This is a genomic window from Phycisphaerae bacterium (assembly GCA_017999985.1).
Taxonomy (GTDB): domain Bacteria; phylum Planctomycetota; class Phycisphaerae; order UBA1845; family Fen-1342; genus JAGNKU01.
Genome location: JAGNKU010000010.1, coordinates 1 through 57290 on the forward strand (window position 1 = coordinate 1; position 57290 = coordinate 57290).

Consider the following 57290-nt stretch of genomic DNA (forward strand, 5'->3'; position numbering starts at 1 on the left):
TCCAGGCTTCACCGCCGGCTGCGGTGCAGGCCGCCTCGGTAAGCTGCTGGCAACTCCCATCATGGAAGCAGCAAGCGCCGACCGGCTGCGCACACGGGTTCGGCGTGCAGGACTGGTCCATGGTCCAAGCTTCACCGCCGGCTGCGGTGCAGGCCGCCTCGGTGAGCTGCTGGCAGGTGGCATCGTGGAAGCAGCAGGCGCCGGTCGGCTGCGCACACGGGCTCGGCGTGCAGGACTGGTCCATGGTCCAGGCCTCACCGCCGGCTGCGGTGCAGGCCGCCTCGGTGAGCTGCTGGCAGGTGCCATCGTGGAAGCAGCAAGCGCCGGTCGGCTGCGCACACGGGCTCGGCGTGCAGGACTGGTCCATGGTCCAGGCCTCACCGCCGGCTGCGGTGCAGGCCGCCTCGGTGAGCTGCTGGCAGGTGCCATCGTGGAAGCAGCAGGCGCCGGTCGGTTGCGTGCAGGGGTTCGGCTCACACGCCACATCCATCATCCAGGCTTCACCGCCGGCTGCAGTGCAAGCCGCCTCCGTCAACTGTTGGCAACTCCCATCATGGAAGCAGCAAGCGCCGGTCGGTTGCGTGCAGGGGTTCGGCTCACACGCCACATCCATCATCCAGGCTTCGCCGCCAGCCGCAGTGCAAGCAGCCTCCGTCACCTGCTGACACGAACCATCATGGAAGCAGCAGGCCCCGATGGGCTGTGTGCATGGGTTCGGCGTGCACGACTGGTCCATCGTCCAAGCTTCACCGCCGGCTGCCGTGCAAGCCGCCTCGCTGAGCTGCTGGCAGCTTCCATCATGGAAGCAGCACGCACCGGTCGGAATCGCCAGCGTCGATAGCGTCGCGACCGGACCCAGCGCCGTCTCGACATTGTCCGCGTTGCGAGCCTTAACCGCGAAGCTGTACGCGGTCGCCGGCTGCATGCTCAGCACCGTCATGGTGCCCCAGATGCTGTCCGTCTGCCAGACCGCGGCGGACACCGGCTGCCCTGCCGCGCTCACGTATTTGCCGTTCCAGGCGGCATCGGTTGTCGCCGTGCACTGGATCGCGAATTGCGTGCTCGCCGGGTTTCCGCCCGCGATCACGTCGAGCACCATGCTGGTCTGCGTGGGGTTGCTCAGCGTCGGCGCCGCCGGCACGCTGGCCAGCGTCACCTTGCTGGCCGTGGTGCTGTACGCCGTCTCGATGCTGTTCTGATTGCGGGCCTTGACCCGGAACGTGTACGCCGTATTCGGGCTCAGACCGGTGGCGGTGTCGGTCGTGGTTTGGATCCACGCATTGATGCCGCCATCACCGCCGGTGGTAGTCGAGTCGAAGTACACGCCCGAAGTGTCCACGGCGAGGTTCGTCAGCGTGCCGGTGGCCGTCAGCACGATGGAGCTGTCGGTCACTGTTTCGAACGTCACGCCGGTCGGCGTCTCGATCAGCGTCGCGGTCTCAGCGTTGGATGAGTACGTGCCTTCATTCGGTGTCGCGGCGCTGTCGCGCGCCTTCACGCGGTACGTATAGCTCGTGTTGGCGGCCAGCCCGCTGTCGGTGTACGCCGTGGCACTCTGCCAGGCGCTGTCGCTGCCGCCGGCGCCGCCCGAGACGAAGTCGAAGAAATACTGCACCGGCGGCGATTGCGTGTCGGTGGCCGTGGTGGCGGTCATCGCGATCGCGGTGGTGCTGCTCGGGGCCGGCGCCACGGCGAAGGTCATGGGATCGGGCGTCGGTGGCGTCGTGTCGCCCGACTCGCACTGGAACCCATCCACGCGGAAGGCATCCAGGCCGGCCTCGACGACGCTCTGCGGGTCGGCATCGTTCGCGGTGAAGCGCAGTTGCATCGTCGACGTCAACGTGACGCCGGCGGCGGTCAGGGCCGCCTGACCAATCTCATGGTGCGTCCAATTCAGGCCGTTATTGGTCGTGTGTCGCGCGATCTCAATCCACGTTGATCCGCCGTTGTTGATCTCGACGAGCAGACGGTCCACGGCGCCGGTCGTGTTGGTGAGGCGCAGGAAGTAGTCGTAGCTGATCGTGATGTTGCCGCCGGACATGTCGATGACCGGCGAAGTCAGGCGCACGGACCCGTTGTCCACGTCCGTGTTGCCCGTCTCGTTCTGCGTGAGCCAGCACTTGCCGCTGCCATCCGAGTCCGCGGCCGGGTCGTAGTCCCAGCTCGGGTCGTTCACCGGCACGCCGCGCTGCCAGTTGCCGGCGGTGGCCCCGAGGTTCGTCGCCGTCCAGCCCAGATCGGTCTCGAAACTGTCGGCGATGATGGTGGTGGTCTCACCGACGATCGCGGTGAGGACGGTCGTGGGCGCACCGGCCGGGTAGTACACGATGCCGGTACTGCTGCCCGCCGCGCTGAAGTAGTACTCGGGATTGTCGGCGCAGCTCGCGGCCGGCAGCGTCGCCTGGTACAAGTTGCCGCCGACCAGCGTCAGCGCCGCGGTCTGGTACGTGTCGCCGTCGTAGCGATAGTAGAGGGTTGGGCTGCCGGGCACGGTCGTCTCGCCGATCGAGACGATCTGCACGTCGATCACCTGCGCGACCCCGGGGGGCATCGTCTGTGGTGCCCCGTTGGGCAGCGAAATGCTGGTGCCGACGTTCATGGCCCCGTCGCCGACCAGGGAGAACGACTGCGGGCCCTGCGGCACGGCGTAGCCGTAGACTTCAATGGTCCACGTGCCGGCCGCCGGGCTGCTGACCAGCACCTGCTCGAGGTTGTCACGGTGATTTTCCTGCGTGCGGACGGCCGCCGCGCTGGGCGTCGTCGGCGACAGCGTCCAGGGATAGTAGCGCGTGCCGCCCGGGCCGTAGACCCGCAGGTCCAGGTCGTTGACGAGCGCCGGGTTGACGTTCGGCGTGCCGGGGTAATCGTCCCACGCCAGCGTAACGCGCAGTTCCGGGTCGCCGGCGCTGACGGTCACGGTACGCGAGTAGGACCCGCCCTGGCTGAGCGTACTCTCGACGAACGCGCCGGTGCGCATGAAGTCAATCGCGTCCTTGACGCGCACCGAGCCGTAGCCGAACTGGTAGTCGGGCCCGGCGGTGCCCAGGTCCACCGCGGTGTGAGCCAGCCAGGCCTTGAGCGTGGAATTGCGGAACAGCGGCTGGCCCGGGAACTGCGCGCGGAAATCTTGGACGATCAGCGCCGCACAGCCGGTGACCGTCGGGCAGGCCATCGACGTGCCGCACATGGTCGTGTACGCGGTGTTGCTGGAAGAGTTGCAGGAGGTGACGCCGCCGTCGCCCGTGTTCTGGCAACCAGGTCCGCAGATATCTGGCTTCATGCGCCCGTCATCGGTCGGGCCCCAACTGCTGAACGACGTCATCGAGTCGTCATCGGAATTAACGGCGCCGACGCAGATGTGGTTCTTGGCCCCGGCGGGCGGCGCGCTGCTGTAATAGTCGCCATAGCCCTCCACGTCGCACCGGCTGCCCTGACGCTCGTTGCCGGCCGCCCAGAGAATGCGGAACGGCGCTCCCAGACTGCCGCGCACGATGTTATCGATCAATTGGTCCGTGACGCCGTAATTGCCCTGAATGGCGCAGTCGAAACCGTTCGTCTCGGTGTTCGTGCCGATGGAGTTGTTGGCCAGGACGGCCCCGTAGGTGTTGATCGCCTGGTTGTAGTCCGACTGGATGTCGCCGGGATTCGAATAGAGGAAGATGCCGGAGCCGTCGTATTCGAAGCCGTACGACTGGATCGTCACATCCGGTGCCATGCCCTTGTAGGTGGCATTGGCGACGCCGGCGCCGCCGATCGTCCCGGCCACGTGCGTGGAGTGGCTGGCCATGCCAGAGCTGTCGCGGACGCTGAGTCGGCCCTCGAAATCCACGTGCGTGGACCGCGCGGTGCCGCCGTCATACACGAGCACGTTGACGCCGGCCCCGGTCAAATTGTAGGGGGCGGCCTGCACCAGGTCCGCCTGCACGCGCGCCCGGTTGCTGTCGTTGAGTTCACTCATCCGCGGCAGCGGCGGCTCGACCCACTGCACCGTGTCATCGGCCACCAGTTGCGCGATCGCGGACTGCGGCAGCTCGATCACCAGGGCGTTGACCGTATCCAGGGCGTCACGCACCGTGGCGCCCAGTTCCTCCGCACGCGCGATCCCCGTTGCGAGGGACACGTCGGCATGGAACACCACGTAGGCGCCGACGATCGGGTCGCTGTCGGCCGTGACGATCGCCCACGCCGGCGCGCGGCCCGTGCTCAGGAGCGGATGCAGCTTCCAGGCCGGCTGGATGGCTTCGACGCCGAGGAGCGCGCGCGTGGCACTGAGCGCGCCGGCGTCGATGCGCCCGGGTGTCACTGCCGCGAAGTACGAGTTCGCGCCGACATACGCCAGCAGCTCCAGCCCCTCCGCGGCCAGCATCGCGCGCGTGTCATCATCCACGGGGCCATCGAATTGCACGACCACGTGGCGGGCCGCGCCGTCGCGCGCCGCGAACGCCTCGAGTACGGTCGCGATCTCCGCCGGCGTCCGGGTGGGCACATCGAACGCGCCGCTGCGCCACGGGATTTCCGCAGCCTGTCCGGGGGCTGCACTCAGCAGCACGCCCAGCAACGCGCCGGCCACGGCGATATTGAACCCGGTCGCGGTCGTCGCTCGTACTGTTCTGGCCTGGTAAGACATGGGCTTCGCCTCCTGTTTTGTTGTGCCCGATACCGGAGCGGAAGTGAGTGCGTCGTGTGTTCTCGCGCGACGACAGCACGCGACGGCAGCGGTGGATCTGGCGTGGTCCCGACGCCGCGTTGCAGCACCGGGGTCGCCGCCGGTCGGTCGGACGTGAGCCGGGCAGGGCGACAGATGGCCGTACCCCGCCAGCCATTCAGCGAGCGTGTGCGCAACACCCATAACACCCAGCGCAACACCAACCTGGGGGCTCTGCCGGCCAGCAGCCTGGACCGCGCCGCGCGCCGTCGAACCCAGACAGCCCACCCGCGGGTCGCTTTTCCCAGTCGGATCGATTCTAACTTGCCGGGCCGACCGGGCCAACAGAAAACTGGGCAGGCCAGCCCTACCGCGCGTCGATACTGCGCTGCGCGGTGACGGACCGGCGTTACTCCGCAAGGACTTACGCCGGGTCGGCGCGTCGCGGGCCAGCCGCCGCGACCGCCGCTGGCACGCTGCCGGCAGGTCGCCCCGGAGTGTTCCCCCGCGTGCGACTACCCGTAGAATCCGCGCATGACCGCGACACCGATAATTCTGAAGGCGCTCGTCCACCCGCGGCTGCCACTGATGGTGACCGCGCTCGCTGTGCTGCTGATGCTTCCGGCGCTCTGGGTCGGCTGGCAGACCGATGACTACATGCACCAGCTCGCGATGCAGCGGCCGGCGGAGTTTCGCGACGTTGTGCCGCCGCCGTTGCTGATGTTCTCCTTCGTGCCCGGCGACGCCGCGCAGACACACCGCCTGATGGACATCGGGTGGCTGCCGTGGTGGACGTACGACGGGTTGCGGCTGGCGTTCTGCCGGGTCGTGACAGCGCTGACCCACTGGGTGGACTACCAGCTCTGGCCGCGTTCACCCGCGTTGATGCATGCGCACAGCCTGCTGTGGCTCGCGCTGCTCGTGTACGGGGCGGCGTTGGTGTACCGCCGAGTGGCGCTGGTGGAGCAGCACGCGGCGGACGTCACCCCGTTCACCAGCGGGCCGGCACGGCATGGGTCGGCGGAGCACGGCGCCGCGCTTGCTCCGGCCGCGCTCGCCGGCCTGGCCGCCGTGCTGTATGCGGTCGATCACACGCACGCAATGCCGGCGGCGTGGCTGGCGAATCGCAACGGCATCGTGGCGGCGGCGCTGGGCGCGTGGGCGCTGGTCGCGCACGTGCGCTGGCGGGCCGACGGCTGGCGCTGGGGTGTCTTGCTGGCACCGGCGCTGCTGTTGGGCGCGCTGCTCGCCGGCGAGCTCGCGGTTGGAGCCGGCGCGTACATCGTGGCGTACGCCGTGTGCATCGAACGCGGCCCGTGGCGTCGCCGCATCGCCGGACTTGGGCCCAGCGTGTTCATTGGTCTGGGGTGGTGGCTCACGTATCGCGCGCTGGGCTTCGGGGCGTACGGATCGGCGTGGTACGTCGATCCCGGGCGTGATCCGCTGGGGTTCACGGCGGCCGTCGTGGAGCGTGCCCCGATTCTGCTGCTGGGACAATGGGCCGGGCCGCCGCCGGAGTTCTACCTGATGTTTGCGCCGTCGGCGCAGCGCGTGCACTGGCTCGCTGCGCTGGCGTTCATCCTTGTACTCGGCGTGGCGTTTGTGCCATTGTTGCGGCGCGATCGGTTCGCGCGTTTCTGGGCACTGGGGATGCTGTTGGCGCTGTTGCCGGTGTGTGCCACGGTCCCGTTTGATCGGCTGTTGCTGCTGGCCGGCGTTGGTGCGCTGGGGCTGCTGGCGCGGTACCTGCTTTGGGTGTGGCAGGCGCGCCGCGCGGTGGGCTGGTTTCCCGCTATTGTTGCGGTGGCGCTCGCGGGGCTGCACCTGGTCGTGTCGCCGCTGGCGGTGCCGTTGCGGGCTTGGAGCACGGCGCGCCTGGGCGGGTTGATCGAGTCCTCGGTGGCGACGCCGGCCGACGATCCCGCGCTGCGCGACCAGCATGTGGTCCTGGTGAATGGTCCGGGTGCGATGGTCGGGTCGTTCTATTTCCAGGTCTTGCGCCTGCTGCACGGCCAGTCGACGCCGGCCCACACGCGCATTCTCGCGTCGGGCATCGACGATGTGACGGTCACGCGCGTGGACGAACGGACCTTGCTCGTGCGGCCGGCGACGGGGTTCGCGCCGCCGCCCGGCACGGTCGCGCCAGGCGCTGAGCATCCCTGGTTCAACCTCGGCTACATGCTGCAGAATCTCGATCGGCTGGTGCGTGACGACCGTCATCCGTTCGTCGTCGGGCAGCGCATCGAGCTGACGGGGCTGGGCATCGAAGTGACGGCTGTGACCGCGGACGGTCGGGCGGCGGAAGCACGCTTTCGGTTTGCCGTGCCGCTGGAGGACCCGTCGCTGCGCTGGATGCAGTGGGGCGAGCGCAACTTCGTGCCGTTCACGCCGCCGGCGGTAGGCACCACCGTGACGCTGCCGGGGCCGAAGGTGAAGGTGTGAGGCACGCAGGCACGCAGGGCAGTGCCTGGCGTGCGTGTGGCACGAGGGCATGGCACACTTGGCGCGGGCGCGTCGAGATGGCGGCATGAGTGCAGTTCGGCCGCGCTGACGGGCCACGTTGGACGGCCGGGGCGAAGCTGCGACGCCGACTCCCTGTTTCGATGCGCGCCAGGAAAGTTGCCGAGCTTCTGCGGAAGTGGGCGCCCTACGGCGAGGGGGTGTTTGTGGCGATTCACGCCGGTGCGGCTTGCTCGAGGCTTGCTCACTGCCGTCCGCGACTCGGACCGGATACGCCGACCGGGGAGTGGGACTCCCCACGGATTCGGACGGATCTGCATGGATGGTCGGTCATTGATGTGGCCTGACGGTCAACCACCGCCGGGACATGTAGCCGTGGCACCAGGCACAGCTCAAGCGCAGTGGCACACGGCGCGCTGCGCGGGTCCGGCGCTGTCGCGCCAGGTCCTGCACGGGATACTGCCGCAAAAACGCGCGCGGGGGGCTACTCGGTTTCGCCTTCCTTCCGGCGGATATCGGCGCCGACGGCGCGGAGCTTCTCGTCGATCTTCACATAGCCGCGCTCGATGTGGTACACGCGGTTGATCCGCGTGGTGCCGCGCGCGGACAAGGCCGCCAGGACGAGTGCCGCCGACGCACGCAGATCAGATGCCATCACGGGGGCCGCGATGAGACGCTTGACGCCCTGAACAATGACCGTGGGGCCTTCCTTGCGGAGGTGGGCACCCATGCGGCTGAGTTCGGCGACGTGCAGGAAACGATCGGGGAAGATCTTCTCCGTGATGATGCTGTTGCCGTCGGCCAGGCAGAGCAGCGCCATGAGCTGGGCCTGCAGGTCGGTCGGGAAGCCGGGGAACGGTTGCGTGGTCACGTCGACCGGTTCCAGGCGGCGGGCGGATGAGACCGTGACGCCCTTATCGCTTTTCTCGACGTTGATGCCGATGGCGGTGAGGCGATCGACGAAGGCCATCAGGTGATCGAGACGGCAGTTCTCGATGGTGAGCTCGCCATTGGTGATCGCGGCGGCGACCATGAACGTGCCGGCTTCGATGCGGTCGGGAATGATGCGGTATTCGCAGCCGTGCAGCTCCTTGACGCCCTCGACGACGATGCGCGGCGTGCCGTGGCCGGTGATCGACGCGCCGCAGCGGTTGAGGAAGTTGGCCAGGTCGACGACTTCCGGCTCGCAGGCCGCCATCTCGATGACGGTCACGCCCTCGGCCAGCACCGCGGCCATCATGGCGTTGGCAGTGCCCAGCACGGTGGAGCCGAACGGGCCGCCGAGGAACATCTCGGTGCCCTGCAGGCGCTTGACCTTGGCGCAGATGTCGCCGTTGACGAGCTCGATGTCGGCGCCGAGCTGCTGCATGGCCCGGATGTGGAGGTTCACGGGCCGGTCGCCGATCGCGCAGCCACCGGGCAGGGCGACCTGCGCGCGGTGGCGCTTGGCGATGAGCGGGCCGAGCACGCAAATCGACGCCCGCATCTTGCGGACGATGTCGTACTCGGCCTTGCAGTTCATTTCGTCGCGCGCGATGAGGCGCAGGGCGCCGTCCGGGCGCCATTCGACATCCAGGCCGAGCTTGGCGAGCAGCTCGCAGAGCGAGTGCACGTCACTGACCGGCGGGATGTCGTGCAGGATGACTTCGCCCTCGCAGAGAATCGCGGCCGCCATGATCGGCAGCGCCGCGTTCTTCGCGCCGCTGAGCCGCACGTTGCCCCGCAGACGCGGGCCGCCGGTGATTTCGAAATACGCCAGACCCACGGCTCCTCCTTTAAGCCACCTGGGCGTGTTCGGCGGCGGAACGACGGGCGTGCCAGACGCGCTCATGCCCGGCGCCGTCGCGATAGCTGTTGATGCTCTGCCAGGCGGCGCCCGTCAGCAAGACGCGCAGGGCAGCGGCCTGGTCGAAGGCGGTTTCCAGCAGCAGGTGCCCGCCGGGCCGCAGCCAGCGCGGCGCGGCGTCGAGCAGGGCCCGGATCACGCGCAAGCCGTCGGGCCCGGCGAACAAAGCCACGGACGGCTCGAACTCCCGCACGGCGCGGTCGACCGGGGCGCCTTCGGTTGCGACGTAGGGTGGATTGCACACGATGATGTCGAAAGCGCTGGGCGCGCCGTCACGGCCGGTCGGTACCCAGGCGTCGAACAGATCACCGGCGCGGAACTCGATGCGGTCGGCGACCTGGTGGCGCTGTGCGTTGCGCTGTGCCACGGCGAGCGCGGCCGCGGAGATGTCACTGGCGCACAGGCGCGCGGTCGGAAGGTGGCGCGCAAGGCTGACGGCGATGCAGCCGCTGCCGGTGCCCAGGTCAAGGATGACCGGCTGCGTGTCGGGTGCTTTCCGCACGAGGTCGATGGTGCGCTCGACGAGAATCTCGGATTCGGGTCGCGGGATGAGCACATCCGGCGTGATCTCGAACGGCAGGGAGAAGAACTCCTTGCGGCCCGTCAGGTAAGCGATGGGGTAGCCGCTGGCGGCCTGTTTGACCAGGTCGCGGAAGGTGCTCCGCACAGCCTCGTCGGGGATCTGCTCGAAGCGGGTGTAAAGTTGAATTCGCTCGCAGTTCATGGCGTGCGCGAGGAGGATCTCGGCGCACAGTCGCGGCGACTCGATGCGGCTGCGCTGCAGGTATTCACGTGTCCAGTTCAGCAGCCGGACGACGGTCCAGGCTGTCGCGCTGTGGGCCTCGTCGCTCATGCGCGCACTATAGCATAGGTCCCGCATACTGACGAGACGTACCGGGGTGGCCGCGGAGCGGCCCGCCGAACAGCCGCGCCGGCGGCATGCGCCGCCCGGGCGGGCTGGCCGGGGCGGATACGACGCGACCGATCCCAGAGATCCTGCGTCATGCGCAGGCGCGTTGAGCGCAGTGCAATGACGACAATAGTACCACGTTCCCAGGAATGCGTACGAAAAGCGTGGGCGGCCGGCCAGCCGGACGCCGCGGACATGTCAGGCGTTGCCGAAGGCTAGAGTGCCGCGCTGACTACCAGCGCGCGGGACGCGCGCCGCCGCGTCCGCCGCCGCGGAATTCGCGACCACCCTGGCCGCCGCCGCCACCGGCGCGGGGGCGTGCCTCGTTCACGGTCAGTGTGCGGCCGTCGACCTGCGTGCCGTTGAGGCCGGCGATGGCGGCCTCGGCCTGGCTGTCGTCGTCCATCTCGACGAACCCGAACCCCCGCGACTGCCCCGTTTCACGGTCGCGGATGATCGCGACGTTGGAGACTGTGCCGAACGCCGAGAACGCCGATTCGAGCCCCTCTTCAGTGGTCTGATACGCGAGATTGCCTACGTAAATCTTCTTCAACTTCTGCTCCTGAAACCTGTGCGCGCTACGTTACGCACATGGGGCCCATGCCCCAGGACCAATCTTGACCAGTTGTTCGTCGAAGGGAGATGTCGAAGCCAAGCACAGACGATTCCGATCGAGCACCACGAACAACGGACCGGCTAGATACTAGCCGTCGGGCCGGAGAGCGTCAATCGTCAGATCTTGTCACGCGTGCAGTTGCGGCGACGCGCAGCTCGCGCGCGGCCGAAGCGTCCGTCACGCGCGCGACCGGGTAGAGGTTGTGCTCGACGTCCCAGTACGGAGAACGGCGGTAGAAGAAGTCCAGCCGTTGTCCGGGGCTGGCGGCAAAGGCGGGATCATCGGCGAGCCGCCGCGCGAATTCCTGTCGCAGTGCTGCATCCTCGGCCAGCATCCGTTGGGCGTGCGGCTCCATCGCGTAGGCTTCGGCGTACTCCTTCCGTTCGAAGATCGCGTTGAAGAAACCCCAGGCGACGAATGAGTCGGGGCTGTCGGGTTCGAGCAGGTGAACCACGAGGCGGGCCTGCGGCTGGTCCAGTGGCACCAAAATTGTTCCAGCACTGAAACGGCGCGTCTCATGCGTGACCGTAGTTGTGTACCGCGCGAGCTGCCGGCCTTCATAGGGCGTGGGGCTGAACTGCACGTCGGTGAAGCGGTAGATCTCCACCTCGACCGTGCGCGGTGCCGGGATGCGGAGCATCTCGATGCCGTGCAGGGCGAGACGCTCAATGACCGTGGTCCATTGGGGCGGCACCAGGTATGCCGACGGGGGTACTACCGCCGCGGCGACCCGCCAGTCATCGTACAGCCGCGTCGAAACATCGAGCGGCGTTTTAGTGTACTCGATGATGTCATCGCCGGTGATGTCGCTGGCGCGCAGCGTCTGCACGACGCCGCGGTAGACGAGAGGTTGCGAGTTGCCGGTGGCTGCAAAACGCAGCGGCACGCGGCCGTCCGGGTCGGCGCCGCGCGTGCGGATCATCAGGTGGTCGGCGTCCTGGATGGCAGCACGCAGGCGGTTGGGATCGCGGTTCACCGTGGCGAGCGCATGGACGAGGAGGGCGTGCGTGGTCTGGACACGCCGGGCGTAGGGTAACAGGGCGTGGGTTTCGACGAGCAGGGCCGGGCGATTGCACGCGGCGCCGTAGCCCGTGGAGAAGCGCGGGCCCATGGGGCCGGGGGTGGCGATGCCGCCCGCGGGGTCCTTGGCGTCGCGCGGAAAGGAGTATGGCATCGCGGCGTAGCCATCGGCCTCGAGCGCGGGCAGAACGTTGGCGAGCAGCGTGTCCCGGGTCCACGTGACGATGGGTGGGCTGGAATCGGGATCGATCGTGGCCGAGTAGAACACGTCATAGCGGTGGTCGTGGCCGTCGGTCGTGTGGGTGTCGATGAACAGGTCGGGCTGCCAGGCAGTCCAGACGCTCAGCCAGGCTTGCATCTCCGGCGTGTCGGCCTTGGTGTAGTCGCGGTTGATGTTCAGGTTGGCGGCGTTGGTGCGCCAGCCCAGCTCGCGCGGGCCGTTCTGGTTGATGCGGCTGTAGCGGCTGGTGCGCTCGTGCCCGTCGGCGTTGAAGATGGGCATGATCAGCAGTGTGACGTGGTCGAGCAGCGCAGCGCGGGTGCCGGTGATGACCATTTCACGCGCGAGTTGCAGGCACGCGTCCTTGCCCTCACATTCACCGGCGTGGATGCAGCATTGGATGAGTACCACGGGGCGGCCGGCGCGGCGGGCGGCGGCGGGGGTGAAAGCGCGGTCGGACGACAGGATGAGCAAGGGCAGCGGGCGGCCCATGCCGGTCAGGCCAAAGGTGGTGTAGTGGGCGAACGGCGACGCGGCGGCGAGACGCCGGCAGAAATCCACGGCCTCGGCGTAGCGGCCGGTCTCGGCGTACGCGGTGCGTTCGGCATGGGTACGCCACTGGTCCGGCAGCACATCGAAGTCGAGAGAGGCGGACCGCGACGCCGCGCCACAGCCGGTAGCGGCGACGGTGGCCAGGAGAAGGGCCCCGGGGAAAAGCGTGACGGGGGGATAGCGCAGCGACATTTGCGGCTCACAGTTGACAGTGCTCAAAACGCAAGCCATGCTAACCGACGCCTTCGGGCTTGCACATTGGCGCGGCCGATAGACCCGGCCGGCAAAGCGTGGTCGCGGCGGCCCGGGGTCGCCGCGGCGGGCCGGGCTATCCGTGAAGTGAGTCATATCGATGCGGCTCGGCAGCTTAGGGATCACGGGGTTGATTGTGCTGGGGGCCGGTCTGGCCGGCGCGCGCGGTCAGCCAACGGACAGCGCGACGCAGCAGCGCTTCCTTGACGAGCAACGGCGGGTCGATGAGCAGTTGAAGAAGCAGCGCGAGGCACTAGCGCCGCTGCAATCCATCTTTGACCTGCAATGGGGCGGGTGGCTCGACTACTACTACTTCAATTTCGATGACGGCGTGCAGTCGTCGCGTAATTTTCACCGCCCGTCGCTGGCTTTCTGGACACGAGCGCGGATCGACGATGGGGCGCATGAGCTGTTTGCACGACTGCGGCTGCGCTATGAGTACTACCATCCGGGCGACGAGGGCGCCAGCCTGCAGGAAGACTGGGTCGGGCCGGAATTCGATCAACTTTGGTATCAGATTGACGTGGGCAAGGCGTTTCGCCTGGCGCGGCCCTCCGATCCGATCCAGGTCCGGGCGCGGGTCGGCCGGCAGACGGTGCAGTTCGGCACGGGCTTCATCCTGGACCTGCCGATGGACGCCGTGCTGCTGGACGCGAAGCTGTGGGACCTGCGCGTGCAGGGCCTGTTCGGCCGGTCGATCGGCAACCTGCCGAACATCGACCGCAGCCCGCCGGTGCAGAGCCACAGCGACCGGCTGTTCTATGGCACGCAGATCTCGTACGAGGGCTGGCAGCGGCACGTGCCATTTGTGTATGCGTTGTGGAACAACGACCGGACGGACGAGCGCCCGAAGTACTGGTTCCAGGACTTCAGCTACGACAGCTTCTACCTGGGCGGTGGCTTGCGCGGCGAGCTGGCGCACAACCTGAACTACTGGGCCGAGGGCGTATTCGAGTCGGGGCACAGCTTTGGTGACCAGGAGTGGATCGAGCGGGATTACATCGAAGCCTGGGGCTGCAACGTCGGCCTGGAGTACCTCTTCGACGTGCCCACGCGTCCGCGCATTTCGGGCGAATACATGTTTGCCAGCGGCGATGGCGATCGCCGATTCAGCCCGACGGGCGCGCTGGGCGGCAACACCGGCAATCGCGAAGACACCAGCCTCGTGGGTTTCGGCTTCCGCGACACGGGCATCGCACTCGCGCCGATGATGAGTAACCTGCACATCTGGCGGGCGGGCGGGTCGCTGGCGCCGCTGGAGCGGATCGAGCTGCTGCGGGACCTCGAGCTGGGGACCAACTGGTTCCTGTACTGGAAGAACCACGAACGCGGCGCCATCAGCGACGGAACTGCGGATGTATACGACGGCTATGTCGGCTGGGAGATGGACTACTTCATCAACTGGCGGTTGACGTCGGACCTGGCGTGGACGATTCGCTGGGGGTCGTTCTTCCCGGGGTCGGCGTATAGCGACCGGGACACGCGGCATTTCCTCTTCACGGGTGTGACATGGAGCTTCTGAGCCTACTCGCGGCGCAACCGGGCTTGGCGGCCGGAGCGCCGTTCGCATCGCCCAGACGGCCGGCTTGGGTCGCGGGGCTGATCCTGCTTGCGCTGGCGGGGTGCCAGGTCGGGGGGCCGCATGCCACATCGCAGCCGGCGCTGCCGCAGACCGGCAGTGCGGAGCTGATTCTTTACATCGCCGATCAGCCGTTTGTGACGGCGGAGCCGGCGTGCCGGGCGGTGTATGCCCTGGCCAAAGGTGCGAGCTTCGAGGGCGAGTACGCGGCCCTGACGACGGCGCTGCGCGACGAGCGCCTGATCGCGCCGCAGTGGCGGCTGGACGCGGATCAATATCTGGATCGGGCGACCGTCGCGTACATGGTCTGCCGGGCTTGCGGGATCAAGAGCGGCGTGAACTGGCTGTTGACGGGGCTGGGGCGATACGCGTGGCGCGAGCTGCAGTACAAGGGAATCGCGGGCGGCGGCAGCGAGGCGGCGCTCATGAGCGGCGGCGAATTCATCGGTCTGCTGTCGCGGGCCGAGGAATACCTGCAGCGCACGGGACGCGCGGGGGAGGAAGCGGTGAAGCTGGGCCCGGCGAAACAGCCGGGGTGATTACCGTCGGGGGGGTTGTTGTACGCGCTACATGCCGTCCTTGAGCGAGACCGGATTGCGCGTAAAGAAGAAGAACACGACGGCGGATAGCGCGAGCGTAATCACCAGCGCGTTTAGGAAAAAGGATTTCCACGCCAGCGCGGAGCGCGTGTTGCGCTTCTGGCCGGCGCTATTCAGCGCCATGAAGAAGCCGATCACGCCCGCTGCCAGCCCCACGAGCAACCCCAGGCCCAGGACCGGCTGGAAGAGCCCCTCCGAATTGAAGGACACATAGAACGCGGTGCGGTCAAAGCGCCGGACCAGCAGCCCCCAGGTTGCCACGGATGCCACCGCGCCCAGCACCGCCAGCGCCGTGCTCAGGATGGTTTGCCCCTCGTAGGTCTTCAGGTTCAATGCCACCTTGTTGCCCCTATCACACGAACTCGTCCAAACGACCGCGCACTACTGCCGGCGGCCGCGACCGTCGCGCACCGCGCTGCAACCGGCACCTGGGTTGCCCATCTTATCGGATTATTGTAGCGTTTGCGATAGGCCTGCCTACCGCCGGCGGGCCTTTGGAAACCGCGGACCAACCCGAGTTCCAGCATGGACGGACAGGCAGGCAAACCGGGGCCCCTGAGGCTGGCTGTGTTGCTCTCGGGCGGGGGGACAACGCTGGAGAACCTCCTCGCGCGAATCGCTGACGGCCGGCTGCGCGGCGTGGAGATCCGGGTCGTGATCAGTTCCCGCAACGAGGTCCGCGGCGTCCGCATTGCCCGTGCGGCTGGCTTGCCGTTGGTAATAATCCGTCGGCGGGACTACGGGGACGACGACGCCTTTTCGACGGCGATCACAGCGACCCTGGACGCTGCGGGGATCGACCTGGGGGTGCTGGCCGGATTCTTGTGCTTCTGGCGGATCCCGCCGACGTACCTCGGGCGGGTACTCAATATCCACCCGGCGCTGCTGCCGCGGTTCGGCGGGCGCGGGTTCTTTGGCCATCACGTGCATGAGGCGGTGCTCGCCGCGGGCGAGACGCAGAGCGGATGCACGGTGCATCTGGCGGACAATCAATACGACCACGGGCCGATCGTCGCTCAGAGCGTTGTGCCCGTGCAGCCGGGCGATACGCCGGAAACGCTGGCGGCACGCGTGGGGGCGGCGGAGCGGGAGCTGTACCCGCAGGTCATTCAGCGGGTGGCTGACGAGGGGCTGGCCTGGTTGCGGCAATTCAGGTAGCGGGCCGACGGGCACAACTGCCGGCGTCGGGCGGGCTGGTGGCTGGGCGGGCGCGCAGGCACAGGTCCATCAGGCGGTTCACGGCGTCGCGCAAGTGCGTCTGGGCCCCATCCAGGAACGCCGCCGTGTGCACGTCGGCGGCGGCGTCGGAGATTGGCTTGAAGCCGTAGGACCCGGCGTTGGCGCGCAGCCCGCGGGCCAGGTCGGCGAGGGTATACACGTCCTGTGCGTCGAGGGCGAGTGCGAGGTCGTTCACCTTTGCCCGTAGCGTGCCCACGAACTCGTCGATCAGCGGGGCGAGCGCCGGGTCCTGCGCGAGGGTGCTGACCAGCGGCTGATCGGCGAGGGAAGCCAGCAGGTGCTGGAGGGCGCTGCGACTCACGGGCTTACACAGGTAGCCGGTGCAGCCGGCCGCGGCGCAGCGGGCGTGTGTCTCAAGATCGCCTTGGACGGTCAGACCGACGATGGGCCGGACGAAGGCATTGTGCCGCAGCTCCTCAACCAGCGCATACGGGTCGAAGCTCTCGGTGTCCAGGTCCACCAGCAGCAGGTCGAACTCGGTCATCGTCGTGAGTTCGGTTGCCTCATCGCTGGTCGCGACGCGTGTCAGCTCCACCCGGTCGCTGCCGAGCAGGCCGGTGAATAACAGCTGCGCCGTCTCGGACTCGTCGACGAGCAACACGCGCGTCCGGCGGGCCTGTGGGGCAAACACGGCGACGTCGACCGGACGCTCGAAGGCGATCCCGACTTCGTAGAGCGCGCCGGAGCCGACCAGGTAGCGACAGCGCGCGATACGACCGTCGACGACCTGCGTGACGCCATAGGGGTCGCTCAACGTGACCTTGCACCGCGCGCGCGGATAGACGAACTGCCCGGTCAGCAACCCGACGCCCTCGCGGCTGAGATTGCGACCGACGGCGTTGTAACTGCGGCCGTCGTCCTGGCCACCCGCGACCTCGAGCGTTACGGCGGCGGCGCGGTAGTCAAACCGTCGGGACATGCGGTGGTCGAGCCCGGCCGGCGGGAGTGCCGCGTGATCGAGGCGGTCGAGCCAGGCCTGGACCGTCAGCGGGTCCACACGGATGCTGCGGGAGAGGTCCGCGGACACTGTCGGGTTCCTGCAATGACCGAACGCTGGTCCGCCGGCACGCGCCGCGTGCTGACGACGGTCCGCCTCAGTGACTATCGACGCAACCGCAATTGCGTACTTAGGGGCGGGAGCGATTTCGGCGCATCTGGATCTTCGGGTCAGAGGCCGGCAGATGCTGGATCGCGGTCCGGCCGGGGGCGTCGATGACGTACGCTGCCAGTTGGTTTTGATCGACCCAGCGTACGGCGGCGTACTCGAGGGGCAGCACATGGTCGCAGTCTACGGGGCAGTAGTAACAAAGGTAGGTGACCACGTGCGTGCCATGGCTGTAGTCGAACGCCGGCAGTGGGATAGCATCGTCTACGATGACGCCGAGCGCGGACTGGCAGTGTCGGCGCAAGGCGTCTTCAGGGGCGGCGCGTGGTGGGAGCCGGACGCTCGGGAATTCCCACGGTGCGTCGTTCGCATCGTGCCTTCGCACAATCAGGAAGGCGCGCGGCGGGCGACCGAGCAGCGCGCGCAGCTCGGTCCAGGTTGGGCGGCGTTGACGGTTCACGCGGCTTCACGGTACAAAGGCCGCCACCGGGCGTCCAGCCGGAGTGTGACCACGGAGCAGGCATGCGCATTTTGATCACGGGTTCGAGCGGGCAGATCGGCACCAACCTGGGGCTGGCGCTGCTGGAGCGGGGGGATGAAGTGGTGGGGCTCGACCTGCGGAAGAACACGTGGACGGAACGCATCCCGACGAGGGTGTGCGACCTCAACGTGGTCGCGCCGGGGGCGTTGCCGGTCAGCGGGCGGTTTGACGTGGTGGTGCATCTGGCCGCGCACGCCAAGGTGTTCGAACTGGTCGAGCAGCCGCACCGGGCGATGGAGAACGTGGAAATGTGCTTCCGCGTGCTGGAGTATTGCCGGCAGCAGGCGACGCCGGTGATCTTCGGCAGCTCGCGCGAGGTATACGGGGACATTCATCGGCACGTGACAGACGAGACCCAGGCGGACTTCGTGGTGGCGGAGAGTCCGTACAGCGCGTCCAAGATCGCGGGCGAAGCGTTCATTTACTCGTACGCCGAGTGCTACGACCTGCCGTTCCTGGTCTTTCGCTTCAGCAATGTTTATGGGCGTTACGACTGCGACATCGAACGGCTGGAGCGCGTGATCCCGCTGTTCATTCGGCGGATTGCGGCGGGGGAGCCGATCGTCGTGTACGGCCGGGAGAAGGTGCTGGATTTCACCTATGTGGACGACTGCACGGTCGGGCTGGTGCGGGCGATTGACGAGCTGGCGGCGCGGCGCGTGAATCAGCAGACGATCAACCTGGCGTACGGGCAGGGCTCGACACTGCAGGACCTCGTGAACCTGATCGCGCTGGCACTGCAGAAGGAGCCGAACGTGCGGTACGAGCCGGCGCGGAGCGGCGAGGTCACGCGCTACGTGGCGGACATTACCAAGGCGCGTCAGTTGCTGGGCTACGAGCCGCAGATGCCGCTGACTGGGGGAATTCCGCGGGCGATCCGCTGGCAGCGCGAAAACGGGCTGCTGCGCGTAGAGTAGGTGGTTTGACCGGAGTGTGCCGTGCGCCCGCGCGGCGCGAGGATCGGGCGATGGACGTCATGCACAGCCTGCTGACGCCGCTCGCGCTGGCCTACGCCGGTGTGATTCGGGGGCGCAATTTCTACTATGAGCGCGTTCGGTCGGCGGTGCACGCCGCGGGGGTGCCGGTCATCAGCGTGGGGAATGTGACGGTCGGGGGCACGGGCAAGACGCCGCTGGTGATCGAGGTGGTGCGGCGGTTGCGAACGCAGGGCCGGCGGCCGGCGATCCTGACGCGCGGGTACCGGGCGGTGGCGGGGCAGGCGGCGGACGAAGTGCGGGAGTTTCACGAGTCGCTGCCGGAGACGCCGGTAGTCGTGAATGCGGACCGGGTGGCGGGGGCAGCGACGGCGCGGGCGGCGCACAACGCGGATTGCGTGGTGCTGGATGATGGTTTCCAGCACCGCCGTCTGGGGCGTGACCTGGACATTGTGCTGATTGACGCGCTGGCGCCGTGGGGGGGTGGGTGGGTGCTGCCGGCGGGGCGGCTGCGCGAGCCCCTGGGGAGCCTGCGGCGCGCGGATGCGTTCGTGATTACGCGCGCCAACCAAGTGGAGGCGGCACGGGTGGAGGTGGTGTGCGCGGAGCTGCGGCGCTGGGCGGGTGACCGGCCGATTTATCGCGCGGGGGTGGAGGCCGAGGGGCTGCGGTGTGCGGACGGGCGTTTGACGCCGCCCACGGAGCTGGCCGGGCGGCGTGTGCTGCCGGTGTGTGGGATCGGCAATCCGCGAACGTTTCAGCAGTTGTTAACCGGGTTGACGGGGGACGCCGAAGCGGGACTGGTGTACCCGGATCATCACAACTACGAACGGCGCGACGCGCTGGCGATCTGTGCGGCGGCGCGGCAGCGCGGGGCGGAGCGGGTGGTGACAACTCGCAAGGATTGGGTCAAACTGGTGGCGGTGTGGCCGGACGCGGGCGTGGAGCTGACGCGCCTGGACGTGCGACTTCGGCTGCTGGAGGCGAGTGACGACTTTGATGCGCAGCTGCGCGCGCTATTCGGCGGCCCCGGCGACAGGGAGCGGCATTCGTGAGTACGGCAGGTGAGAGCGACGCACGGGTGCCCCGACTGGACTGGTCGCGCCTGCGACTGAAGTCGCGGGCCGCGCGGGCGCACAAGGTCGCGGCGGGGGCGCTGGGCAAGGCGACGCCGGCGGGTTGCTCGTTCGGCGCGTGGTTCGAGGCGTTGCCGGACTTTCTGGGGGCGCGCGAGTTGCGGGGGGTCGTGCAGGCGCTGGTCGCGGCGCGGCGGGCGGGGCGGCCGGTGGTGTTCGCATTCGGCGGACACGTGATCAAGACCGGGTGCTCGCCGCTGGTCATAGATCTGATCGAGCGCGGGCTGCTCACGGCGCTGGCGACGAACGGCTCGGGGGCGATCCACGACCTGGAGCTGGCCGAGACCGGCGCGACGAGCGAGGAAGTTGCCGACACGATCCGCGACGGCAGCTTCGGGATGGTGCGCGAGACGTGCGAGCGGATGAACGCGGCGGCGCGCGCGGGGGCGGCGGGTGTCGGGCTGGGGCGGGCGCTCGGGCAGTTGCTGGCCGATGGTCCGGCACCGTATCAGCATCTGAGCCTGTTCGCAGCGGCGGCGCGGGCAGGGATTCCGGCGACGGTCCACGTGGCGATCGGCACGGACACGGTGCACATGCACCCGGAGGCGGATGGCGCGGCGATCGGCGCGGCGACGCTGGCGGATTTTCGCACGATCTGCGACGTGGTAGCGGACCTGGGCGCCGCCGGGCCGGGCCAGGCCGGCGGCGTGTGGCTCAATTGCGGGTCGGCCGTGGTGCTGCCGGAGGTGTTCTTGAAGGCGGTGTCCGTGGCGCGCAACCTGGGGCACATGCTGGACGGCATGCACACCGCGAATTTCGACATGCTGCGTCACTATCGCCCGACGCAGAACGTGGTGCAGCGGCCCGTGGCGGCCGGACACGGTCATACCGTGCTGGGTCAGCACGAGCTCTTGCTGCCGCTGCTGCGACAGGCGGTCATCGAAGCGTGGGGAGCGTGAGGCCAGGCCGATGATGGACGAGCGCGACGAGCGGTCACGAGCGGGGCTGGGCGATAGCTCGGGCGCGGCGGCGCCGGCCGGCACGGAGCAGGAGTTGCTCGCGGCCCTGCGGCGGCTGGAGCGGATTGCCGAGGAGATGCGCGGGCTGCTCGAGACGACGGCGCGCGTCCAGCGTCACCGGGCGTTCTCGTTCGCACGACTGCTCGGGGCGCTCTTCGAAGCACTGGTCGGCGGGCTGCTGTTCGCGGCGCTGATGGGCTGGGTGTACGACGCCTCGCCGGCGAGCCTGCTGGTGGAACTGGCGCTGGCGGGCGTGCTGCAACTGGTGGCGTTGACCGCGTTCGTGGTGGCCCGCGACGAGTCGTGAGGCGCTCAGCCCAGCTTGGCGAGCGCGTCATTCACCGTGGGGGCCAGCTCGAAGAAGCGCACGAGTTGCGAGGCCTGCAGCACGCCGCGGACGAAGGGGGACGGGCTCGCGAGGATCAGGCGCCCCTCCTGGATGTTGGCCTGCGCGGCAGCACGGACCAGATCACCCAGGCCGCTCGAGTTCATGAACGGCACGTCGCTGAGATCGACGACGATGCGGGCGCCCGGCGTTGCCAGGGCGCTGGTGACGAGTTCGAGGAAGGCCGTGCTCGGGACGCTGCCAAGCTCGCCATGCAGCCGCACGATTCGGACGCCGGCTCTGTCTTCGTGATCGACTGTCATACGCACCTCGCTTGCGGACTGAGGGCACCGGCCGCGGCCAGCGCGGCCTGGTCGTCACGGTAGTGCCGCAGCGCGCTAGATGCAATACGCGGGCTTCCGGGCGGCGCGCTCGACCAGCAGCATGACGAACGGGTTGATGTCGCCGAAATCAGCCGTGCCGTCCGCGTTGATGTCGCCATTGGCGGCCGGGCAGCCGGCGTACGCGGCTTCCCACGCGGGGCGGTTCGCGAGGAGGAGGACGAACGCATTGATGTCGCCGAAATCGACCTGCGCATCGCAGTTGACGTCGCCCGGCTGCGCAGGCGCGGCGCGCAACGCGACCAGCGTCTCGCCACCGCCGGGACTCACGCCGTAGTCGCCGATCTGGAACCAGTACAACTCGCCGGCGCTGGCCGGCAGAGTGAGCGTGTCGATGTGTGGACCCGCGTATTCACCCGCGCGGGTGCACGAGATCTCGGAGAGCTGCGCGCAGTCGCTGCCAGCGTAGACCGCGCAGAGACCGTCGTACCAGTAGTACGCCACGTCAACCGTCAGAAGGCCCGTGTCCAGCGGCGTGTAGGTGAACCAGACGTCGTTGCACATCTGCGTCGCGGCCGCGGCGTTGCAGGAGCCCGGGGGGCCGTTGGCAGCGGAGGTGTTGTTCGTGAAGTAGACCGAGTAGGGCGGCTGGCCGAGCGGCAGAGCCGAAGTGCATGTATCGGGCGGCATGCTCAGCACGTCCGGGCAGGCGAACGTGATGCAGTTGAAGCCCTCGAACCAGTTGCCGGCGGCCTCGAGGCACGGCAGTTGCGGGATGGTGCCAAGGCAGCCGTCCGCGGTGCAGCAGGCGCCCACGGGGAGGGTGCATGCTTTGATGGCGAGGTCGAATGTGGGAATGCAGTCGTTGCCGCCGGTGACCCAGCAATCAATCAGCAGCGTGTAGATGCCCGGCTCGAGATGGTGACCGGTCAGGGCCAGCGGTTCGCCGTCGGTGCTGACCAGGTAGGCCAGGCAGGCGGGGCTGGTGGGCGGACACGTCGCGTCCAGCGCGAGGGCGGCGAAGCGCGTGCCGTGCGGGTCGAATTCGAGGTCGAAGTTGAGGGGCGCGGTGACGCGCAGCTCGTAAACGAGGTCGTGCCCCGCGAAGCCGGCGATGCACGAGTCCGGGCTGTCGTAATCGGCGCCGCGGCCGCACGTATGCTGGCCCAGGTCCGCGAACGGCAGTTGGGCGGGGAGCGTGATCACCAGCGGATCCGCACAGTCATCGCCCGGTGCCGCCCAGGCGACCACGGCGGACAACAGCGCAACGAGAGAAATCCCCACTACGGCGTGCGAAAACATTTCTCACACCTCCCGTGACTCTGACCCCGATGCGGGCCGGCGACAGGGCCGGCCACCGCGGCGCAGGGTAGCGGAACGCCGTGATGAGCGTCAAGCCGACGAGCAGGAGTTCTTCGCGCCGGGCCGGCTTCCTCTGTTTCAAATGTGAGCACTGCCGGAGACCGGACAAGCCGCCGTCGTTGAAACGCCGCGGCTCGCAGCTAATATTCTGCGCATCGGGCCGAGTGACTTTCAGCGGAAGAAGGGAGCGCTCATGTTCATTCGAGAATCGACCACGGAAGCTGCGCGCCTCGTGCCGGTCGCACTGGATGAGGCACGCCTGGAGGCCTTCACGCAGCGCATGGTGGGGCTGTTGAACGATGCGGGCGTTGCGCTGATGACCAGCATCGGACATCGCACCGGACTGTTCGACGTGCTGGCGCTGATGCCGCCCGCGACCTCGCGGCAGATCGCCGAGGCGGCCAGCCTGAACGAGCGGTACGTGCGCGAGTGGCTGGGCGCGATGGTGACCGGCGGCATCGTGGAGTGCAACCCGCTGGATGGTACCTATCGGTTACCACCCGAACACGCGGCGCGGTTGACGCGGGCGGCGGCGCCGAACAACCTCGCGGCGACGACGCAATGGGTCGCCGTGTTGGGGTCGGTCGAGAGTCGCATCGTCGAGTGCTTCGCGCGCGGTGGCGGCGTCCCGTACGCGGAGTACCCGCGTTTCCATGACGTGATGGCCGAGGAGAGCGCGCAGACGACCGTCGCCGGGCTTCTCGAGCATATCCTGCCGCTGGCGGATGGACTGAGCGAGCGGCTGGAGCAGGGGATCGACGTGCTCGACATCGGGTGTGGCAAGGGGCGCGCCCTGGCGCTGCTGGCGCAGCGCTTCCCGCGCAGCCGCTTCACGGGCTACGACCTGTGTCCGGATGCAATCGCGGCCGGGCGGGCGGAGGCCGAGGCACGCGGCGTGACGAATCTGCGCCTGGAGACCCGGGACGTTGCCGCGCTCGACGATGCGGCGTGCTTTGACCTCGTGACGGCGTTTGATGCCATCCACGACCAGCGTGACCCGGCAACGGTGCTGGGGAACATCCGCCGCGCCTTGCGGTCCGACGGCGTGTTCCTGATGCAGGACATCGCGGGTTCGAGTCACGTGCACAAGAACATCGGTGGCACGCTGGCACCGTTCGTGTACACCGTTTCGTGCCTGCACTGCATGTCGGTGTCGCTGGCGCAGGGTGGGGCCGGACTGGGCGCCGCGTGGGGCGAGGAACTGGCGGTGGAGATGCTGAACGAGGCGGGCTTCGGGTCGGTGCGGAAGTCGCGGCTGGAGCACGACATCCTGAACACATACTACGTCGCGCGGCCGGAGTAACAGCGCCGGCACCGCGGCGCGGCGGTGGTCCGGGCCGATCGAAAACGGTACGATGCACACTGTACGCCCTGCGCGCAGTGCGGGGCTGGAAGTGCGCAGGGACCAGGAGCCGGCGGCGCCGGAATCGACATGCTGAATTCAAAGACTCTGTCGTGGGTGTCCACTCTCGTTGTAGCGCTGGGCCTGTCCGGGTGGGCCGGCGCGCAGCAGATCGCAGGCGGCGCGCCCGCCACGACCCAGCCGGCCAGCGGGCCCGCGGGCAAGCTGGAGCTCGATCGGAGCGAGTTCAACTTTGGCGAGGTCTGGCAGGGCCTGCCGATCGAGCACGAGTTCGCGGTGAAGAACGTCGGACCCGGCCCATTGACGCTCGAAGTGCTGAGTTCCTGCGGCTGCACGCCCGTCACCAAGCCGAAGTCGCCCCTGGCACCGGGCGAGTCCACGACGTTCAAGATCTCGTACGACACGACGCGGGCCGGCGAGGTCCAGAAGCATGTGACCGTCAACTCGAGCGATCCGGCCCGGCCGAGCGTCGAAATACCCGTGCGCGGCACGGTTAAGCCGCTGTACGTGCTCACGCCCGAACACGTCACGTTCAACGAGCTGGATCCGGATTCGGCTGAAACTCTGACGGCGCGCATCGAGAGCCGGTACACGGCACCGCTGCGGATGAAACTGAAGCCCGATCAGGATTTCGGTCGGTTCGCCGTCGAGCTCAAGGAGGTCCGGCCGGGGGCCGAGTATGAAGTGACAATTCGCACGGTGCCGCCGCTGCCGGTCGGGGGGTCGGGCATCTCGGTGCAGCTTGACACGGACCTGGAGAAAGCGGCGCCGATCGTTGTCCCTGTCGCGGCGCTGGTCCCGCCGCGCGTGGCCATCGTGCCATACCGGTTGTTCATCGCGTCGAATGCGACGCAGGCCAGCCAGCACGTGGTGCGTCTGCAGTACCGCAAGACCGACGATGTGCAGGTGCTGGAGACGAAGGCGCACCCGGAGGATGTCAAGGTCGAAGTGCTGCCGCCGCGGCCCATGACGGAAGGCAGCCGCATGATGGAAATCGAGCTGCGCATCACCGTGCCGCCGTGGGAGCAGCTTACGAACCAGGGCGGGCAGGTGGAAGTCTTCACGAATCAGACCGCCCCTGAGTTCAAGCGACTGGTGGTGTCGATCACGAAGCGCCCGCCGACGCCGAAGGGTCGGCCCCGGCACCCGGTGCTGCCACCGCCCGCGACGCAACCCAAGCCCTAGCAGCGCGCACGTTCCACCACCGGATGGTCCATCTGGGGGCTACGCGGTCACGTCCGCAGCCAATCAGGTCGCACGGGAGCTGTGCTCGTCCGCCGCGGCGAGGCGGCGGAACGCGATCAGCGATGCGGTGCCCAGCGCGATGCCCAGCAGCAGGGCGTACGGTCCGCAGAGGCTGTAGATCGCCGTACCGACAAAGGGCATGATCAAGCCGCGCAGGCCGGTCAGGGCGACGTGGATGCCCATGTAGAGCTCGGCGTCGCGCTCGCCGGCGAAGTGCAGATGGCCGAGGTTCCAGGCTATTGAGCCGCCGCCGCGGCCAACGCCGTTGCACAGGCGTCCGGCGACGAGGACGGTCATGGCAATCGCGGCGGCACCCGGCAGGGAGGTCGCGTTCATGATCAGGGCGACGGTCGCGAGCACGATCGAGCCGAGCCAGTAGGCGCTGTTGACCACCCGGAAGCGGAGCACGCCCACGCGGTCGAAGAAGTGGGCCCAGCGTGAGATGGTGAACAGGGCGAGGACGGTGGGGATCTGCTCCATGAGCAGGTAGGAGCTGAAGTAGCCGAGGCGGAGGTTCTGGGTGACGAACAGCGTCAGGACGGGGTCGACCATGAAGTTGGCCGAGCCCAGCAGGTACTGCGCGCTGCAATAGCGGGCGAACGCGCGGTCGCGCTTGAGAATTGACACGGCCTCGCCGAGGCTGCGACGAAAGCGCGGCCAGCGGCCGGTCGCGGGTCCGTCGCCCGTCTGCTCGGCGGCGCGGTGGAGCCGCAGCTCGCGCGGTTCCCCGCGGACACGCACACGTCGGAGCGGGATCAGCGAGAGCACGCCGACGACCGCAATCGCCGGGTAGACGAGGCGATAGTATTCGGCGTGGCGGTCGAACAAGAGGCTGACGGTGGCGCCCATGCCGATCATGAGCAAGGCGCTGAGTGCCTGGAGGCGGCCGGCGATGCGGGCGCGGTGCGTGCGGGGGTAGTTGGATTTCCAGATCGAGGTGCGAACGGTGACCAGGCCGGAGAGGAAGATGCGGGCCGCGGCGACCTGGAGGGCGAAGAGCCAGCCGCCCCAGGGGTGCCAGTCGGTGGGCGTGAACGCGATCGAGCCGGCGCTGGCGATGGCGCAACTGGCCAGGACGACGAACGTGCGGATTTTCGGCCGCCCGCGCACGACGACGCCCCAGACGAAGGTGAGCAGGTGCGCCAGCATCGGGGTGGCCCAGACGATGGGGATGAGCAGAGGCGAATCGAAGGTCTTGGCGACGACGATGCTCGAAAAGGTGCCGTCGATCAGGTTGGCGAAAATCCCCCACAGGAACATGTGCCTCAGCTCGGCCGCGTAGTTGGGGCGCGACAGAGGCGGGATGTCGTCGAAGCGCAGGAAATCGAGGATGCGGCGCATGCTGGCACGCGAAAAGCCGCATCATATCGGGGGCGCGGATGGACGGCGAATCCCGCGGCGGTCCGCTTTGACACTGGCGCGCGAGCGTGTAAGAATAGTATGTCGCATGGAACAAGACTCGACGCAGGTCCGCGTGCACGGCGGCCATGCGGAGGACGTCTCGTGATGATCGGACCCCCAATGCTGGCGTGGGCTTTTGACCCGTGGACCTATGCGTTGGTCGCGCTCGTGGCCCTGCTGCTGTTTGGCAAACGTCTGCCGGAGGTCGGCCGGTCGCTCGGCAAGGGGATCGCGGAGTTCAAGAAAGGACTGCACGACGTCCAGGACGAGATGATGAAAGAGGACCAAAAGCCGGAACCGCCGAAACAGCGTCTGCAGGCCCCGGCCAAGCCGCCGGCGGAGGCGCTGCCGGACCAGCCGGCGCCAGGCGCGGGCGCGGATCAGGACGGCGATCAGCAGCAGCATACGCCCTGAGCGGGCGGGCGGGGAATCCGGGTTCGATCCGCGGTGCGCGGCAAGCTCACACGATCGCGCACCGCAGTCGCAGGGCGGCGAGGATCATCTCGACGGCTTGCGGGGGTGTGAAGCGGTCCATGTTCAGCACGAGATCGTGGCGCGTGTCGTCGTTGGCGTCGGCGCCGAAGTGCCGGCGGCGGAAATCGGCGCGTTCGCGATCCACCCGCTCGATCTCGGCGCGGGCCATGTGTTCGGGGATGTTGCTCTGCAGCGCGAAACGGGCGGTCCGCTGGTCGAGCCCGGCGGTGATACGCACGCGCAGACCATACTCGCGCGGGAGGATCAGGTCGGCGCCGCGGCCGAGGAAGATGCCATGGCCGCGGCGGGCCAGCGCCAGGACCGCCTCGGTCAGGCGATAGAAATAGTCATCTTTGCGCAGATCGCCTGCGATCAGCCAGCGGAGGGTGTCCTCGATCCAGCTCGTGTCGCGCTCGTCAAGGTGCTCGTACAGCCGGGTGCGCATCTGGTCGTCGCCGGCCATGGCCTGGAGGATCTGCCGGTCGAACACCGGCCAGTGGAGGCGCTCGCCAAGCAGGGCCGCGACCTGCGAGCCGCCGGAGCCCAGCGTGCGCGAAATCGCGACGAAGTGCTGGACGGCGTGGGCGCCGGCGTCGGGGGCGGGAATACGCTGCCCATGGGCCAGCTCCCAGTTGCGCATCTGCCGCTCGACGATCTTGGCGATGTCCGTTTTGCCGCTCGAAGGTTTGGCCGGCATAGGTCACCTCACTGGTCATTCTACCGCCGTAGGCAGGCAGCGACTGCGCGACGTACGGCCGATGCTGCGCGCGCTGCCGGTGCTCAACGAGGAGCCGCGGAGCGCTGCGCGCTGCGTACTTCCGAAATGTAGCGCTGCGCCTCGGGTACATCAAACATGATGCGCAGCAGCGTGTCCATGCTGCGTGACTGGTAAATGCGCCCGGTTTCCCAGCGTGACAGCGAATTGCCGCCGAGGCCGAGAAGCTGTTGTAGTTCCTGCTGGCTGAGGCCGAGCTGCTCGCGGCCGGCGCGGATTTCAGCCGGAGTGAGCAGACCCAACTGCCGGTAGGTCTCCTCGGTGATGCGCCAACTCGCAGCGTCGTCGACCAGGATCGTGTCGTCCGGGTGCTCCGGGTGGCAGTCCGGGTTGGTGCAGACGGTCAGCTCGAGGTCCGGAATGCGGATGGTCACGGGCGGCCGGCCGTCGTGGCTGATTGCGTACTCGTAGGGGCGCTTCTCGCGGCGCAACGTGCGCTGGCCGCAGACGTGACAGCGTCGTTGCTCAGTCGGCTTGCTCATGGTCGTTTCCACGATTGATCGTCGCGCTTCACGCTGATTACGATCACGTCCTGTTCAGCAGACTCCTCGTCGCAGAAGATCTTCACGAAAAGTAGCACTCCGCAAGCCGTAACGCGAAAGTGGTAGTAGCACGCTGCGTCCATTTGCATGTCGGCGTCACCCGCAGATCGCTCGACGTTCGGCTGATAGCCAGCGTCGAGTGCGGCCACCACCGCCGACTTGAGTGCGAGGCGTTGCTCGTACTCCGAGAATTCGGGCGCCAGGAGATTGCACAGGCCTTCGTCGCGTCGGTGCCCGCCGGTGATCGCAGTGCGCGAGAATTCCGGAACATTCGACGCCGTATCGGCGAACGCCGCCCGTAGCGCCTTCAACCGTTGTTGGGCGCTTTCCCTCGTCACGGGCGGGAAGGTACCCGGCGATCAGCGCGGCGGCAAACCTGAGTGTAGTATAGCACGTATTTTGGCATATGTCAAATGGGCCCCAAGTGACCGATAATCGCGGCTTGCGAGGGATGCGGAGGACCTGTGCCAGTCTGCGGTTCGCCCGGGCGGATACGCCTGGCCGTTCGGCTTGCTCTTCACGGACAGGATATAGAAGCTGCCGTAGGTCGCCGAGCGATCGCTGGCGAACAGGCGCGCGGCGAGGTCGTCGTGACGCTCGACGTGCGGGCGGATCGACGCCGGCGGGTCGAGCTGATAGCTGCCGCTGCGGTAGATCAGTGTCGCGCCGATCTTGGCGGCACGGAGCACGCTCTTCAGCGTCGCGTCGAACACGTCCGGCGTCATCCAATCGAAGATGTCGAGTAGGTTGAACTTGGTGACGGAGTCCGGCGGCAGCGTGTCGAGATACGGGCCGAGCCAGCCGTTGACGACGGTCACGCGGTCGAGGTTGTTGCGCAGCGTGGCGAAATTCTCTTCGAGCAGGTAGGGCGGGACACGCTTGCCGCGGAAGCGGCCGGTGACCGCCTGGCTGAGGAAATAGTTGTCGTAGATTGGGACCTTTGTGAGCGCGTACTCGACCCGCTCCTTTACGTATTCGTACATATCGTGCCGGCCGTTGACCAGGCGGTACTGCTCCGGATGCACGCCGGAGAGATACAACAGCGGGCGGAACATGACGAAGCGGCGCGACCAGGGGCCCCAGAGCTTCGGGGCGGCGTACTTCTCGTACCACGCGACCTGCTCTTCCAGGGACTGTAGCTCGAAGAAGTGCTCGATGTGCGCGCGCTTGATGCCGAGCATGGTCAGGAAGCGGCGGAGGATGCGGCAGAACAGGCCCATGCGGCCGAAGTTGTAGAGCCCGCGGGCGGCCATCCAGAGGTTCTCGTCCCAGAACTCGCGGGCGCGGGCCGAGAGGTGCGGCCGCAGGTCGTGGCGATACACGCGCGTGACGACGGCCGGCTGGCGGGCGGCGAAGATATCGAAGAACGTGTCATAGTCGAGCGTGCGGATGGCGGCGAGCTTGAGTTCGAGGATCGCGTTCTGCGCGGGGTTGCCGTCGACGCTGATGAGGCGTTTCGGGCTCTGGCAGAGGAAGTTGAGCGGGTTGCAGCCGGCGGAGCTGATGGAGACGACCGTGTCGTCGGGGGTGATCCGAAATGCCTGGCGGTCCATCTCCGGGTCTTCCCACGACATGTTGAAGACGATCCCGTGGAAGACCATGCGTTCGAGCAGGGCCCGTCCTTCCGCGACGGGCATGTCCAGGACCTGCGGCATGCTCACGAACCTTTCCGGCCGATGGCCGTGAAGTTGTAGCCCCCAAGCCAGTAGTGGACCTCGACGCGCTCGAACAGCCGACGGAGCTCATCCTCGTAGGGCTGGAGAGTCTCCACATGGTTGAGACGCAGCCAGGTCCTCATCAGCGGGGCCAGCGGGCCCCACCGGTGGAAACGGCTGAAATCAAGCACCACCAGTGTGCCGCCGGGTACGAGATGCTCCCCGGCCCTCTGCAGGGCGGCGCGCCAGTCCGGAATCATCGTCAGACTGTAGCCGAAGAAAACCGCGTCGAACGTGCGACCGAGGTCCAGCGTGGTGGCGTCGGCCTGGATGAGCTTGACGTTCGACCAGCCTTGGCGCGCGACGCGCCGGGCGGCGCGGGCCAGCATGTCGGCGGAGAAATCCACGCCGGTGAGCTGTCCGGCCTGCGGGTCGAGGTATTCGAGCAGGTAACGGAAGTTCAGGCCCGTGCCGCAGCCGATTTCCAAGGCCTGGCTGGTGCGGCGCAGGCCGAGCGCGGCGGCGGCCCGGTGGCGACCGTGGAGTATCATCCAGCGGGTGCTGTCGTACACGTGGGCGTGGAAGCGGTAGAAACGTTGGACTGCGGTCGTCGACAACGCGCAATGTCCCCAGCGCTCGGTTCAGGCCAACCGTGTCGCGGCCAAACGGTCCGCGAGGACGTTGCCCGACCGGCCGGCGTGACCGAGCGCGCGATCGGCGGCCAGGCGACAAACGCGGTAGTGTAACGGGGCCGGGGCCGGGCACAAAGGGGCCGGCGTGAGAATGCCGCGTTCGATGGGCCGGGCGGCCTCCGCGGTGCCGTGCGCGGTTGGTTGACAGCTTGGGAGCCGGGAATGAGAATCCCTATAATCCGGCGTGGCGGGGCGCTCCGAGGCCCGGAGTGGCCGCTGCGCGGACGTAACGCGACTGCCGCGCGCCCGCGGGGCAGGCGTGGAGGACACAGCGCGTATGGATCAGCCGTCTTCGCATCTGAAGATCAAGCGTGCCGGGAGCGTCGCGGTCGTGGAGTTTGCCGACCGCAAGATTCTCGAGGAGCTGTCGATCCAGGAGATCGGCGACGAGCTCCGCGGGCTGGCCGAGGCCGAGGCGGGCCCGCAGCTCCTGCTGAATTTCCAGAACGTGGACCACCTGGCGAGCGCGGCGTTGGGCATGCTCATCACGCTGCACAAGAAGGTGCAGGAGCAGAATGGCGCGCTGAAACTGTCGAACATCAACCGGCAGATCTTCCAGGTGTTCCGCATCACGCGCCTGAACCGCGTGTTCGACATTCACGAGACCGCGGAGGACGCGTTGGCCTCGTTCGGACAGGCCTGAACCGCGGCGTGCCCGCCCTGGTCACGGTACGGCAATGAAGGTGCCACCCGATTTCGGTATTGAGGACGCGGCACTCACCACTGTCGTCGTTCCCAATGACCTCCACCAGCTGCGTGAGCCCGAGGCACGCATCATGGCGGAACTGCGGCGTTGCGGCTACGACGACGACACGATTTTCGCGATCAAGCTGGCGTTCGAGGAGGCGGCGACCAACGCGGTCAAGCACGGCAACGGCAACGACCGCTCCAAGAAGGTCCACCTGCGCTACTACGTCGACCCGGAGCGCATCGTGTTCATGGTGCGCGACGAAGGCTGCGGGTTCCGGCCCGCGGACGTGCCGGACCCGACGGCGGACGAGAACCTGGAACGCCCGTGCGGCCGGGGGCTCATGCTCATGCAGTCGTACATGACCAAGGTGCGCTACAGCGAGACCGGCAACGAAGTCTGGCTGCTCAAGGAGCGGCGCCCCTGAGCGCGGGGGGTCCGTAACCCCTTGTTGGATATTATGTTGTGGCGGCCTGCCGCGCAGGAGCGACGCCGGCCGGCGATGCCGGTGTGTTGGTCTCCGGCGTGCTGGGCGTGCGCGGTGCAAGTTTCGGTGTCGAGGGGGTTGGCAGCGCGTCTCAGCATGCTATACTAGCGGGTCTGCCGGTTCTCCCGGCCAGTGTAAGCGCAACTGCAACGGACAGGTACAGTATGCCGACGATCAATCAACTGGTGCGGAACCCGCGACGCGACGAGGTGGGCAAGTCCAAGGTCCGCGACCTGGAGAAGTCCCCGCTGCGGCGCGGCGTGTGCCTGCAGGTGAAGACGCAAACGCCCAAGAAGCCGAACTCGGCCCTCCGCAAGGTAGCCCGCGTGCGCCTGACCAACGGCAAGGAAATCACCGCCTACATCCCGGGTGTGGACCACAACCTGCAGGAACACTCGATCGTGCTCGTGCGCGGCGGCCGTGTGCGTGATTTGCCCGGCGTCCGCTATCACATCGTCCGCGGCAAGTTGGACTGTGCCGGTGTCGCCGGCGACAAAGAAGGCAAACCCCGCAATCGCAGCCGCAGCAAGTACGGCGTGAAGAAGCGGAAGTAACGGAGTCAGGCAGCCCATGGCGTTTAAGCGCTTCACCAACTCGACCCGGCAATTGCGCGGCGACCCGCGCTTCAACAACCGCGTGGCGAGCAAGTTTATCAACTGCATGATGTGGGAAGGCAAAAAGTCCGTGGCCCAGCGCGTCTTCTACGATGCGATGGACCTGATCTCCGAGAAGATCACGGACGTGTCGCCGATCGAGGTCTTCCAGAAGGGCCTCGAGAACGTCAAGCCGGACGTCGAGGTGCGTTCGAAGCGCGTCGGCGGTGCCAACTACCAGGTGCCAATGCAGGTGAACCCGAAGCGCCGCCAGTCGCTGGCGATGCGCTGGATCCTGCAGGCGACGCGCGGCAAGAGCGGACGGGCGATGTCGGCGCGGCTGGCGGACGAACTGATGGCGGCCTATCGCCGCGAGGGCGACGCCATGCAGCAGCGCGAAATGGTGCACCGCATGGCCGACGCGAACAAGGCCTTCGCGCACTTCGGGTGGTCGCGCTAGCCACACGCGGAGCACGGACGAGACAAATGCGGCCGGGTCGGGGCGGACCCGGCCGCTGCTATGCGCGGGCCGGCCGCGGTTGCGGTGTGCGCTGGGGGAGGTCCGTCGTATGATGATGAGCACCGATGGACGAGTCGTTCCCATTTACGGGCAGCCTGCCGCCGGCGGCCGACGGGGCGGTGGAGATTGTGCGCACCCTGGTCGGGGCCGGGCACCAGGCGCTGCTGGCGGGCGGGTGCGTGCGGGATCTGCTGCTGGGGGCTGAGCCGCAGGACTACGACGTGGCGACGGACGCGCCCCCGGCGCGGGTCGGCGCGCTCTTTCGCGCGACGCGGCAGGTGGGCGCGCAGTTCGGCGTCGTGCTGGTGAAGCGGCGGCAGCGCTGGATCGAGGTGGCCACGTTCCGCGCGGACGGGCCGTATGTGGACGGCCGGCGGCCGGTGCAGGTTACGTTGAGCGATGCGCGGCACGATGCATTGCGACGCGACTTTACCGTCAACGGCATGTTCCTTGATCCGCTGGCCGGGCGCATCGTGGACTACGTCGGCGGGCGGGCTGACTTGGCGGCCCGGCAGATTCGGGCGATCGGGGATCCGGCGGCCCGATTCGATGAGGACTATCTGCGCCTCCTGCGCGCCGTACGCTTCGCGGCGCGGCTGGGGTTTCCGATCGAGGCGGCGACACTCGCGGCGATCCGGACGCACGCGCCCACGCTGGCACAGGTGGCAGCCGAGCGGGTGCGCGAGGAGCTGGAGAAGATGTTGAAGCACCCTGCGCGGCAGGAGGCCTGGCGACTGCTGCACACCTGCGGGCTGCTGCCGTACCTGTGGCCCGGGGCGGGTTGGTCGGATGCGCAGGTGCGGCGGGTGGATACGCTGCTGGGCCGGTTGCCGGCGGCGGCGCCGTTCGAGGCGGCGCTGGCAATCCTGTGGGCGGATCGGCGGGCGGGCGAGATCGAGCGCAACGCGCGGGCGGTGACGTTGTCGAATGAGGAGCGGGAGAACGCGCTGTGGCTGGTCGCGCAGCAGGGGGCACTGGATGAGCCGGATGCCGTGCCGTTGGCGGTCCTCAAGCGGCTGATGGCGCACCGGGCGTTTGCGACACTGGTCATGCTGGCGCAGGCGCGCTACGGAGACCGCGCGGACTGCGCGGCGCGGCGGGCGGTGCTGGCGGCGCGCCTGGACGCGATCGCGCCGGCCGACGTGCAGCCGCCGCCGCTGGTGACCGGGGACGACCTGATCGGGCGCGGGCTGACACCCGGGCCGGTGTTTCGCCACTTGCTCGATGAGCTGTACACGCGGCAACTGGACGGACGTCTTGCGTCGCGTGAGGCGGCGCTGGGCGCGCTGGACGAACTTGTGCGGACGACACTGCCGGAAGCGGAGGATCGGCGATGACACGAACGGCATGGTTGCGTTGGGCGGGTGCGGCGGCGACGATCCAACTCGCGTGTGCGGGGTGTGCGACGCTGTCCGCGCGCGGGCCGGGTGACACGAACGTCCCGCCGGTCGCCGTGCGGTTTCACCTGGCGGCGAGTGAGCCGCGCGAAGGGTACGGCGAGGCGGCCGATGAGAACGGGCAGCTATTCTACGTGGATCCCGAGCCGCTCTTGACGGAGCGTGACGTGGCGCGGGCCGCGGTGCTCCGCAGCGACCGCCGGAACGTCGTGTTGCTGGAGTTCGCGCCGCATGGGGCGGATGTGCTGGACGAAACCAGCGCTGCTCACCTGGGCGACAGGTTGGCGATCTTCATCGATGACCAGCTCGTGATGTCGCCGCGCATGCAGTCGCGTATCACGAAAGGCAAGGCCGCGATCACCGGGGGCTTCTCGGATGCACGGGCAGCGGAAATCGTGCGGGGGCTGAACGCACCGCGCTCCGTCGCGAGACCGGATCATGAATGACGGGCTGCGGAGCATGCGGCGCGGGGCCACGCTGGAACTGACGTTGGACCGGCCGCAGCGGCGGAACGCGCTTTCTGGCGCGCTCATCGCGCGACTGACGGAGGCGCTGCGGGCAACGGCGACCGATGCCGACGTACGGGTTGTGCTGCTGACAGGTACGCCGCCGGTGTTTTGTGCCGGCCTGGACTTGCACGAGGTGGCGGACACGGCGAACGAGGCGGGCGCGCATGATACGTCCGCGCTGCTCGGACTCTATGAAGCGATCGAGCACGGGCCGAAGCCGGTGGTGGCGGCGGTAAACGGCCCGGCGGTGGCGGGCGGAGCGATTCTGGCCGGGGTGTGCGACCTGGTGGTCTGTGGGCGGGCGGCGGAATTCGGCTTTCCCGGAATTCGGCACGGGCTGGTGGCGCCGATCATCATGCCGTACCTGCTGCGCCTGGTGGGAGAGCGACGAACCCGGTACCTGCTGCTGACCGGCGCAATGATCCCGCCGCCGCAAGCGGTCGAATGGGGGCTGGCGAACGAGTGCGTCGAGGATACGGAGCTGTTGCCGCGAGCGCGCTGGTACGCGGATCTGCTTGCGACGCAGCCGCCGGACGCACTGGCTCAGACCAGAACATTGCTCAACCGCGTGCGGGCTCTGCACGGTCCGGACGTGGTGGCGGAAGTGCAGCGGCTGAGCGCTGGGGTGCCGCTGACCCCGGAGGCCCGCGCGGGCGTCGCGCGCTTCCTGGGGCCGTGACGCTGGTTGGACGCCCCGGGTACGCTATAATCCGGCCCGATCGCGCCCGGCCCGGGCGCGCTACGATGAAGCAGGAATTCTTGCATGAACCGCATTCGGCAAATCACGGCGCTGGGTCAGGCAATCTGGTTTGATAACATCAGCCGCGACCTGATACGCAGTGGGCAGCTCGCTGCGCTGGTGGAGGAGGGCATCACCGGCGTCACGTCTAACCCGACGATCTTCCACAAGGCTATCACAACCGGGACGGCTTACGACGACGACATCCGCCAACTCGTTCGCGACGGCAAGAACGCGGTGGAAATCTACGAAGCGCTGGCACTCGGGGACGTCGGCGAGGCAGCGGACACCTTGCGCCCGACGTACAACGAGACGCACGGTCGCGACGGGTTCGTGAGCATCGAGGTCAACCCGCACCTCGCGCATGACACAGAAGGCACGATCGCGGAAGCCCGGCGGCTCTTTGGCACGCTGCGCCGGCCGAACGTGATGATCAAGGTACCCGGCACGTCGGCGGGGCTGCCGGCGATCACGACGCTGATCGGCGAGGGGATCAACGTCAACGTGACGCTGATCTTCGCCCTCTCGGCGTATGAGCAGGTGATGGAGGCTTACCTGCAAGGGTTAAGCAGGTTCCAGACGACCGGCCGGCCGCTGGGGCTGGTGTCGTCGGTCGCCTCATTCTTCGTCAGCCGGGTGGACACGCTGACTGACAAGGTCCTGGATCATCGCATCGAGCACGGGGAGCCGCACCTCGAACCGCTGTACGGGCTGGCCGCGGTGGCCAGCGCGAAGATCGCGTATGCGAAATACAAGGGCGTATTTGGCGGCCCGCGGTTCGAGCCGTTCCGATCCGCGGGTGCACGGCCGCAGCGCCCGCTGTGGGCCAGTACCAGCACGAAGAACCCGAGCTACCCCGACACGAAGTACGTCGATCCGCTGATCGGAATCAACACCGTGAACACGGTGCCGCCGAATACGCTCGACGCCATTCGTGATCACGCCGTCACGGCGCAGACGATCGAGTGCGATCTCGACCACGCGCAGGCGGTGATGAAAGAGTTGGCGGGACTGAAGATCGACATGGACTGGGTGACGGCCTGTCTGCTGGATGAGGGCGTCAAGGCGTTCCAGGATTCGTATGACAAGCTCTTGGCTGATATCGAGGCCAAGCGCGCCGGGCTGCAGCAGCCGGCGTAGCGGAGGGCACAGCGCATGACGGGCCGGATGGCGTGGCTGGGCGGGCTGCTGGCCTGCTCGCTGGCGGTGAGTCCGGGGTGCGGACAGTCCGGGGGCCCGCCGTATGAGCCGTATCAGCCCCCCCGGGTGACGTCGCAGCCGGCGTCCGCAGGCGAAGTCGCCGTGACGCCAACGCGCGACCCGGCCGTGGAGAGCACCGTTCACATTGTCGAGGCCGAACACACGCTCACCGGCGTGAATCTGCGGATATCAGACCTCGTCAGCATTGCCTACCGCACGCCGGAGCGCACGCATGAGACAGTGCCGCTGCTCTCGGCGTACCGCATTCGGTCGCAGACGCCACTGCCAAAGGAGCGTTACGACGTACGCGTGTTTGTGCCGGGTGCGGACGCGACACACTTGCGGGCGGCGCTGGCGAAGCTGCTGGCCGATCGGTTTGGCATCGTGGCGCATCGCGAATTGCGGGCGGAGGAAGTGTACGTGCTCGTGGTGCCGACGGGGCAAATCGCGCGTCCGCCGAGCGGATCGGAACGGCCGCGCGAGCCAGGCACCGGCGTGCTGACTTTGAAGGGCGACGACCTGGCGCTGTTGGCCGAGCAGCTCGAGGAAGTGCTGCGGCACCCGGTTGTGGATGAAACGGGGTTGCGGGCGCCGTTCGCGGTGTACCTGGATCGGGAGCTGGAGGGCGGGCAGCCGCGGCCGTTGGACTTCGAGCAGGTGCGGACGTCGCTGCGGGTGCAGATGCAGTTGGACCTGGTGCGGACGCAGCGGACGATCGAGTTCGTGATCGTGGATCGCGTGGGGGCGGGGACGCCGTAGGGTGTGACTCAAGGGATCGTGAGCCCGCCGGTCTCTTCCAGCCAAGCGGCGATTTCGTCGGCGACGCGGGGGACATTGTCGTCGGATACATCGACGCGCAGGGTGGGCAGCCGCGATTGCCGCACGACGCGGCGGATCTCGTCCTGCTCCTGGATGAATACGTCGAGGTCGTCGTACTGGGCGGGGTTGCCTGACACGGCGAGGCGCAGCGCCCGGGCGCGGGCGAAAGAGTCGGGGCTGCGCGTGCAGAGGATGAGGCGGAAGCCGAGCGCAAGCAGGCGTTCCTCGAGCCAACCGAAATCGTAGTCCATGCCGTGTTCGCGGCGCTGGTAGACCTGCGTCGAGATGTGGAAGCGGTCGACGATCCACGAATAATAGCGCTGCAACTCGAAGAGGCGGACCCATGTACGGTAGGTTTCAAGGGCGAGGGCCTCCTCGTCGGGGGCGAAGTTGATGAGTCCGCGGCCCCAGGGGACGTTCGTGAATGCGCACCACTCGGCGGAGATCAGCGGGGAGTGGTAGCGGTACTTTCGCGGCCCGACGATGCGGGGGTGCTCGTTGAGTGCGAAGGCGAGGTCGGTCTTCAGCGTCAGCCGCGTGCCCTCGAGGATGAGCTTGGGACAGAGCTTGGGCATGGGGCGGATCGTACCTAGAACCCGGGGCGAGGGCGACAGCAGCAGATGGACTGCCGCCGCTGCCAAACTGGCATGATCCGGGCGTCGAGTCGAATATGTTACTGGCTGTAAATAAAAGGGTTATGCTCGCCACTGCATTGGTACGCGGCTTGTACACTGGCTCTTGGGCCGGCCGGGGTAGCGGTCTGCCCAGGAAGGAACCGTACGATGCAGATGGACAAGTTCACGATCAAGGCGGCCGAGGCGATCCAGCGGGCCCAGCAGCTTGCGCAGGGCGCCGGCAATCCGGAAGTCACGCCGCTGCACTTGCTGGCGGCCCTCGTTTCACCCGGGGCCGACAGCAATGGCGGCGTGGTTGTGCCGCTGCTCGAGAAGGCGGGCGGGCACGTCGGGCAGATTCGCACGATGGTCGAGAGCGAGCTGAAGCGGCTGCCGCGGCAGTCGGGCGGGTCGCTCACGGCGCATCGGTCGTTCGTGGATGTGCTGAACGCCGCCGAGAAGGAAGCCCGGCGGATGCAGGACCAATACATCTCCGTCGAGCACCTGCTGCTGGCGCTGGCCGATGTGGCGAGCGATGCGCGCGAGGTGCTGCAGCTAAACGCCGCCAATCGCGACGACATTCTCGCGGCGCTGAAAGAGGTCCGCGGCAACCAGAGCGTCACATCGCAGAACCCCGAGGATACGTACGAGCCGCTGAAGCGGTACGGGCGCGACCTGGTCGAAGCCGCGCGCCAGGGCAAGCTCGATCCGGTCATCGGCCGCGACGACGAGATCCGCCGCTGCATGCAGGTGCTGGCGCGCCGGACGAAGAACAACCCAGTCTTGATCGGCGAGGCGGGCGTCGGCAAGACCGCGATTGTGGAGGGATTGGCGCAGCGGATTCTCGCTGGCGACGTGCCGCAGGCGCTCAAGGACAAGAAGGTCGTCGCGCTCGACATGGGGGCGTTGATCGCCGGTGCGAAGTACCGCGGCGAGTTCGAAGAGCGGCTCAAGGCGGTCGTGCAGGCGGTGGTGCAGTCGGCGGGAGAGGTCATCCTGTTCATCGACGAGCTGCACACGATCGTTGGGGCGGGCAAGACGGAAGGTTCGCCGGACGCGGGCAACCTGCTCAAGCCGGCGCTGGCGCGTGGCGAGCTGCGCTGCATCGGTGCGACAACGCTGGACGAGTATCGCAAGCACGTCGAGAAGGACAAGGCGCTCGAGCGGCGGTTCCAGCCGGTGTACATCGGCGAGCCGACGGTCGAGGACACGATTGCGATCCTACGCGGGCTGAAGCCGCGCTACGACGCGCACCACGGCGTGCGCATCCAGGACGCCGCGCTGGTGGCGGCGGCGACGCTGTCGCATCGCTACATCAGCGACCGCCATCTGCCGGACAAGGCGATTGACCTGATCGACGAGGCGGCATCGCGGCTGCGGATCGAGAACGACTCGTTGCCGAGCGAGCTGGATGAGCTGCGTCGCCGCATCATGCAACTGGAGATTGAGCGCGAGGCGCTGAAGAAGGAGCGCGACGACGCCAGCAAGCAGCAACTGAAGCTGAATGAGAAAGAGCTGGCCGGGCTGAAGGAGCGCGACCGGCTGCTCACGGCGCAGTGGGAGAACGAAAAGGGGGCGATCGAGGCGATCAAGGCTATCAAGGTCGAGTTGGCCGCGAAGCAGACCGAGCTGGACGATGCGCAGCGGCGCGGTGATCTGGAGCGGGCGGCGCGCATTCGCTACGGCGAACTGCCAGAGCTGAATCGGAAGCTGGCGGAGCGCGAGCAGAAGCTGACCGAGTTGCACCGGGATGGCGGGGGCTTGCTGCGCGAGGAGGTCACGGCGGAAGAAGTCGCCGAAGTCGTCAGCAAGTGGACCGGCGTGCCGGTGGCGCGGATGCTGGAGGGCGAGAAAGAGAAGCTGATGAAGATGGAGGAGCGTTTGCACGCGCGCGTCGTTGGTCAGGATGAGGCCGTGCGGGCGGTGTCGGACGCCGTACGGCGAAGCCGGGCGGGGCTGGGCGATCCGCAGCGGCCGATTGGTTCGTTCCTGTTCCTGGGTCCGACGGGCGTGGGCAAGACGGAGCTGTGCAAGGCGCTGGCGGAATTCCTGTTCGACGATGAGTCCGCGTTCGTGCGGATCGACATGAGCGAGTTCATGGAGCAGCACAGCGTGGCGCGGTTGATCGGCGCCCCGCCGGGATACGTCGGGTATGAAGAGGGCGGGCGGCTAACGGAGGCCGTGCATCGACGGCCGTACAGCGTGATCCTGCTCGATGAGATTGAGAAGGCGCATCGCGACGTGTTCAACGTACTGCTGCAGGTGTTGGATGACGGGCGCCTGACCGATGGGCATGGCCGGACGGTGGACTTCCGGAACACGATTGTGGCGATGACGAGCAACATCGGGAGTGAGCTGATTGCCGCTGCTGCAGACGAGGCACGCAGGCACGGAGGCACGCAGGGACGCAGGGGGGCGGCGGCGGACGATACGTCGGCCGTGGATTTCGAGATCGAGCTCAAAGTGAAGGAAGAGCTGAAGCGGCATTTCCGGCCGGAGTTCCTGAACCGGATTGACGAGACGATCATCTTCCACCGTCTGTCGCGCGCGGACCTGCGCGGCATCGTGGATCGGCAGGTGGCGCTGCTCCAGCAGCGGCTGGCCGGCGGCACGGGCTCTCAGCCGGTCGGGCTTAAGCTCATGCTCACGGATAAGGCGAAGGACCAGCTTGCCCAGGATGGGTACGACCCGGTCTACGGTGCGCGGCCGTTGAAGCGGCTGATTCAGCAGCAGATCGAGAACCCGCTGGCCAAGCGCATCCTGCACGGCGACTTCGCGCCGGGCGACACGATCTTGGTCGATTCGGACGGCGAGATGTACTCGTTCGCCAAAGAAGTGGCGGCAAGACCTGCCTGATCAACGCTGCCCTGCATCGGCCAGTGCGCGACGAGGCACAGGTGGTCTGACCTTCGCCGGCCACGCCATCGGTGTCAGCACAGGCGCCGGAATACCACGATCTGCAAGGCAGCCGCGAGCAGCAGGATCGGAGCCATCAGAATGCTGCCGAAGTAGAGGACGGCGTAGATGCCACCGCGCCAGAGCGTGGCTCCCATTGTCATGCCCGCTGGGACCGTGCCGGAGATAATGCACGTGTAGCTGCGCCAGCCCGCGGCATCGCTGGCCCGGTATAAGCTGATCAGCAGCATCGCCACCAAGACGAATCCCAGCGGCGAGAAGAGCCAGCGTAGTGGTTTCATGGCCATGCTCCCGAGCGCGATTCGTGCCAGAGCGGGCCCTGCACGATGCTGTACAGCAACACTGCGTCGCCCACCTGATTACTCGCCGCATAGCGCAGTCCAGCGCTGTCACGGATCGGGAACGCCGCGAATTCCAGCGTCGTGATCAGCTTCCGCTGGAACTCGGCGTCGCCAAACGCACCGGAGGCGACGCAGGCCAGCCCGCTCGAGCCGGCGCTGATGTCCAGGCCCGGGACGATCGGCCCAGAATCAACATCCGCCGCGTTCTGCCAGGAAGGTGGCCATTCGCGGGCGAAGCCGAATCCGAGCAGCTCGCGCCCGAGTTCACGCTTCGCGCCCGCGTACTGCTCCGCTGCAAACGCCGGATCGACTAGCTGGAGACAGTGGGCGGCCATCCAGATTGATGATCCTTCTGGCCCGTCGCGTGGCTCGCCGTACCACGTGAAGCTCGACAGCAGGAGGCCGGTCCAACTGTCCACGAGCTGCTGGCGCGCGATCTCAACCCAGCGCCGCGCGAACGCGCTGTGATCCGTCCCGCCGCACGCGTCGCTGATTCGCATGGCCGCCAGGGCCATCGTGTTGCAGAACACCCAGCATTCATCCGGATAGCTTTCGGCGCACAGGACCGGACTGGCCTCCATGCGCTCCTGGATAACCCGCAGGCGCTTTGCCAGCGCCAGTTCAAAGCGTGATTCCGGGCTCACTGTCTGCCGCACCGCCAGCATCAGCGCGATCTCGCTGTCGACAAACTGGCTGCGGGCCGGCTGCTGCTGCCACGCGCCACTGAGCGCGTAGGGCATCAGGAAGTGGAGCTGCCCATACTGGGCTTCGATGCGCAATGTATCCTCGAGCATGGCATCGATCGTCCGGAGGTACTCTGGCGCCTGCTGCACCTCACGGCGGCTGAGGTTCGCCAGTGCCAGTACCAGGTACGTCCGGCCCATCAGGTCCCACTCGGCGTTGGTGGTGCGCATGTCGGCGCGCTGTGCGGCCATGTCATCCTGGAGCTGCCGCAGGTGGTACTGAGCCATCTCGCGGGCGCGAACCGGCGTGCTGGTGCTCCCGGCGAGTTCAGTGAGGCGGGGTCGAAACAGCACGTGGACGGTCGGCAGCCAAATCGCCGCCGCGATGCACAGTGAACCAAGGCAGCCGACAATCCTGACCCCGGTTGAGTTTGGCATGCGGACAGTATACGGGCGGATCGCAAGAGAAAGCGACGGATACGCAGTCCACGTCGCAGCAGGGCCCCGGCCCATCACTGCACAATCAGATTCGCGTCCCTCGTCGACGAGGCGGACAGGCACTCGCCCGACCGCGCAATCGCCGGCCGGATTGACCACCGGCCCCCGTGCCTACTTCCCGGCGATCGCGTTTTGACTGCCTATACTCCTCACTGCGGGCCGTGAAGAGTCCCCGACTCAGGAGGCAGGCACATGCGTCCATCATTGAGCAATCTCTCTGCATTGTTCAGCGGGCTGTTGCTGATCGCGACCGCAGCGAGCGCGGCTCCGATCTACTACCAGGCGGTGTTGTCAGGGCCGGCCGAAAGCCCGCCGAACGCGTCACCCGGCACGGGCCTCGCGCTCGTGGATATCGACGTCGTAGCGCACACGCTCCACGTAAATGTCGAATTCGCCGGGCTGCTGGGCAACAGCACGGCGGCGCACATCCACGCCCCAACAGCAGTCCCCGGCACCGGCACGGCGGGCGTCGCCACGATGCTGCCGACTTTTCTGGGCTTCCCGGCCGGCGTGACCGCCGGTACGTACGATGCCACTTTCGACACGAGCGTGACGTCGACGTATAACGCTGCCTTTGTGACGGCGAACGGCGGGACGGCGGCCGGCGCGGAAGCCGCACTGGCGGCCAGCATGGCGGCGGGCACGGCCTACTTCAACCTTCATTCGAATGTTTTCCCCGGCGGCGAGATTCGCGGGTTTCTGACGCTGGTCCCGGAGCCGACGGCGCTGGGTGCGCTAGTCGCCGGCGCGCTGTTTGCGTTCCGCCGCCGCTGATGCCGTCACGGGTGGCAGCCGCAACGTTGTGTTGAAGCGCGTACCACGGCTGTGCCGGCCGCGCGGCGCGGAGGCCGCGCGGTCGGCGTACCGTAGTCGTTCCGCTTCATTCGGACTTCGTCTCTGCGGGCTTTTCCTCGTCGCGCTTCTCGGTGGCGAGTTGCGCGAAGACGCGCTGGCCGAACTGCTCCGCGACATGCGCCAGGCGCCAGCGGCGCACGTCGAGAACGCTGTGCTTGCCCTCGGCCGTCTGAATGAAGACGAACGGCAGGCAGACTTCGACAATCAGCACGGGGGTCGGCTCGCCCTCGGGCAGGCGCGCAATGCGCACGAGCTTGTCGCTGTCGGCGTCGAGGCACTCCCACGCTTCACGGATACGCTCGCTGACGACGTGCAGCGGCGCGACGTACTGGCCCGGCCGGAGGTCTTCCGGCGCGACGGCCCGCGCGATGTTCAGTTCATAATCCATGTTCGCTGCCTCCCGCCCGGCGGGGGCGCACAGTCAGGGTTACCCGAAAGAAACCTTCGCGAATCGGACGAGGAACCGGCCGCCGACTAGCCGAAGGCTGGCCGGTCATAGCGGGCGCAATCCGTACTTGTGGCGCGCCACCGCTTGAGGTTGGTCGAAATGTGCAGGACCGGGCACACATCGGGCTCCTTGGAAGAGGCGGGAAGATAGCGAATGTGCCCGGCGCATGTCAACGAAAATCCGCGGGCTGGCGGGACAAATTCACGGCCGGGACGGCCGTGCCACCCGAGGGCCGGAGCATCCGCCGCTCGCTACCAGTAACGCTCGAAGTGCAGGTTGCCGCGTGTTGTGCGGTCGTCGGTGACGAAGCCGCGATCTTCGAGCAGCTTCTGCACCGCGTCAATCATGTCGGGATTGCCGCATAGGAACACGTGACACTGCGCGGGGTCGAGCGGGGCGCCGACCAGCGCGTGATACGTGTCTGGCTCCAGCACCGTCTGCACGCGGCCGCGGCGGCCCACCCACGGGCTGTCAGCCGGTTCGCGGGTCGCAAGCGGAATGTAGACCACCGTCGGATCCTCGCGGGCGATGGTTTCCATCTCTGCCCGGTAGCCGAGATCGGGGCTGAAGCGCACGCCGTTGATGAGCACGAATCGTCGCCAACGGTTCTGGCCACGGTAGGTCCGCAGCATCGACAGGAATGGCGCGATGCCGGTGCCGGTCGAGATCATGACCAGGTCACGGTCCGGCGGCGCCAGGTCGATGCTAAACTCGCCCTTCGCTTCGGTGTCCATCCACAGCCGGTCGCCGGGGCCGATTTCCCAGAGGCGCGGCGTCAGCTCGCCGGCCTCGACGCGGACGACGAAGAATTCCACGGTCTCGGTGACGAGCGGCGAGGAGGCGATGGAATACGCCCGGCGGGTGAGGCGGATGCGGCCGGGTTTCGCGGTTGGTCGCGAGGCGGCGCCATCCGGCGCCGGCGGACGTGGCAGGCCGAGCCGCAGGAACTGCCCCGGGGTGAAGGGCGGCACGGTGCCGGAGTCCGGGCGGACGCGAACGATGCTGAGGATGTCCGTGAGGTCTTCGCGGGCAACGAGGGTGGCGTTGGTCGGATCGGCTTCCATTCGCCTATTCTACGCAGCGTGGCGGGGCGTCGGAAGTTGTCGGGGGGTGTCGGGCCCGATCGACGGCGGGTGACGCGTGAGGCGCGACGGGCGAGAATGGCGCCAGGGGAACTGGAGCCGACAGGAGGTGCCGGGTGGCAAGGGCGATGATGCGCGGCGGACGGACTGGGGCGGTGTGGGGGCTGGTCTGCGCGCTGGGCGCGGCGGCGTACGCTCAAGACGCCACGCAGCCGGCGAGCCAGCCGAGTGGCCCGCCGGCGTCGCTGGCGGGATTCGCGGACGATGGCAAGTTCCAGCTCTATGTGAACGACGACGCTGTCGCGACGATCGAATTTACCTGGACTAAGGACGGGCGTTTCGAAAACACGCAGGTAATCTCGACCGCGGGTCAGACGGTGACGCGCCGGCTGAACATTACGCCGGACGATGCGGGCATCTGGAAGCGGATCACGCTCGACACGGCAAAAGGCCCGGCGACGCTGGAGCGCGCGGGCGACGTTGCCCGGCGGACGATCGGCGAGTCGGTCACGAACATTTCGCTTCGGGCCGGGGCGGTGCTGTTCGAGAACACGGCTCCGGCGCTGACGAGCATGGCGGTGCGGGCATATGACCGGCAGAAGGGCGGCAAGCAGACATTGCCGGTGTTCTTCGTGCCGAGCGCGGTGGCGGACGCGACGCTGGAAGCGTTGCCCGCAGAGACGCGCACGATCAAGGGGCGCCCAACGCACTTCGCGCGCTTTACATACGGCCTGCCCGGTGTGGATGCGGCGCTTTGGGTCGATGAGGACGGGCGCACCTGTCTGGTCGACATTCCGGCCCAGCACGCGGCGTTTGTGCGCGAAGGGTACGACGAGCTCCGCAAGTCTGCGACGGCCGCCAGTCAGGCAGCGCCGGAACATGAGATCAAGGTGGATAAGGACGTTCGCGTGCCGATGCGCGACGGCGTGCACCTCGCGACGGATATCTATCGGCCGGACGCCGGGGGGCGTTTCCCGGTCATCCTGACGCGCACGCCGTACAAGAAGGACATGGCGGAGGTCACGGCGCGCTACTACGCGCGGCGTGGGTACGTGTTCGCGGCGCAGGACTGTCGCGGGCGGTTTGGGTCGGAGGGGACGTGGGAGCCGTTCATTCACGAGGCGGACGACGGCTATGACGCGATCGAGTGGCTGGCCGCGCAGCCGTGGTCGAGCGGCAAGGTCGGCATGGTGGGTGCATCGTACGGCGGTTGGGTGCAGTGGTGGGCGGCCAGCCGCAAGCCGCCGCACCTGGTGACGATCCTCCCGAGCGTGTCGCCGCCGGACCCGTTTTACAACGTGCCGTACGAGTACGGCACGTTCTTCCTGACGGGCGCGGTGTTCTGGGCGGACGTGCTGGAGAGCGAGGCCACGGCGGACATTTCGGGGGCGGCGATGGCGAAGGTGCGGGGCAAGGACTACCACAAGCACCTGCAGGCGCTGCCGGTGATTGAGCTGGACAAGGCGGTACTGGGGAAGGAGAACCGCTACTGGCGCACGTGGATCGCGCACCCGACGAATGACGCGTACTGGGCGCCGGCGAATTTCCTCGACCGGCTGAAGGACGTGCGCATCCCCGTGTTTCACCAGGCGGGGTGGTACGACGGCGACGGCATCGGCACGAAGCTGAACTACCTGCGGATGGCGAGCCATGGGGCTCCGTACCAGAAGCTGGTGGTCGGACCGTGGGGGCATACGCAGGATGCACAGCGCGTGACGCAGGGCCGCGACTTCGGCCCCGAGGCGGTGATCGATTTGCAGGCGGAGCGCTTGCGCTGGCTGGACCACTGGCTGAAGGGTGCTGACAACGGCGTCGCGAATGAGCCGCTGGTGAGCGTGTTCGTGATGGGAGCGAACAAGTGGCTGCGCGGCAACGTGTATCCGCTGCCGCTGACGCGCTTCGAGAAGTGGTATCTGGTGAGCGGCGGACATGCGAATACGTCCACCGGCGATGGTCGCCTGTCGAATGAGCCGCCGACCGGGGCGACCTCGGACCAGTACACGTATGATCCTGGCGACCCGACGCCGGACCCGAATTTCTTCACGGGCTTGGATGTTTCGGAAGGTGCAGAGCGGTCGGTTGATGACGAGAAACAGGCGCGGGAAGTGTTCCATGAGAACACGACGCGGGCGCGGAAGGACATTCTCGTGTACACGACGGAGCCGCTTACCGAAGCACTGACGATTGCGGGGCCGGTGTCGGCGGTGTTGTACGCCGCCACGACGGCGCGCGACACGGATTGGTTTGTGCGGCTGATGGAGGTCAGCGAGGACGGGCAGATCTTCCCGCTCGTGGAGGGCCGGCTGCGCGCGCGATTCCGACAGTCGACGATGAACCCGGAATTGCTGGAGCCGGGGCGCGTGTACGAGTATCAGCTCGACCTGTGGCAGACCGGCATCACGATCCCGTCGGGGCGGCGGCTGCGCGTGGAGGTCGCGTCGGCGTCCTTCCCAATGTTCTCACGTAACCTGAACACCGGCGGGCATAATGAGATGGAGACGGACTACGTCGCGGCGGAGCAGACGATCTATCACAGCGCGGAGTATCCGTCGCACGTGCTGCTGCCGGTGATCCCGGCGGTGCCGTAGTGGCCAGCGCGGGCTGGCGTTGCCCCCAGAACCCGAAGCGGCAGCGCCGGGTCCGCGCAGCGGGTGGGGCGGCCTCGATGTCTGTGTGATCGAGCGGGGCGCTCGCTGGCGCTTCGGGCTCGGATTCACGCGGCTAGAAAATGAAGTCCGTCGACAGGAACTTCGAGTGTCGGCCGCGGATGATCTCGGAGACGAGTTTCTCGTTGGCGTCGTTGGCCTTCGCGGCGACGAGACTGCGGATGGAGAAGACACGCAGCGCGTCGGAGACGGAGAGCGTGCCCTCGGCGGAATCCTTGCGGCCGGTGAACGGAAACGTGTCGGGGCCGCGCTGGCACTGGCTGTTGAGATTCACCCGGCAGACCTGGTTCACCAGCGTGTCAATCAGCCGGCTCATGCGCTGCGGCTCGTTGCCGAACAGCGCCGCCTGTTGCCCGACCGGGCAGTTGATCACCCAGTCGATGACCTCCTGCTCGTCGTTGTAGGGCAGCACCGGGACGACGGGACCGAACTGCTCAACCTGGCAGATTTCCATCTTTGGCTTCGCCGGGTAGAGGACGGCGGGGTAGAAGAACGTGTGGTCGATGACGCCGCCGCCGGGATTCATGATCCGGGCGCCGCCGGCGACGGCCTCGTCGACGAGCTTGCGCAGCCACTGGGGTTTGCCGTCCTCGGGCAACGGCGTGATCTGGACGCCGTCTTCCCAGGGCATCCCCGCGAGGAACTGGCCGACGGTGACGGCGAGGCGGGCACAGAACGTGTCCGCGACGCTGTGGTGCACGAAGATGATCTTGATCGCCGTGCAGCGCTGGCCGTTGTAGGAGAGCGCGCCGAGGGCGCATTCCTTCACAGCCAGGTCGAGGTCCGCGTGCGGCAGGATGACCGCGGGGTTCTTCGCTTCCAGGCCGAACACACATCGCAGCCGGTTGGGGCGGGGGTGCTGGTGTTTGAGCAGGGCGGCCACCTTGGCTGAGCCGATGAAGGCGAGCACGTCAATGTCGCCGCTTTCCATCAGCGGGCCGATGATCGTGCGGCCGTCGCCGTAGGCCGTGTTGACCACGCCGGGCGGGAACGACTCGGCGAACGCCTTGAGCAGGGGGGCGTGGAGGAGTACGCCGTGCTTGGGCGGCTTAAAGATGACGGTGTTGCCCATGATGAGGGCGGGGATGAGCGTGGTGAACGTCTCGTTCAGCGGGTAGTTGAAGGGGCCCATGCAGAGCACGACGCCGAGCGGGCTACGGCGGATTTGGGCGACGAAGCCCTGCTCGACGGCGAAGCGCGAGCTGGTGCGATCAAGTTCCTTGAGGGCCTGGACAGTGTCGCGGATGTAGTCGACGGTGCGGTCGAACTCCTTGCGGGCGTCGGGCAACGTCTTGCCAATCTCCCACATGAGCAGCCGGACGACCTCGTCGCGCACGGCTTCCATACGCGGGATGAAATCCTCGACGTGCCGGATCCGGTCAGCCACCGACATGCCCGGCCAGACGCCGCAGCCGTGGTTGTACGCTTTACGGGCAGCCGCGAGCGCCTCGCGCGCCACCTCCGCGGTCATCAGCGGATAGCGGCCGAGGGCGAAGGGCGTGGGGCCGCCGGGCCCGTCGATGCACACGGGCGAGTGCACTTCCTCGCAGGGCCCATCCCAGTCGCGGACCTGGCCGTCGATGAGGTAGCGTGCCCCGGCGCGGTAGTACTCGACCCGCATGTCGGCGGGAATCTGCGTCAGGGCGGCGGGGAAGATCTTGGCGGGTACGCTCACGCGCGTTGGCATGTTCGCTTCCTCGCAGGCCGCCGCCGTGGGGGTCGGGTTAATTGACCGGGTTGGGCGGCGGTTGATTGGTCAGCACTGCGATCACGTTTTGCGCTACCATCTGCGACATCTTCTGGCGCGTCGCCGTGGCCGCGCTGCCGAGGTGGGGGAGCAGCACGACGTTGGGCAGTTCGGCCAGCCCGGGGGTCAGCCGCGGTTCGTGCTCGTACACATCGAAGCCGGCGGCGGCGATGCGCTTGTGACGCAGCGCCTCCACGAGCGCGGCCTCGTCGACGACCGGGCCGCGCGCCGTGTTGATCAGGATCGCGGTCGGCTTCATCGCGGCGAACTCGGCCGCGCCAATCATGTGCCGTGTCTGCGGCGTAAGCGGCACGTGGATGCTCAGCACGTCGGCGGCGGCAAGGGCGTCGCTCAAGGGGACGCGCTGCGCGCCGAGGCGCTCATCGAGCAGCGGGCTGGGCTTGTCATCCACGTACACCACGCGCATCCCGAAGCCCTGCGAGCGCAGGCCGACCGCCGTGCCGATCCGCCCGCCGCCAATCAGCGCCAGGGTGGCGCCGGTCAGTTGCAGCCCGAGCAGTTGCATGGGGGCCCAGCCGGTCCACAGCCCCGCGCGAACCAAACGGTCGCCCTCGACGACGCGGCGGGCCACGGACAGGATCAGGGCCCACGCGAGATCGGCCGTCGCGTCCGTGAGCACGCCGGGTGTGTTCGTCACATGCACCTGCCGTGCCGTGCAGGCCGGTACGTCGATGTTGTCGAATCCGACCGCGAAGTTGGCGACGATGCGCAGCGAGGGGCCCGCGGCCGCGAGCAACTCCGCATCGACCCGCTCGCTGAGCATGGTGACGAGGGCGGCGGCGCCGGGCACGCGCTCCAAAAGCGCAGCACGGGTGGGCGGATCGTCCTGGTCGAAGACGTCGACGAGGAAGCCCGCGTTGCGCAGCAGCTCCAGGGCCGGCGGCGGCACGCGGCGCGTGATCAGCACGCGGGGTTTGCTCATCGGTCATCCTCCGGCGCCCAACACGCCTGCACGCACGGGTGCGGGGCAACGCGTCGCACGGATCGCCTGCGGCGCGTGGCCGCGGCGGGGCACTACCTGGTCTTGAAGTAGATCTGCACCGACTCGCTCTTGTCGGCCGAGAGCGTCAGGACCAGGAGGTACTCGACGCCCGGCACGAACGCGACCCGGTCGACCGTCTTGTCCTTCTTGTCGAGGATCTTGAAGTCGGGGCCGAGGTTGCCCAGGTCATAATCGACGTTGGGCTTCATCTGGGCTTCGCTGTCCTGCCGGGCCGCGTAGATGACATAGTCGGGGATGTCCGAGAAGTCGGCCTCGAACTTCTGGTGGACCTGCATCGTCACGGACTTGATGAAGCCGAACTTCTTCGGCTCGATGATCTCGTAGCGGAAGACCGGCGAGGTCGAGGCTTCCTTGTTGATCACGAACGGGGCGTAGCCGCTGAGGCCTTTCCGCAGCGTGCTCTGCTTGGCCTGCTCGCCATCGAGAAAGACCCGCAGGTTGCTGTCCTTGCGGAAGAGATTCTTGGTGACGTTGAAGCCGGTGGAGGCGCCGCTCGTCGCGCTGCACCCGCTCGCCAGCACCATGCCCACCAGTACCGTCGTCGCGGCAATCAATCGCGTCATCATCGGTGAATACCTCGCTGCCGAACACCTGGAACACCGGCGAGACGCCATCCGTAGGCCCGCCGGAACGCGAACCACACCCTGAGGGCCTGTTAGTGTAGCCGCCCCGCCGGGTACGACAAGCCCCGCGCCGCCCGCTGGCTACCGCCATCCGGCGGCCTCAACCGCGCGTGCCGCCCCGGCCACGTCCTCGAGGAGGCGCTGCTCAGCCGGGCTCAGCGTGACGTCCCGCCGCCCCATGACCGTGCGGGCGATGTGCACAGCCTTGTCCACGCGGCATTCCGTCATTCCGGCGTCCGTCAGCCACGCGAAGGACGGGACAAATTTCGGCACGGCGCTCGTCGCGAACACGTGCGACGCGACGCCGATCACGCACCCGGTCGGCAGGATCGTGCCGATGCCGGTCTTGCTGTGATCGCCGATGAATGAGCCGATGAAGCACTGCCCGGTTTCCACGCCAACGCCGTTGAGGCTGACCCGGATGGTGCCGTAGGTATTCTTGAGGTCGCTGGTGATCGTGCCGGCCCCGATGTTGACCCACTCCGCGACGAAGCTGTGGCCCAGGTAGCCTTCGTGCTGCTTGTTGGCATAGCCCTGGAAAATGCAGCCCGAAATCTCCCCGGCCACGCGGCACATCGGTCCGACCGTCGTCCCCGGCCGCAGCGTCGCCCCGGTCCGCACGATCGAGCCCGGACCGATGTAGCCGGGGCCCTGGATGACGGCATTCGCCTCGATCAGCACATCGCGCTCGATGTAGACCGGCCCATCCTCGGCATCCAGCACGGCGCCCGGCTTGATCCGCGCACCACGCCCGAGATGGATCTGGTCGGCGTGGACCAGGTGTGCACCGGGGTAGATCTCCCCCTCATGCTCGCCGCCGTTGCGGCACTGCCGGCGCAGCTCGCCCGCATTCGCGAGGACGAGGTCCCACGGGTACTCGAGCAACCGAACCACGGCCGGCAGGGGCGCCGGCCGCAGGCGCGTCGCCCACTCGCCGAGGGCGGCGGGGTCCCGGAGGATCGCCGGCGTGAGCTGGTTGAGCTCGGCGGCCGCGACGCTGCAGGCCACCAGCTCGCCGTTGTAACGCCAGGCGCAACCCGGCGGCGGCGGCGCGATGTCGCCGGAGACCAGCGCCCGCGCGTTCAGCAAGCACCAATCGGCGGCGGGCTCCGCTTGCTCCAGCGGGCAGCGTTCGGCGACCACGTCGGTGAGGGGGGCGCGGACGAAAGTCCGGGCAAGCCGACCGCGGACATGGCTGCGGACCTTGTCGATCAACCGGTCGCGGCCGCAGCGCAACTCGAAGGCGGGGCGCAGCCACGTCAACGGCAGGAGCCGCCTGTATCCGTCGTCCTCGAACAAGGCGATGTTCATTTTGTAGGCCCTGCGAGCACGTCTCTCCGCCGTGCGCGGCCGGCGCCTGCAATCGCCCGCGCCGGCCGAGCCCGTTGCGTCGGCTAAATACACTATCGGCGTCCCGGACCCGCCCGTGGAACCCGCTAAAACGGGGCAGGTCCGCCTTCGGCTCGCCCGAATGTTAGCGGGACGCTACACTTTCGGCCATGTCCATTCCGCGCACGGCCCAGCCGGTCAAGCTCTTCGCCGGGCTCCTCAGCGGCGACCTCGACTTGTTGCGCCGGGCGCGGCAGTTGCTGGCCAGGCGTTTCGGGCCGGTCGATCTGGAAAGCGACATTTGGCCGTTTGATCACACGGACTATTACGCCGCGGAGATGGGACCGGGCCTGCAACGGTGCTTTTATGCGTTTAGGCCGCTGGTGAACCCGGACCGGCTGGTGGAGATCAAGCACGAGACCAACGCGCTGGAGCTGGAGATCGCCGAGCAGTGTCTGCTGTCGGATATCCCGCGTCCGGTAAACATTGACCCTGGCTACCTGGACCTGACGAAGCTGGTGCTGGCGACGACGAAGGACCGCGGGCACCGCGTCTACCTTGGGCACGGTATCTACGCGGAGGTCACACTCCAGTATGCCCGCAACGCGTGGCAGACCTTCCCGTGGACGTACCCGGATTACGCCCAGCCGGACTATCACGCATTCTTCCTGAAGCTGCGCGAACTGTATCGGCAACAGCGCGCGTCGGCGCCGCCGGCGGAATCGGCGGCCACGGGGGCCGCATGAGTCGCGTCGCGCTGCTCGCGGTGCTCGCCGGCGCCACCCTGGCCGTGCTCGTGTTGTCGGCAGTGCTGACGGTCGTCGCACGGAAGGTGGCGCTGCGCATCGGCTTCGTGGACCGTCCCGGCGGGCACAAGTCGCACAAAGAGCCCACGCCGTACGCCGGCGGCTGCGCGATCTTCGTGTCGGTGCTGCTGGCGCTGGGCGGGGCGCTGCTGCTGGCGGCCGTCGTACCGCCGGCGTGGCTGGAGGACACCTTCGGCGAGACGCTCCGCGCGTACGTGGGCGGCATGCGCGAGAAGAGCGGGCAGTTGCTCGCGATTCTGGCTGGGGCATTGGCGCTGCACGTACTGGGCCTGTGGGACGACAAGCACCCCCTGCCACCGGTGCGGAAGTTGCTGGCGATCATCGTCGTCGCGTTGTTCGTGGCGGTGGTGGGGCGGGTGCGGGTGGCGGAATTCTGGGGCGTCGAGGCCTCGGTGACGCTGACGACGGTGTGGTTCATCGTGATCGTCAACGCGTTCAACTTCCTGGACAACATGGATGGGCTCAGCGCCGGCGTGGCGGCAATCGGGCTCTTCTTCTTCGCGGCGTGCGGATTGATGGCCGGGCAGGTGCTGGTGCCGGCCCTGGCCTGCGTGGCCCTGGGTGCGATCGGCGGCTTCCTGATTTTCAATTTTCCGCCGGCGCGCATCTTCATGGGCGACGCGGGCAGCCTGGTGGCGGGCTACCTGCTGGCGTGCGTGTCGGTGTTGACGACGTACTTTCAGAGCGGCCACGGTGCGCCGCCGTACGCGCTGGCGATGCCGCTCGTGATCCTGGCGATTCCGCTGTATGACTTCTCCAGCGTCGTAATCATCCGGCTGCTCGAGGGGCGCAATCCGATGAAGGGCGATCAGCGGCACTTCTCGCACCGGCTGGTCGAGCGTGGCCTGTCCCGGCGGTTCGCCGTCCTCACGATCTACCTGGCCGCGGCCACCACCGGCCTGACGGCCACGCTGCTGCCGGGGGCGGACCTGCGGCGAACCGTGACCCTGGGCGTCATCGTACTGATGGTGCTGGCGATCGTTGCCATCCTGGAAGCCCCGTTGCGCAAGAAGCCATGAAGAGCGCCGCCCGCCCCATCGCGGCCGCCGTCCCGGAACCTGCTGCGTCGTGGGTGGACCGCGCCCTGTTCTGGGCATTGCTGGCGCTACTGGGGGCGCGTCCGCTGCTCAGCGAGACGTTCGAACCCCTCCAGGTCTCGTTTCTGACGGCGCTGGAGGTGAGCGGCGGACCGACACCCGCGACGACCGCGGTGCTAGACAGCCTGCTGCTCGCGGCGGCGGCGTGTGCGCTGGCTCGCACGCGGCGAGGATGGGGCGGGGCCATCGCGCTGGGCGTCACCCTGTTGACGATGGCCGTGATCGTATCGTCGTGTGTGGCGGGCGAGCGGACGCTGGCGCTGCTGGCGGGGGCCGATCTTGTGGCGCTGGTGTTGGGAGGTGCGGCGCTTGTCAGGCTGGCGCGGGCCCGGTGGATGGCGACACTGCTGGTGGCCGTGCTGCTGGCGACGGGGATCACGACGGCCATCAAGTGCGTGAGCCAGGCCCTGTACGAAAACCCGCAGACGCGCGCACGCTGGGAGACCGTCTACAAGCCGGCCCTGCTGCGCCAGGGCTTCGACCCGCAGGATCCGCTGTTCATTAACTTCGAACGCCGGATGCAGGCCGGAGAAGCGTACGGCTTTCTCGGCCATCCGAACATCACCGCCTCGGGCCTCATGATGTGGCTGCTGGCGACCGGCGGGGTGCTGGGCGGCGCGCTGGGGCGGCGGCCGCTGCGCAGCGTGGCGGGCCCGGCCGTGGCGAGCGCAGTGTTGTGCGCGTCAGTTGCCGGCGCGCTGTGGCTGACCGGCAGTCGCGGCGCGGCAGTCGCGGCGGCAGGCGGGGTGCTGCTCCTGCTGTGCCTGGGCATGTGTGCGGCGTGGGTGGCGCGGCACGCGCGGGCCGTATTGCTGGTGGCGCTGGCGGGTTACGCGGCGCTTGTGGGCGCCGGGGTCGCGTACGGGCTCCAGCGTGGCACACTGCCCGGGGCATCGCTCGCGTTTCGCTGGTACTACTGGACGGCTGCGGCCCGGGCGATCCAGGACGTGCCGCTCACCGGACTTGGACGTGAGAATTTCGCGGAGGCTTACACGCGCTACAAGCCCGCTGAAAGCACGGAGGAAGTGCGGAACCCGCACAATCTGTGGGTGGGGCTCTTGGTCGAGCTGGGGCCGCTGGGACTGGTAGCCGGCATCGTCCTGTGTGCCGGCGTGGTGCTCGCGAGTATGCGCGCCCTTGCCCCGCCCGCCGCGGACCAACCCGCGGCGGGCGGCGTGACCGCGGGCCGCTGTGTGCCCGTGGTGGCGAGCGTGCTGTTGGTGCAGGCAGTCGCGTCGGCGACACCATTTGGCGCGCCGGGCGTCGCGCTGGTCTGGGGCCAGGAAATCGCCGCGGTGTGGACGCTGGCGCTGCTCGTGGCGCTGTGGCTGCTCGATGTCGTCACGCGCGCGCCGAACGGCCGGGCGTGGCTGGTGGCCGGGCTGTGTGCCGCGCTGCTCGCGGCGCTGGTGCATGGGCTGGTGGACTTCGCCCTGCTGACGCCGGCCGGACTCGCCGTGGGCGTCCTGTGCGCGGCAGGCGCGGTGACGCTGGGAGGCGCCCGGACCGCGGCGGCCGTCCCGGTGGAGTCAGCGCGCACCTGGCGCGGACACGTGCCGTGGTTGTTGGTTGGCGGCATGACCGTGGCACACGTGCTATTTGTTGTCTGCCCAAGCGTGGCGACGGTGAGCGCCCTGAATGCGCTGGATGCAGCCTTGCGCAGTGGCCGGGCAGACGCGATCCCGGCCGCCGCGGCGCGCGCGGCCGCCGTGCCCGGCGGTGGCTCGACGGCGGCACGCAGCGCAGCGCGTGCCATGCTGCAGCTCAGTCACGCGGCGCCGCCGGAGATCGGCCGGCGGCAAGAATGGGCGCGCCAGGCGCAGGAGTATGCCCAGATTGCATGTGCGCGTAATCCGCGTGATCACACCAGCCAGGCGGTCCTGGCCGGGATCCACGAGGAACTGGGCCGGTTGTACGGCGAGTCTGGGGCGCGGCAAGGCTCGTTGGACGCCTGGTCCGAAGCCGCGGCGGCGTGGGAACGGGCCGTGTCGCTATACCCGACCAGTCCGCGACTGCGGATCTCGGCGGGCAAGGCCTGGCTCGCGGTGGGGCGGGCGACGGGGACAGCCCTCGCCGCCGAGCGCGCGCGCGGCCATTTCAGGGAGGCACTCCGCATTGATGACCTCTGGCCCTCATACGAGGTCATGCGCCTGCGCCCGGCGGAGCGGGAAGCCACGCAACGGTTACTCGACGAGCCGGGACCGGAGAGCGCCTCGGACACGCGCCCGACGACGGCCAACACGGACCCGGCGACGGAATAGTGGCCTGCCATGTCGCTCGCGCAGTATCAGCGCTGGTCGTGCAACTCCGTGTAGCCGCGCGCGAGGTAAGCGCGGCTGAGATGCTGCCCGATGTGGTCCCACGGCAGGCGCTCCGTGAGGGGGCGCTCCCGGTGCGCGTAGAAGGCGGGGTCTACGCCGGCCGTGGCAAACGCGTTCTGCCAGCGCTCGATCGAGAAGCGTTCGGTCCAGGCATCGAGCCGCGCGCCGCGCCGCCAGGCCTCGAGAATGGCCGGGCCGATTCGCCGATCGCCGCGCGCGAGCACAGCCTCGAGGATGGCCCGTTGTGGCGGCTGCATGGCCAGGCGCACCGCGGAACGCTGGGCGTGCTTGCGGGCCTGCAAGCGCCGCCGGACGGAGTCGAAGTACGCGGCGGGCGGCTGGGCCATCCACTGTAGCGGGGTGAACGGCTTGGGTACGAGCCAGGCGACGGACGCCGTCACGGCGGCGGGCGCGAGGCCCAACGCGCAGCGTTCGCGACTCACCGCGACACTCAAGTCGTAGATGCGATCGATGTCTT

52 protein-coding genes (1 of these 52 running past the window's edge) are annotated in these 57290 nt (G+C 67.9%); 26 read left to right on the plus strand and 26 right to left on the minus strand.

The features are described 5' to 3' along the window. The coding region (locus KA383_13865; GenBank protein ID MBP7747203.1) for a S8 family serine peptidase at positions 1-4627 on the minus strand (4627 nt) is incomplete at its 3' end. 552 nt (positions 4628-5179) lie between these two features. Between KA383_13865 and KA383_13870 the strand changes: the two genes are divergently transcribed. Beyond that, a complete protein-coding gene (locus tag KA383_13870; protein MBP7747204.1) occupies positions 5180-7087 on the plus strand; it encodes a hypothetical protein in 1908 nt (635 codons plus the stop codon). Positions 7088-7589: 502 nt separating this feature from the next. Here the strand turns inward: KA383_13870 and murA are convergent. The 4 genes from murA to KA383_13890 form a co-directional block, all read right to left on the minus strand. Continuing rightward, positions 7590-8864 (minus strand): UDP-N-acetylglucosamine 1-carboxyvinyltransferase, encoded by a 1275-nt coding sequence (gene murA, locus KA383_13875; GenBank protein ID MBP7747205.1) that lies wholly within the window; start codon positions 8862-8864, stop codon positions 7590-7592. A 16-nt stretch (positions 8865-8880) separates the two neighbouring features. Next, positions 8881-9804, minus strand: coding sequence for a peptide chain release factor N(5)-glutamine methyltransferase (prmC, locus tag KA383_13880; GenBank protein ID MBP7747206.1), 924 nt, complete (start codon positions 9802-9804; stop codon positions 8881-8883). Positions 9805-10093: 289 nt separating this feature from the next. After that, a complete protein-coding gene (locus KA383_13885; GenBank protein MBP7747207.1) occupies positions 10094-10414 on the minus strand; it encodes an RNA-binding protein in 321 nt (106 codons plus the stop codon). A gap of 172 nt (positions 10415-10586) precedes the next feature. Beyond that, positions 10587-12500: a M14 family metallopeptidase gene (locus KA383_13890; protein MBP7747208.1), complete on the minus strand. Its 1914-nt coding sequence runs from the start codon at positions 12498-12500 to the stop codon at positions 10587-10589. A 121-nt stretch (positions 12501-12621) separates the two neighbouring features. Here KA383_13890 and KA383_13895 point away from each other — a divergent pair, with 121 nt between their 5' ends. Together KA383_13895 and KA383_13900 are read left to right on the plus strand one after the other, a co-directional pair. Beyond that, a complete protein-coding gene (locus tag KA383_13895) occupies positions 12622-14043 on the plus strand; it encodes an alginate export family protein (protein MBP7747209.1) in 1422 nt (473 codons plus the stop codon). Next, the gene (locus tag KA383_13900; GenBank protein ID MBP7747210.1) at positions 14031-14639 is read left to right on the plus strand and encodes a hypothetical protein; all 609 of its coding nucleotides are present in this window, start codon (positions 14031-14033) and stop codon (positions 14637-14639) included. Before KA383_13895 ends, KA383_13900 begins: the two co-directional genes overlap by 13 nt. A gap of 27 nt (positions 14640-14666) precedes the next feature. On the opposite strand, the gene KA383_13905 is transcribed toward KA383_13900, so the two are convergent. Next, complete coding sequence (locus KA383_13905; GenBank protein MBP7747211.1) at positions 14667-15038, minus strand: hypothetical protein; 372 nt, start codon at positions 15036-15038, stop codon at positions 14667-14669. 186 nt (positions 15039-15224) lie between these two features. On the opposite strand from KA383_13905, the gene purN reads away from it, so the two are divergent. Continuing rightward, positions 15225-15857, plus strand: coding sequence for a phosphoribosylglycinamide formyltransferase (purN, locus tag KA383_13910; protein ID MBP7747212.1), 633 nt, complete (start codon positions 15225-15227; stop codon positions 15855-15857). On the opposite strand, the gene KA383_13915 is transcribed toward purN, so the two are convergent. Together KA383_13915 and KA383_13920 are read right to left on the minus strand one after the other, a co-directional pair. Next, positions 15850-16965, minus strand: a complete 1116-nt coding sequence (locus KA383_13915; protein MBP7747213.1) for a response regulator — start codon at positions 16963-16965, stop codon at positions 15850-15852. The genes purN and KA383_13915 overlap by 8 nt on opposite strands. 100 nt (positions 16966-17065) lie before the next feature. Beyond that, positions 17066-17503: a hypothetical protein gene (locus tag KA383_13920; GenBank protein MBP7747214.1), complete on the minus strand. Its 438-nt coding sequence runs from the start codon at positions 17501-17503 to the stop codon at positions 17066-17068. Between the two features lie 62 nt (positions 17504-17565). Between KA383_13920 and KA383_13925 the strand changes: the two genes are divergently transcribed. Genes KA383_13925 through KA383_13940 form a run of 4 tightly spaced genes read left to right on the plus strand, consistent with a single transcriptional unit; the run spans position 17566 to position 20921 of the window. Further along, positions 17566-18501, plus strand: a complete 936-nt coding sequence (locus KA383_13925; protein MBP7747215.1) for an NAD-dependent epimerase/dehydratase family protein — start codon at positions 17566-17568, stop codon at positions 18499-18501. Between the two features lie 50 nt (positions 18502-18551). Further along, positions 18552-19574, plus strand: a complete 1023-nt coding sequence (lpxK, locus tag KA383_13930; protein ID MBP7747216.1) for a tetraacyldisaccharide 4'-kinase — start codon at positions 18552-18554, stop codon at positions 19572-19574. Positions 19575-19600: 26 nt separating this feature from the next. After that, the gene (locus KA383_13935) at positions 19601-20554 is read left to right on the plus strand and encodes a hypothetical protein (protein MBP7747217.1); all 954 of its coding nucleotides are present in this window, start codon (positions 19601-19603) and stop codon (positions 20552-20554) included. A gap of 10 nt (positions 20555-20564) precedes the next feature. Next, positions 20565-20921, plus strand: coding sequence for a hypothetical protein (locus KA383_13940; protein MBP7747218.1), 357 nt, complete (start codon positions 20565-20567; stop codon positions 20919-20921). A 5-nt stretch (positions 20922-20926) separates the two neighbouring features. On the opposite strand, the gene KA383_13945 is transcribed toward KA383_13940, so the two are convergent. Together KA383_13945 and KA383_13950 are read right to left on the minus strand one after the other, a co-directional pair. Beyond that, a complete protein-coding gene (locus tag KA383_13945; GenBank protein ID MBP7747219.1) occupies positions 20927-21262 on the minus strand; it encodes an STAS domain-containing protein in 336 nt (111 codons plus the stop codon). Between the two features lie 75 nt (positions 21263-21337). After that, positions 21338-22582 carry a hypothetical protein gene (locus KA383_13950; protein ID MBP7747220.1) on the minus strand — a complete coding sequence of 415 codons (1245 nt, stop codon included), beginning with the start codon at positions 22580-22582 and terminating at the stop codon, positions 21338-21340. Between the two features lie 253 nt (positions 22583-22835). Here KA383_13950 and KA383_13955 point away from each other — a divergent pair, with 253 nt between their 5' ends. Then, positions 22836-23945 (plus strand): methyltransferase domain-containing protein, encoded by a 1110-nt coding sequence (locus KA383_13955; protein ID MBP7747221.1) that lies wholly within the window; start codon positions 22836-22838, stop codon positions 23943-23945. A gap of 129 nt (positions 23946-24074) precedes the next feature. Then, complete coding sequence (locus KA383_13960) at positions 24075-25190, plus strand: DUF1573 domain-containing protein (protein MBP7747222.1); 1116 nt, start codon at positions 24075-24077, stop codon at positions 25188-25190. A 63-nt stretch (positions 25191-25253) separates the two neighbouring features. Here KA383_13960 and KA383_13965 read toward each other — a convergent pair whose 3' ends face one another. Beyond that, positions 25254-26591, minus strand: a complete 1338-nt coding sequence (locus KA383_13965; protein MBP7747223.1) for a hypothetical protein — start codon at positions 26589-26591, stop codon at positions 25254-25256. A gap of 180 nt (positions 26592-26771) precedes the next feature. On the opposite strand from KA383_13965, the gene KA383_13970 reads away from it, so the two are divergent. Beyond that, the gene (locus KA383_13970; protein ID MBP7747224.1) at positions 26772-27065 is read left to right on the plus strand and encodes a twin-arginine translocase TatA/TatE family subunit; all 294 of its coding nucleotides are present in this window, start codon (positions 26772-26774) and stop codon (positions 27063-27065) included. A gap of 46 nt (positions 27066-27111) precedes the next feature. Here KA383_13970 and KA383_13975 read toward each other — a convergent pair whose 3' ends face one another. The 5 genes from KA383_13975 to KA383_13995 all read right to left on the minus strand — a co-directional run bounded on the left by KA383_13975 (position 27112) and on the right by KA383_13995 (position 30714). Next, positions 27112-27822, minus strand: coding sequence for a cytidylate kinase-like family protein (locus tag KA383_13975; protein ID MBP7747225.1), 711 nt, complete (start codon positions 27820-27822; stop codon positions 27112-27114). An 83-nt stretch (positions 27823-27905) separates the two neighbouring features. After that, positions 27906-28382, minus strand: a complete 477-nt coding sequence (locus tag KA383_13980; GenBank protein MBP7747226.1) for a type II toxin-antitoxin system MqsA family antitoxin — start codon at positions 28380-28382, stop codon at positions 27906-27908. After that, entirely contained in the window at positions 28379-28753 is a 375-nt protein-coding gene (locus KA383_13985) for a hypothetical protein (protein ID MBP7747227.1), read from the minus strand. Before KA383_13985 ends, KA383_13980 begins: the two co-directional genes overlap by 4 nt. Positions 28754-28801: 48 nt before the next feature. Further along, positions 28802-30097, minus strand: a complete 1296-nt coding sequence (locus KA383_13990; GenBank protein MBP7747228.1) for a BtaA family protein — start codon at positions 30095-30097, stop codon at positions 28802-28804. Positions 30098-30099: 2 nt separating this feature from the next. After that, the gene (locus KA383_13995; protein MBP7747229.1) at positions 30100-30714 is read right to left on the minus strand and encodes a class I SAM-dependent methyltransferase; all 615 of its coding nucleotides are present in this window, start codon (positions 30712-30714) and stop codon (positions 30100-30102) included. A gap of 352 nt (positions 30715-31066) precedes the next feature. On the opposite strand from KA383_13995, the gene KA383_14000 reads away from it, so the two are divergent. The 9 genes from KA383_14000 to KA383_14040 all read left to right on the plus strand — a co-directional run bounded on the left by KA383_14000 (position 31067) and on the right by KA383_14040 (position 37681). Beyond that, the gene (locus KA383_14000) at positions 31067-31432 is read left to right on the plus strand and encodes an STAS domain-containing protein (protein MBP7747230.1); all 366 of its coding nucleotides are present in this window, start codon (positions 31067-31069) and stop codon (positions 31430-31432) included. Between the two features lie 34 nt (positions 31433-31466). Beyond that, positions 31467-31904, plus strand: a complete 438-nt coding sequence (locus KA383_14005) for an ATP-binding protein (GenBank protein MBP7747231.1) — start codon at positions 31467-31469, stop codon at positions 31902-31904. Positions 31905-32128: 224 nt separating this feature from the next. After that, positions 32129-32518: a 30S ribosomal protein S12 gene (rpsL, locus tag KA383_14010; protein ID MBP7747232.1), complete on the plus strand. Its 390-nt coding sequence runs from the start codon at positions 32129-32131 to the stop codon at positions 32516-32518. A gap of 16 nt (positions 32519-32534) precedes the next feature. Then, a complete protein-coding gene (gene rpsG / locus KA383_14015; protein ID MBP7747233.1) occupies positions 32535-33017 on the plus strand; it encodes a 30S ribosomal protein S7 in 483 nt (160 codons plus the stop codon). Between the two features lie 125 nt (positions 33018-33142). After that, a complete protein-coding gene (locus tag KA383_14020; protein MBP7747234.1) occupies positions 33143-34414 on the plus strand; it encodes a CCA tRNA nucleotidyltransferase in 1272 nt (423 codons plus the stop codon). Continuing rightward, on the plus strand, positions 34411-34920 hold the full coding sequence (locus KA383_14025) for a hypothetical protein (GenBank protein MBP7747235.1): 510 nt from the start codon (positions 34411-34413) through the stop codon (positions 34918-34920). The genes KA383_14020 and KA383_14025 overlap by 4 nt, the downstream gene beginning before the upstream one ends. Continuing rightward, complete coding sequence (locus tag KA383_14030) at positions 34913-35662, plus strand: enoyl-CoA hydratase/isomerase family protein (protein MBP7747236.1); 750 nt, start codon at positions 34913-34915, stop codon at positions 35660-35662. The genes KA383_14025 and KA383_14030 overlap by 8 nt, the downstream gene beginning before the upstream one ends. A gap of 84 nt (positions 35663-35746) precedes the next feature. Then, complete coding sequence (gene tal / locus KA383_14035) at positions 35747-36862, plus strand: transaldolase (protein MBP7747237.1); 1116 nt, start codon at positions 35747-35749, stop codon at positions 36860-36862. Positions 36863-36877: 15 nt separating this feature from the next. Beyond that, the gene (locus KA383_14040; protein ID MBP7747238.1) at positions 36878-37681 is read left to right on the plus strand and encodes a TIGR03435 family protein; all 804 of its coding nucleotides are present in this window, start codon (positions 36878-36880) and stop codon (positions 37679-37681) included. Positions 37682-37689: 8 nt separating this feature from the next. Here KA383_14040 and KA383_14045 read toward each other — a convergent pair whose 3' ends face one another. Next, entirely contained in the window at positions 37690-38316 is a 627-nt protein-coding gene (locus tag KA383_14045) for a hypothetical protein (protein MBP7747239.1), read from the minus strand. 207 nt (positions 38317-38523) lie between these two features. Between KA383_14045 and clpB the strand changes: the two genes are divergently transcribed. Further along, positions 38524-41211 (plus strand): ATP-dependent chaperone ClpB, encoded by a 2688-nt coding sequence (gene clpB, locus KA383_14050; GenBank protein MBP7747240.1) that lies wholly within the window; start codon positions 38524-38526, stop codon positions 41209-41211. A 74-nt stretch (positions 41212-41285) separates the two neighbouring features. On the opposite strand, the gene KA383_14055 is transcribed toward clpB, so the two are convergent. After that, positions 41286-41552 (minus strand): hypothetical protein, encoded by a 267-nt coding sequence (locus KA383_14055; protein MBP7747241.1) that lies wholly within the window; start codon positions 41550-41552, stop codon positions 41286-41288. Beyond that, positions 41549-42733 (minus strand): hypothetical protein, encoded by a 1185-nt coding sequence (locus tag KA383_14060; GenBank protein MBP7747242.1) that lies wholly within the window; start codon positions 42731-42733, stop codon positions 41549-41551. Before KA383_14060 ends, KA383_14055 begins: the two co-directional genes overlap by 4 nt. A gap of 294 nt (positions 42734-43027) precedes the next feature. On the opposite strand from KA383_14060, the gene KA383_14065 reads away from it, so the two are divergent. After that, on the plus strand, positions 43028-43567 hold the full coding sequence (locus KA383_14065; protein ID MBP7747243.1) for a CHRD domain-containing protein: 540 nt from the start codon (positions 43028-43030) through the stop codon (positions 43565-43567). A gap of 106 nt (positions 43568-43673) precedes the next feature. Here KA383_14065 and KA383_14070 read toward each other — a convergent pair whose 3' ends face one another. Continuing rightward, entirely contained in the window at positions 43674-44036 is a 363-nt protein-coding gene (locus tag KA383_14070; GenBank protein MBP7747244.1) for a hypothetical protein, read from the minus strand. A gap of 311 nt (positions 44037-44347) precedes the next feature. Next, positions 44348-45160 (minus strand): ferredoxin--NADP reductase, encoded by an 813-nt coding sequence (locus tag KA383_14075; GenBank protein ID MBP7747245.1) that lies wholly within the window; start codon positions 45158-45160, stop codon positions 44348-44350. A gap of 134 nt (positions 45161-45294) precedes the next feature. On the opposite strand from KA383_14075, the gene KA383_14080 reads away from it, so the two are divergent. Beyond that, entirely contained in the window at positions 45295-47766 is a 2472-nt protein-coding gene (locus KA383_14080) for a CocE/NonD family hydrolase (protein MBP7747246.1), read from the plus strand. Between the two features lie 133 nt (positions 47767-47899). Here KA383_14080 and KA383_14085 read toward each other — a convergent pair whose 3' ends face one another. From KA383_14085 to KA383_14100, 4 genes are all read right to left on the minus strand, one after another. Beyond that, positions 47900-49531: an NADP-dependent glyceraldehyde-3-phosphate dehydrogenase gene (locus tag KA383_14085; GenBank protein MBP7747247.1), complete on the minus strand. Its 1632-nt coding sequence runs from the start codon at positions 49529-49531 to the stop codon at positions 47900-47902. A gap of 37 nt (positions 49532-49568) precedes the next feature. Continuing rightward, positions 49569-50534, minus strand: a complete 966-nt coding sequence (locus tag KA383_14090) for a D-glycerate dehydrogenase (GenBank protein ID MBP7747248.1) — start codon at positions 50532-50534, stop codon at positions 49569-49571. 92 nt (positions 50535-50626) lie between these two features. Continuing rightward, positions 50627-51181, minus strand: a complete 555-nt coding sequence (locus tag KA383_14095; GenBank protein ID MBP7747249.1) for a hypothetical protein — start codon at positions 51179-51181, stop codon at positions 50627-50629. 138 nt (positions 51182-51319) lie between these two features. Next, positions 51320-52549: a hypothetical protein gene (locus KA383_14100; protein ID MBP7747250.1), complete on the minus strand. Its 1230-nt coding sequence runs from the start codon at positions 52547-52549 to the stop codon at positions 51320-51322. 188 nt (positions 52550-52737) lie between these two features. On the opposite strand from KA383_14100, the gene KA383_14105 reads away from it, so the two are divergent. The 3 genes from KA383_14105 to KA383_14115 are packed head-to-tail and all read left to right on the plus strand — an operon-like array spanning position 52738 to position 56752. Next, positions 52738-53313 carry a DUF4416 family protein gene (locus KA383_14105; protein MBP7747251.1) on the plus strand — a complete coding sequence of 192 codons (576 nt, stop codon included), beginning with the start codon at positions 52738-52740 and terminating at the stop codon, positions 53311-53313. Beyond that, positions 53310-54413, plus strand: a complete 1104-nt coding sequence (locus KA383_14110) for an undecaprenyl/decaprenyl-phosphate alpha-N-acetylglucosaminyl 1-phosphate transferase (GenBank protein MBP7747252.1) — start codon at positions 53310-53312, stop codon at positions 54411-54413. The genes KA383_14105 and KA383_14110 overlap by 4 nt, the downstream gene beginning before the upstream one ends. Further along, complete coding sequence (locus tag KA383_14115) at positions 54410-56752, plus strand: O-antigen ligase family protein (protein MBP7747253.1); 2343 nt, start codon at positions 54410-54412, stop codon at positions 56750-56752. The genes KA383_14110 and KA383_14115 overlap by 4 nt, the downstream gene beginning before the upstream one ends. A 26-nt stretch (positions 56753-56778) precedes the next feature. Here KA383_14115 and KA383_14120 read toward each other — a convergent pair whose 3' ends face one another. Then, positions 56779-57290 carry the 3' portion of a TIGR03960 family B12-binding radical SAM protein gene (locus KA383_14120; GenBank protein ID MBP7747254.1) on the minus strand. It continues 1276 nt past the right edge of the window, so the window shows 512 of its 1788 coding nt (coding positions 1277-1788); the start codon falls outside the window, past its right edge — the gene reads right to left on this strand; the stop codon is at positions 56779-56781.

Coding starts and splice junctions, on each gene's coding strand:
- KA383_13970 (MBP7747224.1), top strand. CDS start 26,772: ATGCTGGCGTGGGCTTTTGACCCGTGGACCTATGCGTTGGTCGCGCTC.
- KA383_14095 (MBP7747249.1), bottom strand. CDS start 51,181: ATGATGACGCGATTGATTGCCGCGACGACGGTACTGGTGGGCATGGTG.
- KA383_14090 (MBP7747248.1), bottom strand. CDS start 50,534: ATGAGCAAACCCCGCGTGCTGATCACGCGCCGCGTGCCGCCGCCGGCC.
- KA383_14105 (MBP7747251.1), top strand. CDS start 52,738: ATGTCCATTCCGCGCACGGCCCAGCCGGTCAAGCTCTTCGCCGGGCTC.
- KA383_14030 (MBP7747236.1), top strand. CDS start 34,913: ATGAATGACGGGCTGCGGAGCATGCGGCGCGGGGCCACGCTGGAACTG.
- KA383_13925 (MBP7747215.1), top strand. CDS start 17,566: ATGCGCATTTTGATCACGGGTTCGAGCGGGCAGATCGGCACCAACCTG.
- KA383_13955 (MBP7747221.1), top strand. CDS start 22,836: ATGTTCATTCGAGAATCGACCACGGAAGCTGCGCGCCTCGTGCCGGTC.
- KA383_14005 (MBP7747231.1), top strand. CDS start 31,467: ATGAAGGTGCCACCCGATTTCGGTATTGAGGACGCGGCACTCACCACT.
- KA383_13900 (MBP7747210.1), top strand. CDS start 14,031: ATGGAGCTTCTGAGCCTACTCGCGGCGCAACCGGGCTTGGCGGCCGGA.
- KA383_13870 (MBP7747204.1), top strand. CDS start 5,180: ATGACCGCGACACCGATAATTCTGAAGGCGCTCGTCCACCCGCGGCTG.
- clpB (MBP7747240.1), top strand. CDS start 38,524: ATGCAGATGGACAAGTTCACGATCAAGGCGGCCGAGGCGATCCAGCGG.
- KA383_14020 (MBP7747234.1), top strand. CDS start 33,143: ATGGACGAGTCGTTCCCATTTACGGGCAGCCTGCCGCCGGCGGCCGAC.
- KA383_13890 (MBP7747208.1), bottom strand. CDS start 12,500: ATGGCTTGCGTTTTGAGCACTGTCAACTGTGAGCCGCAAATGTCGCTG.
- KA383_14055 (MBP7747241.1), bottom strand. CDS start 41,552: ATGAAACCACTACGCTGGCTCTTCTCGCCGCTGGGATTCGTCTTGGTG.
- tal (MBP7747237.1), top strand. CDS start 35,747: ATGAACCGCATTCGGCAAATCACGGCGCTGGGTCAGGCAATCTGGTTT.
- KA383_14100 (MBP7747250.1), bottom strand. CDS start 52,549: ATGAACATCGCCTTGTTCGAGGACGACGGATACAGGCGGCTCCTGCCG.
- KA383_14060 (MBP7747242.1), bottom strand. CDS start 42,733: ATGCCAAACTCAACCGGGGTCAGGATTGTCGGCTGCCTTGGTTCACTG.
- KA383_13980 (MBP7747226.1), bottom strand. CDS start 28,382: ATGAGCAAGCCGACTGAGCAACGACGCTGTCACGTCTGCGGCCAGCGC.
- rpsG (MBP7747233.1), top strand. CDS start 32,535: ATGGCGTTTAAGCGCTTCACCAACTCGACCCGGCAATTGCGCGGCGAC.
- KA383_13940 (MBP7747218.1), top strand. CDS start 20,565: ATGATGGACGAGCGCGACGAGCGGTCACGAGCGGGGCTGGGCGATAGC.
- KA383_14085 (MBP7747247.1), bottom strand. CDS start 49,531: ATGCCAACGCGCGTGAGCGTACCCGCCAAGATCTTCCCCGCCGCCCTG.
- lpxK (MBP7747216.1), top strand. CDS start 18,552: ATGGACGTCATGCACAGCCTGCTGACGCCGCTCGCGCTGGCCTACGCC.
- KA383_13990 (MBP7747228.1), bottom strand. CDS start 30,097: ATGCCGCAGGTCCTGGACATGCCCGTCGCGGAAGGACGGGCCCTGCTC.
- prmC (MBP7747206.1), bottom strand. CDS start 9,804: ATGAGCGACGAGGCCCACAGCGCGACAGCCTGGACCGTCGTCCGGCTG.
- KA383_13975 (MBP7747225.1), bottom strand. CDS start 27,822: ATGCCGGCCAAACCTTCGAGCGGCAAAACGGACATCGCCAAGATCGTC.
- KA383_14070 (MBP7747244.1), bottom strand. CDS start 44,036: ATGGATTATGAACTGAACATCGCGCGGGCCGTCGCGCCGGAAGACCTC.
- KA383_13965 (MBP7747223.1), bottom strand. CDS start 26,591: ATGCGCCGCATCCTCGATTTCCTGCGCTTCGACGACATCCCGCCTCTG.
- KA383_13895 (MBP7747209.1), top strand. CDS start 12,622: ATGCGGCTCGGCAGCTTAGGGATCACGGGGTTGATTGTGCTGGGGGCC.
- KA383_14025 (MBP7747235.1), top strand. CDS start 34,411: ATGACACGAACGGCATGGTTGCGTTGGGCGGGTGCGGCGGCGACGATC.
- KA383_14115 (MBP7747253.1), top strand. CDS start 54,410: ATGAAGAGCGCCGCCCGCCCCATCGCGGCCGCCGTCCCGGAACCTGCT.
- KA383_14000 (MBP7747230.1), top strand. CDS start 31,067: ATGGATCAGCCGTCTTCGCATCTGAAGATCAAGCGTGCCGGGAGCGTC.
- KA383_14045 (MBP7747239.1), bottom strand. CDS start 38,316: ATGCCCAAGCTCTGTCCCAAGCTCATCCTCGAGGGCACGCGGCTGACG.
- KA383_13960 (MBP7747222.1), top strand. CDS start 24,075: ATGCTGAATTCAAAGACTCTGTCGTGGGTGTCCACTCTCGTTGTAGCG.
- KA383_14110 (MBP7747252.1), top strand. CDS start 53,310: ATGAGTCGCGTCGCGCTGCTCGCGGTGCTCGCCGGCGCCACCCTGGCC.
- KA383_14040 (MBP7747238.1), top strand. CDS start 36,878: ATGACGGGCCGGATGGCGTGGCTGGGCGGGCTGCTGGCCTGCTCGCTG.
- KA383_13950 (MBP7747220.1), bottom strand. CDS start 22,582: ATGTTTTCGCACGCCGTAGTGGGGATTTCTCTCGTTGCGCTGTTGTCC.
- KA383_14075 (MBP7747245.1), bottom strand. CDS start 45,160: ATGGAAGCCGATCCGACCAACGCCACCCTCGTTGCCCGCGAAGACCTC.
- rpsL (MBP7747232.1), top strand. CDS start 32,129: ATGCCGACGATCAATCAACTGGTGCGGAACCCGCGACGCGACGAGGTG.
- KA383_13945 (MBP7747219.1), bottom strand. CDS start 21,262: ATGACAGTCGATCACGAAGACAGAGCCGGCGTCCGAATCGTGCGGCTG.
- purN (MBP7747212.1), top strand. CDS start 15,225: ATGGACGGACAGGCAGGCAAACCGGGGCCCCTGAGGCTGGCTGTGTTG.